The organism is Streptomyces sp. NPDC039736, assembly GCF_055596485.1.
Genome location: NZ_JBVIUQ010000001.1, coordinates 1,030,454 through 1,087,381, shown reverse-complemented (window position 1 = coordinate 1,087,381; position 56,928 = coordinate 1,030,454). Strand labels below are relative to the sequence as shown.

General features: G+C 73.1%; 46 protein-coding genes (2 of these 46 only partly in view). 29 read left to right on the top strand and 17 right to left on the bottom strand.

Annotated features, from left to right (window positions below; genetic code table 11):
• Positions 1-1,390, top strand: the 3' portion of a protein-coding gene (locus tag ACZ56L_RS04595; RefSeq protein WP_471061437.1) for a putative glycoside hydrolase. The gene continues 224 nt to the left of window position 1, outside the view; the window shows 1,390 of its 1,614 coding nt (coding positions 225-1,614); its start codon lies off the left edge, out of view; its stop codon occupies positions 1,388-1,390.
• Between the two features lie 790 nt (positions 1,391-2,180).
• On the opposite strand, the gene ACZ56L_RS04590 is transcribed toward ACZ56L_RS04595, so the two are convergent.
• Positions 2,181-3,299, bottom strand: a complete 1,119-nt coding sequence (locus tag ACZ56L_RS04590; protein ID WP_471061434.1) for a serine hydrolase domain-containing protein — start codon at positions 3,297-3,299, stop codon at positions 2,181-2,183.
• Positions 3,300-3,509: 210 nt separating this feature from the next.
• Between ACZ56L_RS04590 and ACZ56L_RS04585 the strand changes: the two genes are divergently transcribed.
• A complete protein-coding gene (locus ACZ56L_RS04585) occupies positions 3,510-4,175 on the top strand; it encodes a TetR/AcrR family transcriptional regulator (RefSeq protein ID WP_468684827.1) in 666 nt (221 codons plus the stop codon).
• A 307-nt stretch (positions 4,176-4,482) separates the two neighbouring features.
• Positions 4,483-5,007 (top strand): HAD domain-containing protein, encoded by a 525-nt coding sequence (locus tag ACZ56L_RS04580; RefSeq protein WP_471061430.1) that lies wholly within the window; start codon positions 4,483-4,485, stop codon positions 5,005-5,007.
• Positions 5,008-5,260: 253 nt separating this feature from the next.
• Here ACZ56L_RS04580 and ACZ56L_RS04575 read toward each other — a convergent pair whose 3' ends face one another.
• Positions 5,261-5,665: a hypothetical protein gene (locus ACZ56L_RS04575; RefSeq protein WP_471061427.1), complete on the bottom strand. Its 405-nt coding sequence runs from the start codon at positions 5,663-5,665 to the stop codon at positions 5,261-5,263.
• Between the two features lie 143 nt (positions 5,666-5,808).
• Complete coding sequence (locus ACZ56L_RS04570; RefSeq protein ID WP_471061424.1) at positions 5,809-6,378, bottom strand: TetR/AcrR family transcriptional regulator; 570 nt, start codon at positions 6,376-6,378, stop codon at positions 5,809-5,811.
• A gap of 103 nt (positions 6,379-6,481) precedes the next feature.
• Here ACZ56L_RS04570 and ACZ56L_RS04565 point away from each other — a divergent pair, with 103 nt between their 5' ends.
• Both ACZ56L_RS04565 and ACZ56L_RS04560 read left to right on the top strand, forming a co-directional pair.
• Complete coding sequence (locus ACZ56L_RS04565; protein ID WP_471061421.1) at positions 6,482-7,372, top strand: alpha/beta fold hydrolase; 891 nt, start codon at positions 6,482-6,484, stop codon at positions 7,370-7,372.
• Positions 7,369-7,881: an HPP family protein gene (locus tag ACZ56L_RS04560; protein ID WP_401759579.1), complete on the top strand. Its 513-nt coding sequence runs from the start codon at positions 7,369-7,371 to the stop codon at positions 7,879-7,881. Before ACZ56L_RS04565 ends, ACZ56L_RS04560 begins: the two co-directional genes overlap by 4 nt.
• 15 nt (positions 7,882-7,896) lie before the next feature.
• Here ACZ56L_RS04560 and ACZ56L_RS04555 read toward each other — a convergent pair whose 3' ends face one another.
• Positions 7,897-8,616 (bottom strand): leucine-rich repeat domain-containing protein, encoded by a 720-nt coding sequence (locus ACZ56L_RS04555; RefSeq protein WP_471061418.1) that lies wholly within the window; start codon positions 8,614-8,616, stop codon positions 7,897-7,899.
• On the bottom strand, positions 8,613-9,224 hold the full coding sequence (locus tag ACZ56L_RS04550; RefSeq protein WP_471061415.1) for a dihydrofolate reductase family protein: 612 nt from the start codon (positions 9,222-9,224) through the stop codon (positions 8,613-8,615). Before ACZ56L_RS04550 ends, ACZ56L_RS04555 begins: the two co-directional genes overlap by 4 nt.
• 204 nt (positions 9,225-9,428) lie before the next feature.
• On the opposite strand from ACZ56L_RS04550, the gene ACZ56L_RS04545 reads away from it, so the two are divergent.
• Together ACZ56L_RS04545 and ACZ56L_RS04540 are read left to right on the top strand one after the other, a co-directional pair.
• A complete protein-coding gene (locus tag ACZ56L_RS04545) occupies positions 9,429-10,466 on the top strand; it encodes a PHP domain-containing protein (RefSeq protein ID WP_471061412.1) in 1,038 nt (345 codons plus the stop codon).
• 262 nt (positions 10,467-10,728) lie between these two features.
• A complete protein-coding gene (locus ACZ56L_RS04540; RefSeq protein WP_471061409.1) occupies positions 10,729-11,127 on the top strand; it encodes a GNAT family N-acetyltransferase in 399 nt (132 codons plus the stop codon).
• A 319-nt stretch (positions 11,128-11,446) separates the two neighbouring features.
• On the opposite strand, the gene ACZ56L_RS04535 is transcribed toward ACZ56L_RS04540, so the two are convergent.
• Positions 11,447-12,310 carry an LLM class flavin-dependent oxidoreductase gene (locus tag ACZ56L_RS04535; RefSeq protein ID WP_468684805.1) on the bottom strand — a complete coding sequence of 288 codons (864 nt, stop codon included), beginning with the start codon at positions 12,308-12,310 and terminating at the stop codon, positions 11,447-11,449.
• Between the two features lie 424 nt (positions 12,311-12,734).
• Here ACZ56L_RS04535 and ACZ56L_RS04530 point away from each other — a divergent pair, with 424 nt between their 5' ends.
• Positions 12,735-13,526: a hypothetical protein gene (locus ACZ56L_RS04530; protein ID WP_471061405.1), complete on the top strand. Its 792-nt coding sequence runs from the start codon at positions 12,735-12,737 to the stop codon at positions 13,524-13,526.
• Between the two features lie 103 nt (positions 13,527-13,629).
• On the opposite strand, the gene ACZ56L_RS04525 is transcribed toward ACZ56L_RS04530, so the two are convergent.
• Entirely contained in the window at positions 13,630-14,976 is a 1,347-nt protein-coding gene (locus tag ACZ56L_RS04525) for a PAS domain-containing protein (RefSeq protein ID WP_471061707.1), read from the bottom strand.
• 538 nt (positions 14,977-15,514) lie between these two features.
• Between ACZ56L_RS04525 and ACZ56L_RS04520 the strand changes: the two genes are divergently transcribed.
• Genes ACZ56L_RS04520 through ACZ56L_RS04510 form a run of 3 tightly spaced genes read left to right on the top strand, consistent with a single transcriptional unit; the run spans position 15,515 to position 20,258 of the window.
• A complete protein-coding gene (locus ACZ56L_RS04520) occupies positions 15,515-16,870 on the top strand; it encodes an ATP-grasp domain-containing protein (RefSeq protein WP_471061402.1) in 1,356 nt (451 codons plus the stop codon).
• Complete coding sequence (locus tag ACZ56L_RS04515) at positions 16,867-18,888, top strand: PEP/pyruvate-binding domain-containing protein (protein WP_471061399.1); 2,022 nt, start codon at positions 16,867-16,869, stop codon at positions 18,886-18,888. The genes ACZ56L_RS04520 and ACZ56L_RS04515 overlap by 4 nt, the downstream gene beginning before the upstream one ends.
• Positions 18,885-20,258: an MFS transporter gene (locus ACZ56L_RS04510; protein ID WP_468684797.1), complete on the top strand. Its 1,374-nt coding sequence runs from the start codon at positions 18,885-18,887 to the stop codon at positions 20,256-20,258. The genes ACZ56L_RS04515 and ACZ56L_RS04510 overlap by 4 nt, the downstream gene beginning before the upstream one ends.
• Positions 20,259-20,343: 85 nt before the next feature.
• Here the strand turns inward: ACZ56L_RS04510 and ACZ56L_RS04505 are convergent, their stop codons facing one another.
• The 3 genes from ACZ56L_RS04505 to ACZ56L_RS04495 form a co-directional block, all read right to left on the bottom strand.
• The gene (locus ACZ56L_RS04505; RefSeq protein WP_345218878.1) at positions 20,344-20,961 is read right to left on the bottom strand and encodes an HAD family hydrolase; all 618 of its coding nucleotides are present in this window, start codon (positions 20,959-20,961) and stop codon (positions 20,344-20,346) included.
• 172 nt (positions 20,962-21,133) lie between these two features.
• Positions 21,134-21,979: an SDR family oxidoreductase gene (locus tag ACZ56L_RS04500; RefSeq protein ID WP_468684794.1), complete on the bottom strand. Its 846-nt coding sequence runs from the start codon at positions 21,977-21,979 to the stop codon at positions 21,134-21,136.
• A 42-nt stretch (positions 21,980-22,021) separates the two neighbouring features.
• Positions 22,022-22,486 (bottom strand): MarR family winged helix-turn-helix transcriptional regulator, encoded by a 465-nt coding sequence (locus ACZ56L_RS04495; RefSeq protein WP_401759544.1) that lies wholly within the window; start codon positions 22,484-22,486, stop codon positions 22,022-22,024.
• A gap of 483 nt (positions 22,487-22,969) precedes the next feature.
• On the opposite strand from ACZ56L_RS04495, the gene ACZ56L_RS04490 reads away from it, so the two are divergent.
• The 6 genes from ACZ56L_RS04490 (at position 22,970) to ACZ56L_RS04465 (ending at position 35,077) form a co-directional block, all read left to right on the top strand.
• Entirely contained in the window at positions 22,970-24,862 is a 1,893-nt protein-coding gene (locus ACZ56L_RS04490) for a non-ribosomal peptide synthetase (RefSeq protein ID WP_471061392.1), read from the top strand.
• A gap of 67 nt (positions 24,863-24,929) precedes the next feature.
• Complete coding sequence (locus tag ACZ56L_RS04485; protein ID WP_471061389.1) at positions 24,930-29,573, top strand: non-ribosomal peptide synthetase family protein; 4,644 nt, start codon at positions 24,930-24,932, stop codon at positions 29,571-29,573.
• Positions 29,574-29,657: 84 nt separating this feature from the next.
• On the top strand, positions 29,658-30,875 hold the full coding sequence (locus ACZ56L_RS04480; protein WP_471061386.1) for a 3-deoxy-7-phosphoheptulonate synthase: 1,218 nt from the start codon (positions 29,658-29,660) through the stop codon (positions 30,873-30,875).
• Positions 30,872-32,887: a chorismate-binding protein gene (locus ACZ56L_RS04475; protein ID WP_471061383.1), complete on the top strand. Its 2,016-nt coding sequence runs from the start codon at positions 30,872-30,874 to the stop codon at positions 32,885-32,887. The genes ACZ56L_RS04480 and ACZ56L_RS04475 overlap by 4 nt, the downstream gene beginning before the upstream one ends.
• Positions 32,880-33,482, top strand: a complete 603-nt coding sequence (locus ACZ56L_RS04470; protein WP_401759530.1) for a flavin reductase family protein — start codon at positions 32,880-32,882, stop codon at positions 33,480-33,482. The genes ACZ56L_RS04475 and ACZ56L_RS04470 overlap by 8 nt, the downstream gene beginning before the upstream one ends.
• Positions 33,483-33,487: 5 nt before the next feature.
• Entirely contained in the window at positions 33,488-35,077 is a 1,590-nt protein-coding gene (locus ACZ56L_RS04465) for a 4-hydroxyphenylacetate 3-hydroxylase family protein (protein ID WP_345218860.1), read from the top strand.
• A gap of 83 nt (positions 35,078-35,160) precedes the next feature.
• Here ACZ56L_RS04465 and ACZ56L_RS04460 read toward each other — a convergent pair whose 3' ends face one another.
• On the bottom strand, positions 35,161-35,865 hold the full coding sequence (locus ACZ56L_RS04460) for an O-methyltransferase (protein ID WP_345218858.1): 705 nt from the start codon (positions 35,863-35,865) through the stop codon (positions 35,161-35,163).
• Between the two features lie 207 nt (positions 35,866-36,072).
• Between ACZ56L_RS04460 and ACZ56L_RS04455 the strand changes: the two genes are divergently transcribed.
• The 7 genes from ACZ56L_RS04455 (at position 36,073) to ACZ56L_RS04425 (ending at position 43,964) form a co-directional block, all read left to right on the top strand.
• Positions 36,073-36,576, top strand: a complete 504-nt coding sequence (locus tag ACZ56L_RS04455; RefSeq protein WP_345218856.1) for a VOC family protein — start codon at positions 36,073-36,075, stop codon at positions 36,574-36,576.
• A complete protein-coding gene (locus ACZ56L_RS04450; RefSeq protein WP_345218855.1) occupies positions 36,573-37,529 on the top strand; it encodes a hypothetical protein in 957 nt (318 codons plus the stop codon). Before ACZ56L_RS04455 ends, ACZ56L_RS04450 begins: the two co-directional genes overlap by 4 nt.
• A 73-nt stretch (positions 37,530-37,602) precedes the next feature.
• A complete protein-coding gene (locus ACZ56L_RS04445; protein ID WP_471061376.1) occupies positions 37,603-38,562 on the top strand; it encodes an LLM class flavin-dependent oxidoreductase in 960 nt (319 codons plus the stop codon).
• Entirely contained in the window at positions 38,559-39,422 is an 864-nt protein-coding gene (locus tag ACZ56L_RS04440; protein WP_345218851.1) for a PhzF family phenazine biosynthesis protein, read from the top strand. The genes ACZ56L_RS04445 and ACZ56L_RS04440 overlap by 4 nt, the downstream gene beginning before the upstream one ends.
• Before the next feature lie 62 nt (positions 39,423-39,484).
• Positions 39,485-41,278, top strand: coding sequence for a gamma-glutamyltransferase family protein (locus ACZ56L_RS04435; protein WP_471061373.1), 1,794 nt, complete (start codon positions 39,485-39,487; stop codon positions 41,276-41,278).
• Positions 41,279-41,340: 62 nt separating this feature from the next.
• Positions 41,341-43,644 (top strand): ATP-binding cassette domain-containing protein, encoded by a 2,304-nt coding sequence (locus ACZ56L_RS04430; protein ID WP_471061370.1) that lies wholly within the window; start codon positions 41,341-41,343, stop codon positions 43,642-43,644.
• A gap of 119 nt (positions 43,645-43,763) precedes the next feature.
• Positions 43,764-43,964 (top strand): tautomerase family protein, encoded by a 201-nt coding sequence (locus ACZ56L_RS04425; RefSeq protein ID WP_345218846.1) that lies wholly within the window; start codon positions 43,764-43,766, stop codon positions 43,962-43,964.
• 57 nt (positions 43,965-44,021) lie between these two features.
• Here the strand turns inward: ACZ56L_RS04425 and ACZ56L_RS04420 are convergent, their stop codons facing one another.
• On the bottom strand, positions 44,022-45,209 hold the full coding sequence (locus ACZ56L_RS04420) for an FAD-dependent monooxygenase (protein WP_345218844.1): 1,188 nt from the start codon (positions 45,207-45,209) through the stop codon (positions 44,022-44,024).
• Between the two features lie 168 nt (positions 45,210-45,377).
• Between ACZ56L_RS04420 and ACZ56L_RS04415 the strand changes: the two genes are divergently transcribed.
• Entirely contained in the window at positions 45,378-47,267 is a 1,890-nt protein-coding gene (locus ACZ56L_RS04415) for a chorismate-binding protein (RefSeq protein WP_471061366.1), read from the top strand.
• 25 nt (positions 47,268-47,292) lie between these two features.
• Here the strand turns inward: ACZ56L_RS04415 and ACZ56L_RS04410 are convergent, their stop codons facing one another.
• Positions 47,293-48,741, bottom strand: coding sequence for a flavin monoamine oxidase family protein (locus ACZ56L_RS04410; protein WP_345218842.1), 1,449 nt, complete (start codon positions 48,739-48,741; stop codon positions 47,293-47,295).
• 278 nt (positions 48,742-49,019) lie between these two features.
• Complete coding sequence (locus tag ACZ56L_RS04405) at positions 49,020-49,439, bottom strand: MarR family winged helix-turn-helix transcriptional regulator (RefSeq protein ID WP_471061362.1); 420 nt, start codon at positions 49,437-49,439, stop codon at positions 49,020-49,022.
• Positions 49,440-49,494: 55 nt separating this feature from the next.
• Here ACZ56L_RS04405 and ACZ56L_RS04400 point away from each other — a divergent pair, with 55 nt between their 5' ends.
• The 4 genes from ACZ56L_RS04400 (at position 49,495) to ACZ56L_RS04385 (ending at position 53,320) form a co-directional block, all read left to right on the top strand.
• Entirely contained in the window at positions 49,495-50,022 is a 528-nt protein-coding gene (locus tag ACZ56L_RS04400; protein ID WP_401759509.1) for a DUF6790 family protein, read from the top strand.
• A gap of 18 nt (positions 50,023-50,040) precedes the next feature.
• Entirely contained in the window at positions 50,041-50,691 is a 651-nt protein-coding gene (locus tag ACZ56L_RS04395; RefSeq protein WP_471061358.1) for a TMEM175 family protein, read from the top strand.
• A gap of 287 nt (positions 50,692-50,978) precedes the next feature.
• Positions 50,979-51,617: a hypothetical protein gene (locus ACZ56L_RS04390; RefSeq protein WP_471061355.1), complete on the top strand. Its 639-nt coding sequence runs from the start codon at positions 50,979-50,981 to the stop codon at positions 51,615-51,617.
• Positions 51,618-51,799: 182 nt separating this feature from the next.
• Positions 51,800-53,320, top strand: a complete 1,521-nt coding sequence (locus ACZ56L_RS04385; RefSeq protein WP_471061352.1) for a phosphodiester glycosidase family protein — start codon at positions 51,800-51,802, stop codon at positions 53,318-53,320.
• Between the two features lie 134 nt (positions 53,321-53,454).
• On the opposite strand, the gene ACZ56L_RS04380 is transcribed toward ACZ56L_RS04385, so the two are convergent.
• The 3 genes from ACZ56L_RS04380 to fabG form a co-directional block, all read right to left on the bottom strand.
• The gene (locus ACZ56L_RS04380; RefSeq protein ID WP_345218830.1) at positions 53,455-54,003 is read right to left on the bottom strand and encodes a heme-binding beta-barrel domain-containing protein; all 549 of its coding nucleotides are present in this window, start codon (positions 54,001-54,003) and stop codon (positions 53,455-53,457) included.
• 199 nt (positions 54,004-54,202) lie between these two features.
• Complete coding sequence (locus ACZ56L_RS04375) at positions 54,203-56,236, bottom strand: phytoene desaturase family protein (RefSeq protein ID WP_471061350.1); 2,034 nt, start codon at positions 56,234-56,236, stop codon at positions 54,203-54,205.
• A 398-nt stretch (positions 56,237-56,634) separates the two neighbouring features.
• Positions 56,635-56,928, bottom strand: partial view of a beta-ketoacyl-ACP reductase gene (fabG, locus tag ACZ56L_RS04370; protein ID WP_345218825.1) — the 3' end only. 462 nt of this gene lie beyond the right edge of the window; only the last 294 of its 756 coding nucleotides appear in the window; its start codon lies beyond the right edge, outside the window — the gene reads right to left on this strand; it ends in the stop codon at positions 56,635-56,637.

Below are 56,928 nucleotides of genomic sequence, written 5' to 3'. Positions count from 1 at the left end.
CGAGGGCCTGCGCACCACCCTCGACGGCAGAGCCGTGCCCGCCAAGCCGGAGGGCGACAGGCTGAAGCTCGCGCTTCCGCGCCTGACCGAGGGGCAGCACACCCTGGTGATCGAGGGTGACGGCGGATTCCCGTTCGGCTCCTCCCGGGAGGTCGTCGACTTCACCGTGGACACCACCGCTCCCGAGTTGGCGGTCGCGAACCCCGAGGTGAAGAAGTCGGACGAACCGGTGACGCTCACCGGGAAAGCCGCCGCAGGATCGACGGTGACCGTCGACGGCAAGGAGGTTCCCGTCGACGAGGCCGGTGCGTTCCGGGTGACCGTGCCCAAGGGGACGCCGACGGTCCAGGTGGCCGCCGTCGACCGCGCAGGCAACACCACGACCCGCTCCGTGTCGGCCCAGGGCCGTCGGCCCGTCATCCGGGCCGCGCACATCACCGCCATCGGCTGGGGCGACGACACTCTGCGCAAGGGCGTCCTCGACCTCGTGCGCAGCGGCAAGCTCAACGCCGTACAGCTGGACGTGAAGGACGAGGACGGCGAGGTCGGGTACGCCTCGCAGGTGCCGCTGGCACGCAAGGTCGGCGCGGCCAAGGGCTATTACGACGCGCGCAAGGCGGTGGCGGAGATCCACGCGGCCGGCGCCCAGGTCATCGGGCGCATCGTCGCCTTCCGCGACCCCAAGCTCGCCACGGCGGCCTGGAAGTCCGGCCAGCGCGACCAGGTCGTACTGACCTCGGGCGGGCAGCCCTACGGCGGCGGCAACTACGGCGCCCTCGCCTTCACCAACTTCGCCGACCCCACGGTCCGCAAGTACAACCAGGACCTCGCCGTCGAAGCGGCCAAGCTCGGTTTCGACGACATCCTGTACGACTACGTGCGCCGCCCCGACGGCCCGCTGTCGGGCATGCGCTTCCCCGGCATCGGCTCCCGCACGCCGGAACAGGCCATCACCTCGTTCGTCGCCGACACCCGGACGGCGATGGGCTCGACCGGCAAGTACCTCGGGGTCTCCGTCTTCGGCATAGCGGCCACCCGGCCCACCGAGATCGCCCAGGACATCCCCGCCCTGGCCAAGGTGAGCGACTACATCGCGCCGATGGTCTACCCGTCCCACTGGGGTCCGGGAGAGTACGGGGTGGCCAACCCCGACACCGCTCCGTACGCGATCGTGCAGCGCTCTCTCGCCGACTTCGCCCGGCAGACGAAGGGCACCCAGAGCGAGGTGGTCCCGTGGCTGCAGGACTTCTCCATGGGGAGCACCTACGGCCCGGCCCAGGTGGCCGAGCAGATCAAGGCCGCGGCGGCGAACAAGATGAACTCCTTCATCCTCTGGAACGCCGGGGCCCGCTACCAGGGCGCGGCACTCCAGGCGATCGCCGCGCGCTGAGCCGGAGAAGGCCAGGGTCCGTCCAGACGTCCGAGCTCCCGGTCTGAGCCCGGGGGCCGGACGTCGTGCCGGACCGCAGCCGCCACCGCCGGTGGCCGGTGTGCGGGAGGGGGACGGGGCAAGTCACCGCAGGGGGTGGTCTTCACCGCCGCCGCCCGGCGCCGGTGACGCTCGGAGCCCGGTAGGTTCGCGCCGGTCACGCAGACGGCACGAACCCACCGGGCTTCCGGGTGTCACCGGTCTCCGGGGTATTCCGGCAGGGGCTGTTCGATGCCGGGTTCCACCTCCCGCAGCAGGTCCGTCAGTTCGGCGGGCAGGGTCACGATGCCCTCGCCGTTCTGGGCCGCGGGCCGGGGTCCCAGTCGTACGAGCGCCCCGCCGTGAGGTCGAGTGCCGCTCGGCGCATCGGGGCACTCTTCCCATTCCAGTGGCGGGCATCGCCTTCCCCCCGCTCACGGGAAACTCGCCCGTGACGACTGGGCGCGATGCCCGTGGAACCGCGCTCGGTCGCACACCGACCAGTGCGTCCCTCCCTCTCCCCGACGGTGGAATCTGCCGTCGGAGCGGACGGGCGTCGGCACGCTGCCGTGAGCAGGACACGCACCTTGCCCGCCTGGGAGTTCCCGCACTCATCGAGCCGCTGCCCCAGTGCTGCACCAGCCGTTGCCCGTCGCGCAGGCATGTCCTGACTGTGCGTTGCAGCAGCCGCCGGGCCCTGAGCAGGTGCAAGGGCTTTCAGGCGGCCCGGAGTTCACTCTTCGTATTCCTGCGGGCTCCGGTCATGGGCTGGTCAGGCGTTCATGGCCAGGTCGTAGAAGGTCGCGAGGGCCTTGTCGATGGGGTGGGGCTCGGGGCGGCCCGAGGCGTCGAGGGTGTTCCACCTCTGGAGGTTCAACGCGAGGGCGAGTTGGCGTTGGCCGTCGGCTCGGATCAGGGCCAGGGTGCCGCCGCCCCAGACGGTGCCGCCGTGGCCCCAGAAGGTCTGCCCACCGGAGGACTCGACCGGGTGGAGGCCGAGGCCGTAGGGGATGGTACTGAGTTCCTGCGAGACGACCTGGGTGGTCTGCTGCATTTCCGTCAGGGAGGACGGGGAGATGATCGTGCCGGACAGGAGGGCCGCGTAGAAGCGGTTGAGGTCGGCGACGGTGGATGTCAGGTTGGCCGACGGACCCGCGTAGGACATGTCGAAGACGCTGTAGTCGCGGGGCGGGTCGATCTTGCCGAACCAGGACTCGTAGAGACGTGAGTGCGGGCCGTCGATGTGGGGGCCGGTCGGGAACTCGGTGTCGTGCAGGCCGGCGCGCCGGATGACGTTCTCGGTGATGCAGTCCTCGGCGGGAATGCCCGTGACGTGTTCGAGAAGGGCGGCGAGGAGCAGGTAGTTGGTGTTGGAGTAGAGGCCCGGGGCGCCGCCCGGCGGACCGAAGGCGGGGGCCGTAACGCCGAGCCTGATCAGGTCGGTGCGGTCGAAGTGGGTGTGGCGGTGCTCGTCGAAGCACTCGGGGGTGGTGCGCGCGAGGTCAGGGAAGGCCCGGAGCGAGGTGTAGACGTACGGGAGGTACTCGGCGAGGCCGCTGGTGTGGTTGAGCAGCATCCGCACCGTGATCGTCTCGCCGCGTGACCCGGGCACCAGGTGCGGGAGGTAGGCGCCGATCGGGGCGTCGAGGCCGATGGTGCCTCTTTCGGCCTGTTGCAGGACCGCGGCGGCGGTGAAGGTCTTGGTGACGCTGCCGATGCGGTGCTTCATGTCGGCGCTGATGGGCCGGCCGGTGGTGCGGTCGGCGACTCCGGCGGCGCCGCGCCAGGTCTCGTCGCTGTTGCGTATCTCGGCGAACAGGCCCGGCACTCCGGCGTGGTGGACGTCTTCGAGGGCTTCGTTCAGTGCTGTGGCATCGAGCGGGTTCCGCATGGCGAAGCGGGTCCTTTCGTCGTCGCAGGGCGGGATGCACCTGTCGGACAGGTGTCCCTCCGGCGGGCAGCAAGGCACGGCCGGCATGGCGGCGCGACTCCTCGGTGGCTGCGCGGCATGCCGTCGTCCTCATTATGCACGCGGTGCGTGCAACGCCAAGTGCATTGCCGTGGGCGTAAGTTAGGGTGAGAGCCGGACGAGAGGAGCATCATGGCGGGGCGCAGGCGCTGGTCGACCGAGGAGATCTTGGATGCGGCCGCGGAGCTGCTGCGTACGAGCGACGCGGACGCGTTCAGCCTGCGCAAGCTGGCCACGGCCCTCGGGACCGACTCCTCCAGCCTGTACCGGCACTTCCGCAGCAAGACCGAGCTGATGCGGGCGGTCGCCGACCGGGTGCTGTTCGCCGCCATGGACGGCCGGCAGGTCGAGTCCGGAGGGGACTGGAAGCAGCACATCACCGCTCTGGCGCTGCGGGTGCGGGAGGCCTTCGGGGAGCAGCCGCAACTTGCCGCGGTGTGGGGTCGGTACGCGTCGAGCGGCGCCGGTTCCCGCATGGTCATGGAGGAAGTGCTGCAGGCGCTGCGCAAGTCGGGGGTGCCGGACGCGGACGTTCCCGTGTACTACCACCGGATCGTGGTGTTGTTCTCCGCGTTGATCGCTTCCGAGGCCTCGCTCGTCGCGAGCGATTCGGCGGAGTACGAACAGGGGATGGAGCTGTTCCGGGTCGCGGTGCTGGGCGCCGACCCTGAGCGTTTTCCGGCCCTGGCCCACTTCGCGCGTGACATCCGGCCGCTCGGGGTGGACCGTCGGGCCGCGTTCGAGGAGATCCTCGCGGTCCAACTGGCGCACATTGAGGCTGCGGGGCGGGTGAAGTAGCCGGGGGCTGGATGTGTCGCGCGCGGAGGGAGGCGCAGGAGGTTTCCTTGTGCGGCGTCGACCCCGAGTTCGACCGTGTCGCGCGCCGAGGGGCGGGGGCCTTGCCTGTGGTGCTCGACTGCGTACACCGCGTGTCACTTGTAGCGCGGTGGTGGATTGTGCGTGGGCCGCCGCTTCCACCTGCCGAAGCTTCTTCCATCCTGGTGCTCAGCGGCGCTCCCGCTGCCTTTCCGAAGGGGGACCGCCCTGCCCGGAAACCGGTCTCGGGTCACGGCCTCATGACCATGAACACCGCTATCGTGCAGTCGTGACCGGTTCACAACTGCCTCTTCTCTTTCTCGATGTCGATGGGCCACTCATTCCCTTCGGGGCAACCCGGCAACAGCTTCCGAACGGATACCCGACCTACCGGTCCCGGCACTACAGGCCGAGAGGCGACGCGAGTCCGCTGATCACCCGGATCAATCCGGCGCACGGCCCCCGGCTGATGGCGCTGCCGTGCGAGCTCGTATGGGCCACCACGTGGATGCACGACGCGAACGACTGCCTCGCCCCGTGGCTCGGCCTGCCCGAGCTCCCCGTGGTGGACTGGGCCGAGCCGTCCCCCAAAGACGAGCAGAACGGGCTTCATTGGAAGACCATCGACCTCTTTCGATGGGCGGCCGGACGCCCCTATGCCTGGCTCGACGACGAAATCACAGACGCCGACCATGCCTGGGTGGAAGCACACCAGCCAGGGCACGCCCTCCTGCATCGTGTCGACCCCCGACATGGACTTACGAACGAGGACTTCACCGTCCTTGATCACTGGCTGAGGCAGCATCAGGGGTAATGGGCTCATTCTTCCCGTTCGGTGAGGTCCATCACGTACGTGCGCCATTTCGCGCCGGTCTCCCGCCAGCGCGGGTCGCCTCGAAGACTTCTCCCGCGCATGCCTGGGCCCACCAGCTCGCCCCACTCATTCAGGGGGTGCTTTTTTCTGATGTCACGAAGTGCCCAGACAGGCACCCGCGGACATGCTCATCTCGCAGCTCGCCATGACAGTGCAGGGCCCCGCTGTGACCGGCGAAGCCATGCCCGCCGCCCTACGCCTTGACGGCAATGGCGGGCACGGGCAGGTCGACGAGGCGGGCGATGGCGGCTGTGACGGCAGCGCAGTGGTCAGGGAGGTGCCTGGAGGCCCAGTCGGCTGCCAGAGCCAGGAAGTCGGCGAGGTCGCGCTCGGCACCGGCGAGCAGGTCGTGGAGCTCAGCGACGGACAGCTCGATCACCGGACTGTCGCTTTGCTCGGCTTGCTCGGCGTTGCCGGTGAGCCGGACGGTGTCGCCGAAGCGCTCCGCGATCGGTGACACGGGGTCGTGGCCGAAGCCGAGCACGACGCGGCCGGCGACATCTGGCGGTCCCGGTTGATCGCCGCATTGGCGAGGCAGCGGTGCGGGGTGGCGCTGTGCCGTGCTCAGTTGATCGTTCGGTTCCGTTTTGACGGGCATTTCTGAGGCGGACGGAAGCGTTGCTCAACAGCCGCTCTGGTGTTGCTCGTCGCTCTCGATACGTGGTTGCTGCCGCACGTGCAAGTGAAGTCGTACGCGGCAGGCCCGCTCCCCCGGCCTGCGTCGACGCCCTCCGCGCGGGATCACGCCCCCGCCGCGTCCAGCAGCAGCTCCGCCGCCGCTTTCGCCTGCTGGGCGGTGTCGGGCGCGCCCGTGATGGCGGCCGTGGCCATCGCGCCGTTGGCCAGCAGAGCGAGCTGGGCGGCGAGCGGCTCCCCGGCGGCGGGCGGAACATCCGTTTCCGCCAGGAGTTCGGCCAGGCGGGAGCGGAGGCCGAGCTTGTGGCCGCGGGCGACGGTGGCCACGCTTTCCGAGACGCCGCCCATCTCGCCGTACGTGTTGATGAAGACGCAGCCCCGGAAGGCGGGGTCGGTGAACCAGTCGGCCAGGAAGTCGAACACGGCCAGCACCCGGGCGCGCGGGTCTTCGCCGCCCGTGACATAGCCCTCGACGCCCGCGTTCACCGCCTCGTCGCGGCGGCGCAGCACCGCCTCCAACAGGTCCGACTTCGAGGGGTAGGCCTGGTAGAGCCGCTTGAGCGAAACGCCCGACGCGGTGCGGATGGCGTCCATGCCGACGGACTGCACGCCGCGCTCGTTGAACAGGGCCTCGGCCGCGTCCAGGACGCGGATCTCGGCGGTCTCCGGGTCCATTCCCTGATCATCCCTTGCGTTGAGAACCATCGTTCTCCTATCGTAGCCGACAGCGGGAGAACGATCGTTCTCCACGCTGACCGCCTAGAGGCAGGGGACAGTTGTGTCTGTTGGGTCTGTTTTCGGTGAGAGCCACGAGGTGCGGTACCGGTCCGCCGACGTCGACGGGGTCGAGGTCTTCTACCGGGAGGCGGGCGACCCGTCCCGGCCGGCGCTCGTGCTGCTGCACGGCTTTCCGTCCAGCTCCCACATGTACCGGCGACTGCTGGCCGAACTCGCCGACGAGTTCTGGCTGATCGCCCCCGACCACGTCGGATTCGGCCGTTCCGCCACCCCGCCGGTCGATCGATTCCCGTACGGCTTCGAGAAGTTGACCGAGGTGACGCGCGGGCTCCTGGACCGGATCGGAGTGGATCGTTTCGCCCTCTACGTCCAGGACTACGGCGCGCCGATCGGCCTGCGGATCGCCGCCGACCGGCCGGACCGGGTCACCGCGCTGATCACCCAGAGCGGGAACGCGTACCAGGAGGGGTTCACGCCCTTCTGGGACCTGCTCTTCCGGCACGCCGCCGACCGCGCCGCGCACGAGGACGACGTACGGAAGCTGCTGACCGTCGAGGCGACCCGCTGGCAGTACGAGCACGGGGTGCCCGCCGACCGGCGGGAACGCATCGCGCCCGAGGCGTGGCTGCTCGACCAGGCGGGACTCGACCGGCCCGGCAACAAGGAGATCCAGCTCCAGCTTTTCTGGGACTACCAGTTCAATGTGGAGCAGTACCCGCGTTTCCAGGAGTACTTCCGCACGCACCGCCCGCCGACCCTGGTCGCGTGGGGTGCGGGCGACGAGATCTTCGGGCCCGAGGGGGCGAAGGCCTTCGCGCGGGATCTGCCGGACGCGGAGATCCACCTGCTGGACGCGGGACACTTCGCGCTGGAGACGCACGGCAGTGAGATCGCCTCTCTGGTACGGGACTTCCTGCGGCGGAATCCGTGAGCGGGGCGGAATCCCTGCGGGCGGGCGGGGCGGGCAGGGTCCCCGGGGCGCGGCTGCGGGACGCGCTCGGCGCACTGACCACAGGGGCGGTTGCCCTGGGGCTGGTGCTGGTGCTCGCCGTGGCGCAGTCGGCGGCCGGGCTGCACGTGTTCGCCATCCCGTTCGTGGCGACGGCGGCGGTGCTCGCGCTCGCTCCGGGGGCGCCGCTCGCCCGGCCCCGGGCGATTCTGGTCGCCTATCCGGTGGCGGCGGCGACGGCGCTCGCGGTCACCGCCGTCGCGGGTCCCTCCCCGTACACGGCGGCGGTCGCGGTCGCCGTGTCGGTGGCCCTGATGGCGTGGGCAGGGGCGCCGCACGTGCCGGCCGTGCCCGCCGCGGCGGCGATCGGCCTTCAGGACCCGGGCCTGGGGTACGTACTGGATCCGTTGGTTCCTGGGGTGCTGCTGGTACTGGGCGCGGCGCTGGCGGCGGGGCGGGTGCTGCCGCGTTACGCGTACGGGTGGCGCTGAGGGGGCGGTCGGCCGTCAGGTCAGCACGACGCAGCCCTGCCGTTCCAGGCCGGCCAGGAGCGGCAGGGCGGGGTCGACCTCGTTCCAGCGCAGGTCCAGTTTCTCCAGGCAGGGCAAGTCGGCCAGCCAGGACGGCAGTTGGCTCAGTCGGTTGCCGCGCAGGTCGATCTGGCGGAGGAGGGGCAGCCCGGCCAGGGCGGGCGGCACGTCGGTGAAGCAGTTCTCGCGCAGGTCCAGGTGGCGCAGTTCGCGCAGGGCCGCGAAGGACGGGGGCAGGCGGTCCAGGACGTTGCCCCGGAGCCAGAGTTCGCGCAGGCGGTGAAGCCCGCCGAAGCTGTCGGGCAGGGCGGCGAGCCGGTTGTGCTGGGCCCTGAGTTCGATGAGTCCTGCCATGTCGCCGAGGGTGGCGGGGAGGCCGGTGAGGGTGTTCTCGCCGATGTTGAGGTAGCGCAGTCTGGTCAGATCGCCCAGGGAGGCGGGCAGGTGGGTGAGTTTGTTGTCGTGGAGGTAGAGGAAGTCGCTGAGACCGGTCAACTCGCCCATTTCTGGCGGTACTTCGGTGAGCGCGTTGTGGCCGAGGTCGAGCGTGATGAGGTTGCGCAGCTTCGCGACGGCGGCCGGGAGCGCGGTGAGGCCGTTGTCCGCCAGGATCAGGACCCGGAGGTCGGTCCGCTGCCAGACGGAGTCGGGCACGGTGCCGAGCCCGTGGCGCCAGAGGTTGAGCGTGCGGGTCACGTCGGCTCGCTTTCGTACCGGGGACTCTGCCGGGTCGTGCGGGAGTGTCGCACGACGCGGTAGTGCTGGAAGACGACCTTCGCGCCGAAGGTGCGGGTGGCGACGAGTTCGAGGTCCGCACGGCGTTCGTGCCGGGGGAAGAAAGGGGTGCCGCCGCCGACCAGGACGGGGTGGACCCGGATCCGGTACTCGTCGATCAGGTCCAGCGCCGCGGCCTCTGCTGCCAGGGTCGCACCGCCGATCGCGATGTTCCCCTCCCCCGGCTCGGACCGCCATCGCTCGATCTCCTTGGCCAGACCGCCGGAGGCCAGGCGGGCGTTGCCCTCCACGGCTGTGAGGGTGGTGGAGAACACCACCTTGGGAAGCGGCTTCCAGACGGCGGCGAACTCCCGGGTCGGGAAGTCCAGCGCGGGATTCTGCTCGACGGTCTCCCAGTACAGCATCGTCTCGTACAGGCGCCGGCCCATCAGGTGGACGCCGAGGTCCCGCACCTCGTCGGTGGCGAAGCGGAAGGTCTCTTCGTCGGGCGTGGCCCAGTCGAAGCGGCCGTCCGGGCCGACGACGTAACCGTCCAGGGAGGTGCTCATCGAACAGGTCACGCTGCGCATCGGAGGTCCTCCTCGTCGGCGGGGCCCACAGGGCGTACGGGGGCAGTCTGCCCGGGATCCGCGTCGGGTGCTGCCGATTCCATGGCCGGGTGGCGTCCGCTGGGGGGCCGTACGGCGTCCGCTGAGGTGCCGTACGGCGCATGTCGGGCGAGCCTGGAGGTACGGAAGAGGTACGAGGCGGACCGGTGAGCACGGGAGGCAGTGATGGGCCCCGCGGAGGCACTCGAACGCATCGCGTTCCTGCTGGAGCGCCACCGCGCTCCGACGTACCGGGTGCGGGCCTTCCGTACGGCGGCGACGGTGGTACGAGGACTGACTCCCGCCGAACTGGACCGGCGGGCCGCGAACAGGACCCTGGAGTCGCTCAAGGGCATCGGCGCCACGACCGGGGGTGTGATCCGCGAGGCCCTCGCGGGTGAGGTGCCCGGATACCTGGCGCGTCTGGAGGAGGAGGCGGCAGTTCCCCTCGTCGAGGGCGGGGCGGGCACGGGGCTGCGCGCGCTGCTCAAGGGGGACTGTCATCTGCACTCCGACTGGTCGGACGGCGGCAGCCCGGTGGCGGAGATGGGCCGCGCGGCACGGGACGTCGGCCACGACTGGGCCGTCCTCACCGACCACTCCCCCCGCCTGACCGTGGCGCACGGCCTGTCGGCGGAACGGCTGGCCGAGCAGCTCGACCTCGTGGCGGAGCTGAATGCCCGGTGGGCGCCCTTCCGGCTGCTGACGGGCATCGAGTGCGACATCCTGGACGACGGCTCCCTCGACCAGGAGCCGGAGTTGCTGGAGCGGCTCGACGTGGTCGTGGTGTCGGTGCACTCCAAGCTGCGGATGGACGCGGCGGCGATGACGCGCCGCATGGTGGCCGCCGTGCAGAACCCGCGGGCCGACGTGCTGGGGCACTGCACGGGGCGGCTGGTCACGGGGCGCGGCAGGCCCGAGTCCGCCTTCGACGCGGACGAGGTCTTCGCGGCGTGCGCGGCGTCGGGCACGGCCGTGGAGATCAACAGCCGTCCGGAACGCCTGGACCCGCCGCGCCGGTTGCTGCGCCAGGCGGTGCGGGCGGGCACCCTGTTCGCGGTGAACACCGACGCGCACGCCCCCGGCCAACTGGACTGGCAGGTGATCGGCTGCGCCCGGGCGGAGGAGTGCGGGGTGCCGACCGAGCGGGTGGTGAACACCTGGGACGTGGACGGGCTGCTGGCATGGACGCGGGCGAGTCGTGCGGGTGGCCGGACGGGGTGACGGGCGGGGGTGGCGGGCGGGGTGGCGGCGCGTCCCGAGTCGGCGCGGGGTAGTTCGCCTGTGCGGGGAGATGAGGTGTGCGCCGGCTGGAGGTACGGAGTGGAGGGCGGGTTGCGGGAGAACGGACGCAAGTGGCCTGAGGTCGGGGCGGGCTTTTGGTGTGATGTCCACGTGATCGTCTGACGGCGGGAGAGCACTTCGTGGTCCGGGTGATCGTGGTCCCCGGAGATCATTCGGACGAAGCGCGACCTACCATGCGGCCATGACGATCACGTATGCATGGCGCGGGGATTTCGACAACGCAGCCGTCAACGCACTGCATGCGGAGGCGTTCGGGCATGACCAGATCCCCATGGACTGGCACGCACAAGTGCATCGTCACAGCCTCGGCTGGGTCTGCGCACGGGAGGCCGACAGGCTGGTCGGATTCGTCAACGTCGCCTGGGACGGCGGCGTTCATGCCTTCATCCTCGACACCATGGTCACTCCGGATCTACGCAAGACCGGTGTCGGAACGGAACTGGTCACCACCGCGGCCCGTGGGGCCCGTTCGGCGAACTGCGAGTGGCTGCACGTTGATTTCGACGAGCATCTGCGTCCCTTCTACTTCGACGCCTGTGGCTTCCGACGGACGGATGCAGGACTCATCGCTCTGCGTTGAACCGGGCGTCGAAGGTGTCGGCCCGAGCGGGAGTTCGCGCCGGATGCGGAGTCTCCCGGCTCATCGGGGCCGGTGGGTATGGTTCGCGCGCACGGGGTCGGCGCGCTGAGGTGTACGCACTGACGCAGGCCCCAGCGTTGCACGGGCGAGCACGTTTCCTTCGGGAGGCGGCCCGCGTTCAGTCGGGCGGGGCGGAGCTGTCCGGGCCCAGTCGGTGTACCCGATCTGCTTCGGTGCCGGTTCAAGCTGTAGGGGGTTCCTGTGTCATACGGCTGTGGTCACGATCGGCAACGGCTTCGGCTGAGAACGGGGCGGGTCGTCAGAGCACCGGCGGCCCCGCCTCGATCCGGCGCATCACCGGGGGCAGGCGATCCAGATCGGGGCCCGTCTGGAGTTGCCGCTCGTCCCACCAGGTGGCACCGGCGTCCCGTAGCGGACCGATCACGTCCCTGGCCTTCGCGGCATCCGAGGACGTGGCACCGCCGAGCACGACCTCGAAGGGCCGCCCGGACTCGTCCGTGCGCTGCTCGCGCACAAACCCGACGAGATCACGAACCTCTGCCACATCGGGCACGTGCCCGTGCCGGGCCGTCTCGAAAAGAGGCACCGCACCGTCCCACCTCGCCGCCCGCCGCATCGGCGGGCGACGCGGCCAGAACCCGCCGATCCACACCGGCGGACCGGGCTGCTGCACCGTTGCGGGCAGCAGCGTCACGTCCCGGACCTCGTAGTGCCGGCCATGGTGGTCCACCGACTCGCCGGACCACCAGCGCCGCAACAACTCCAGTCCCTCGTCCAGCCGCTCGGCGAGGATCCGTGGCTCAGCGGTGTCTCCGAAGCTGCGGTACTCGTCCTCGACCGGCCCTCCCAAGCCGGCCGCAAAGATCACCCGGCCGCCACTGAGATGGTCCAGCGTGGCCACCTGGCGGGCGAGTTGCTGCGGACGACAACGGGGAACCGGCGTCAGTAACGTGCCCAGCCGGATCCGCGAGGTCGCCAGCGCGGCTGCGGTCAGCAGCATCCAGGGGTCTCCGAAGGGGCGTCCCTGGTGTCGTCGATGCAGTACGTGGTCCCAGACGAAGAGTCCGTCCCAGCCGGCCTGTTCGGCGGCGACCGCCACGGCCGCCACGTTGCGGGGGTCGGCGAAGTCTCCGAAGTTGGGGATGTTGATGGAGAAGCGCATCCCAGCAGGATGTGCAATCGGCCGCGCAAGGGCAATGGGGTTCCGGGGCAGGCGGCTCGACTTCGACACGGCCTCGGAGGGGCGGAGTTGAGCGCCTTTCCCAGCGCGTATCAGTTCTCAGGGCGTATGCCCCATCGCCCCGGCCGTGCAGGCGCATGGTCCGGCCGGCAGCACGAGTCCGAGGGTTCGGGGAGCTTCCCGCAGACGCCCTGTGCCTCCGCCACGCCCTCGCGCGGCCGGGGCGGCGGATTCGTTCCGGTTGTCGAAGGGCGGAAGGGGGCCGGTCAGCATTGGTGATCTCCAGTGCGGGCAGCCGCTGCGGCTGCGGCTGTGGTTGCGCGTCGTGTCGCCAGTGCGCCGGGCATGGACGGTGACGGGTCCGCACCGTCCCCTGGTGCCCGTATCGAACGGCGAGCATCATCGTGTGCAGCGCACCCCGCCCGTGCGCGGCGGTGCCGACGGGGAGCCGGAGTGCCCGGCACGACAGGACCTGACGGGGGGCATTCTCGTGGCCGGTGACGGTGAGAGCACGAACTGGGCCGGCATGCTGCGGGCCGACTTCGTGATGACGATCGAGGGCTTGCGGCAGTACGCCTACGCCGCCGGCGCACGCCGGGACGTGTCGCTCCAGCGTCATTACCTGCACCAGGTGGCCCAGTTGGAGGCCCTGCCCAAGCCCTGGGAGGGCGGCAGGCGCCTGACCGAGGAGGAATACTCCGCCGCGGTGCGGGTGCGGGCCTGGGTACTGCACGAGCAGAGGATCGAGGACGACCTGCGCTGGGCGAAGCAGCGCCGGACGACCGCTCAGGAACTGGAGCTGCGGGAGGCCCGGCTCCGCGCCCGGACGCGCTACCACCACGCACCCCGCGGTCAGGTGCTGTGCGCCGCACTGCGTGATGACGGCAGGATCGCCCTCAACAGCGAGATACTCACCACCGATGCGGCTGATCGGCTGCGCCGGCGGATGCCCCAGTTCGCCGACCTCATCACCTACTACCAGGACAACCAGGCGGCGGGCAACGGTCTGCAGGGCGCACCCGTCGACCGCACCCCCCTGCCGGGCCCCGCGCGCTCGTCCCCCGAACCGACCGAACCGGCCGGACCGGACGCCACCCCGGGCACCGCACGGCCCGGCCGGCCCGAAGGCGCGCTTCGGCGCCCGGCGAGCCGTCACACGCGCTGGATGTTCTGGCGTCGGCGCCGGCACTCGGGGTGACACGGGTCGAGGTGGTTCCTGAGCCGTCCCAGCCGCCGGAGTGGACGGTGTTCCGGCGCGGGCAGGTCGTCGCCCGGAAAGGGGCCGCCGTCGGGCCGGGCCGTCAGGCCGTACTGAACGGCTGCGGCGCCGCAGCCGGGCGCGGGGGCCAGGCGCGCGGGGCGAGGATGCCCAGTACGTAGGCGCGGGCGACCAGTGCGGGGCGGGTCGCCGCGCCCAGGAGTTCCCGCAGGCGGCTGAGGTGGTAGTCGACCGTCTGCCGGGACAGGTTCAGCGAGGAGGCGATGTCTCCGTTGCTGCTGCCCTCCGCGAGGAGCGAGAGGATCCTCACCTGGGCGGCGGTGAGCGGGGGGTGCGGTTCGTGGGCCAGGCTCTGGTGAGTGACCACGGCCCAGACCTGCCGGGCCCGCAGGGCCGGGTTGCCGACCGACGTCAGGTGGAGCTGGGCGCGCCGGGTGCGGCCCAGGGCGTCGACGAGTACGGCGGAGGTCTCCAGTCGCCTGGTGCGGCGTGCGATCAGCCCGTTCCACCTGCGGTGCAGGAGGTCGAGGTCCGGGTCGGGGGCCAGCAGGGTGTGCGCGCGGCGGCCGAGCAGGTCCGGCACGTTCAGGTGGAAGAGTTCGGCGGCTGCCGCGCTCGCTTCGACCACGCGCCCGTTCGCCGTCAGCAGCGCGCAGGCCAGGCCGCTGTGGTCGCGCAGCGCCTGAAGGCTCTCCTCCGCCGCCTGCCGCCTGACGGTGGCCCGCAGGTGGTCCGTGACGTCCACGTAGATCCCCGCGACGCAGGTCCGCGCGTCCTCCCGGACGGGGAAGCGGTGGCCCACCGCCTGCCCCTCGGTGCCGTCCGGGCGGCGGTAGTGCAGGGTGTGGCGCACGGGCGTGCCGCGGCTGAGTATCTCCTGGTCCAGGGCCCGGAACCGGTCGGCTTCGGCCGGGGGGTCGAAGTCCTCGATGCGCTTGCCGACGAGTTCTCCCGGCACGGTGCCGTAGAGGTGCGCGTAGGCGTGGTTGGCCCACAGGTAGCGTCCGTCGCTGTCCCGGATGAAGGCCGAGGCGGGTGCCAGGTCCACGAGGTCGGCGAAGGCCTCGTAGCGGGTAGACCCCCGTGGAGCAGTGCCGGTCCCTCTCGCGGGTCCGGGGGCGCCGTCGTCTCCCCGTCCCGGGTCCCGGAGGGCGCTGTCGTCCAGCGGTCGGCCCGGGCCACGGAGCGTGCCGCCGTTCAGCGGTCGGCCCGGGACGACGGCACGGCCGTCACGCAGTAGCGGCAGCGGTCGTCCGCCGTCCTGTGCCGGAGACAGCCCGGCCGCGGGACCGGGGCACGCCGGGGGCGGTCCCGCCGCGACGCCGTGGCATGCCGCCGTCCGCTCCGGTGCGAGTCCGTGGCGCGCCCGGTCGGGGAAACCCCGTGCCGGATTCGGCGGGGCGGACGCGGTGCCGCCCCCCTCCCGCATCCGGCACGGCTCGTCGGCGGCCTTCCACCAGAGCACGGGGAGGTGCGCGAGCAGGTCCTTCAGGCGGGAATCGTCCACAGTGTTGTCTCCGTCCGTATACGACTGGCTGACGCTCAGTCACGTGACCATGGGAAGCCTCCGCCGTTCCCGCGCGTAGACGGTTTTCTGCCGAAGTGGCCGGTGGTGTGGGGAAGTTCGGGCCCGGGAGCGGCCCGTACTCCTTCCGGACGCGATCCGGAGGGGGACGTACCGGCCGGGATTCAGGCATTTGCCTGAGTCGTGGAGGCTCCCGGCGAGGCCGCGCACGCCCGCAACCTGATCTCCTGGAAGTACGGGCACAGGGGCCCGCGGACGCACGGCACGCGTACCTGTCGGCGGGGGTGGGTGGTCGCGTCCCGTCCCGTACGCCGTCGGCCCCCGCCCGGCGCCCGGCCCCGCGCCGCGCGCCCTGCGCGCCGCGTGCCGTACGCACCGCGTGCGCTGCCCCACCGAAACGAAGCGACGAAGGAGACGGAGTTCCGTGAGCAAGGTGCTGTTAGTGCATGCCAAGGGTGGCCCGCCGCTCGGCCACGTCCTGTCCAGGACGGCCGCCAGGGCGGAGGTGCACCTGCTGGCGCTGAGCGCTCTTCCGCCTTCCGTGGCCGGCGCCGCCCGCGGACTGTGCGCCACCGTCGAGACGCCGGCCGCCCCGCAGCGGGCCGACCTGGTGTCGCTGATCGTCTCGCGGGCCCGGGCCGTGGGCGCGGACGCGGTGCTGACCTTCTCCGAGTACGCGGTGGTCGCCGTGGCGGATGCCTGCGAGGTGCTCGGTCTGGCGGGGGCCGGCGGCGCGGCGCGGCTCGCCCGCGACAAGCGCCTGATGCGGCGCACCTGGCGCGAACACGGCCTGCCGCAGCCCCTGTTCCGGCCCGTCGCCACCGAGGAAGAGCTGCACCGGGCGGCCCGTGAGCTGCCCGGGCCGCTGCTCCTCAAGGCGGCCTGGAGCGCCGGTTCCACCGCGCACCAGATCATCCGGGCCCCGCACGAGGTGTCCGCCGCCTGGCGGCGCTCGCGCGACGTCATGGCGGAATCGGCCCGGCTGGGCTTCTCCGAACTGCACGTGGAGTCGGCGGACGCGGACTTCGTCGTGGAGCAGATCGTCACCGGCACGGCCGGCGACTGGTTCGACGAGCCCGGCTGGGGCGACTACGTCAGCGTCGAGGGAGTCGTCGCGGACGGGACCTTCCACCCGGTGTGTCTCAGCGCCCGGATGCCGACGGTCGAACCCTTCACCGAACGGGCGGGCATCACCCCCGCGCCGCTGCCGCCGGACGCGCAGGAGCGGGTGGTGGAGCTCGCGCGGGCCGCCGTGGACGCCCTCGGCCTGCGGGACTGCGGCATCCACACCGAGATCAAGCTCGGTGCGGGCGGTGAGATGTGGCTGATCGAGACGGCCGCCCGGTTCGGGGGCGCGATGACCGTGCCGCAGATCGAGGAGGTCTTCGGCCTCGACCTCGTCGGCATGCTCGTCGACCACCTCCTGGGGCGCTCCGCGCGGTGGCCCGACCGGGCGCTCACCGCCGCGCAGGCGCGCGGCGCGGCGGGTTCGCTCGTCGTGCTGGCGGTCGACGGCCGCGGCAGGGCCTGGCCGGACCGCAGGACCTGGGACTTTCCCCGGGTGGCGGCGGACGTGCCGCTGAGCCGGAGCAGCGAGCTTTCGGTGGTCGCGGAGAGCTCACTGCCCGACGGCTGTCCCGTGCCGGTGTACGACCCGGCGGCGGGTGCCAACACGATGGCCGCCCTGTGCCTGCTGTCCGCGGCCGACGCCCGTACCGTCCTGCGCGACTTCGAGACGCTGGTGGACGCGCTCCCCCAGGTGCTGCCCGCGGCACGCACCGAGGAGGTCTCCGTATGACCGCCCGCGTCCCCACCCGCGCCGCCGGGCCCGCCACGGACCGCACGGTCGTCGGGGAGAACCTGTCCCTGCCGCTGTTCCGGACGCTGTCCGGAGTGCTGGCGGGCCATCCGTACCTCAAGGTCGTGGTCGACCGCGTCGAGAACACCTGGCACCTGCTCGACACGGCCGTCCACCCCTTCCACGTCGACTACGTCGCCACCCGCGTCCTGGGGATGGACATGGCCGCTCTCGACGCCGGCCTGGACGCGTTCAACGCCTCCGTCTACACGGACCCCGGCCGCCGCTTCCTGCTCGGTGTGCTGTCCCTGCACACCGACGAGGACGTGGCGGGCCGGGAACGGATCTTCCTGGTCCTGGAGACCACCGAGGCCGACACCATGCACGGTGAACTCCTCACCTTCTTCTACGAGTTCGTACGGGAGCGGGTCGACGGCAGGCTGCCCCTCCTCCTGAAGCCGGCCAACCACCGGCAGGAGGAGGAACTGTCGGCGATCAGCGAGCAGCGCGTACCGCGCGTCCTGAGCCACGAGCTGTTCGGCAACCGGACCCGGACCCCGCTGAACCCGGGAGAGGCCGTCGGCCGCCTGCGGTTCTTCCGCTCCCACGAGGAGTACGCGAAGTCGGCGGCCGGTCTCGGCTGGGCGGACATCGTGGCCATGCCGTGCCTGCCGGACGACGTGCCCCGGGTGGCCGGGTTCCTCAACACCGCCCCCACCACGCCGCTTTCGCACACCAACGTCCTGGCGTCCGGGTGGGGGATACCCAACGCGATCGTGCGCGACCTGGCACAACTGGTCGACGCGGGAGGTCTCGACGGGGCGTGGGTGCGCTACCGGGTGCGCGAGGACGACATCCTGCTGGAACGCCTCGACGAGGAGCCCGCGCTGCGGGCCCCGGCCTGGCACCAGCAGCGCATCCGTCTGGAGCCCCCGCTGCTGGACGACACCCCGGTGCTGGACCTGCACCGGCTGCGCGCCGCCGACCGCGACCGGTACGGCACCAAGGCCGCCAACCTCGGTGAGCTGCACCACGTGCTGGACAGCCGCACCGCGGACCTGACCGCGTACTACGGGCGGCCCCGCCCGCCCCGCGCCGACCTGCTCGGCCACCTGGCCGCCCGCCTGGGCATCAGTTCCCCGACGCGTGCCGAACTCGCTTCCCGCGCAGCAGAGTTCGCGGCCTCGACGGTGGCGGCGCCGGAGGGAGTGGCCCTGCCCTTCGCGCTCCAGCAGCACTTCCTCGCTTCGTCTCCCGCGCTCCAGCAGGGCATCGGCAAGCTGAAGATGGCGCTGGAGCTCGACGCGGGCGACGTCCTGGACCCGCTGTGCCTCCAGCTCCAGCACCTGATCCGGCAGACGCCCGTGCCCGAGTCGATCGCGCGCCGGATCGGCCAGGCGTTCCCCGGCGCCCACCGGGGGGAACGGCTCGTGGTGCGCTCCTCCTCCAACGCCGAGGACCTGCCGGGCTTCTCGGCCGCGGGCGTGTACGACTCCGTCACCACCGTCCGCTCCCCGGCGGAACTCCTGGACGCGATACGTCAGGTGTGGGCGTCGCTGGTCTCGCCGCGCGGTGTGCGCCTGCGCCACCAGGTCGGGATCTCGCTGGACGACACGTACATGGGTGTGATCGTCCAGCGGTACGAGCCCGCCGTGCTCGGCGGGGTCCTGGTGACCTGCGATCCGACGCGCCGGGAGGACTTCCGCAACGTCTACCTCAACTGCTCCCCCGGCTCCCCGGAGCAGGTGGTCGACGGCACCGTCCTGCCGCAGCAGTACCTGTACAACACGGTGGAGGGCGGCGGCCGCACCGTGGCCCTGGGATCGTGGGGCGAGGGGCTGCCGGCCGCGACGCGTGCGCGGCTCGCCGAGCTGTCCCTGACGGGCCGTCTGCTCCAGTCGCACTTCAGCGGATCGGGTCCCGGGGGCGGTGACGTCGACCGGCCGCTGGACATCGAGTGGCTGATGACCGAGCGGGGCGACTTCCGGCTGGTCCAGATCCGCCCGTACGCGCTGTGAGGCCGCGCCCGGGGAAGTCCGGCGCCGGGGCCGCGGGGGCGGGCGGCCTCACCTCCACCGCCCGCCGGATCGTCCGGCTCAACTACGGATTCCAACTGCTGTTCAACCTGCTGTGGTGGATGCCGGTCTTCTACGCCTACCAGAAGGCCGCCGGGCTCTCCGACACGGAGATCTTCGGCATCCAGAGCATCTACTACGTGGCGTTCTGCCTGTTCGAGGTCCCGACCGGGCTGATCGCCGACCGGATCGGCACCCGCAACTGCCTGCGGGCGGGGGCGGTCGTCATGACGGCGGCGAACCTGGCCCCGGTGTTCAGTGCCTCCTACACCGGTTTCCTGGTGCACTTTCTGGCCATCGCGGCGGGCCGTTCGCTGACCTCGGGTGCGGCCAGCGCGTACCTGTACGACGGGCTGCGGGCCGAACGGTGCGACGGGCACTACCTGAAGGCGGAGGGCACGGCCCGCGCGCTGGGTCTGGCGGCGAAGGTGGTGTGCTGGCCGCTGGTGGGCCCCCTGATGGCGGTGGCGCACGCGACGCCGTACCTGCTGAGCGCCGCCAGTGCCGCGGGCTCCGTGGCGTGCGCGGTCGCGCTGCCCCGGCTCGCCGGTCCCGGGGGCGGCCCGGCGCCGGCCGCCGCCCGGGGCGACGGAGGGCGGCGCGGCGGCGCGTTCCTGCGGGACGCGGGCACGGCGCTGCGCTGCGTCGTCACTTCGCCGTGGCTGGCGATGGTGATGGTGCAGGGGGTGGCGGTGTTCACGCTCTCGCGGATCTGCCAGGTCAACCTCTTCCAGCCGATCCTTCTCGACCACGGCATCGCGGAGGCCTCGCACGGCGGGGTGCTCGCCGCGATGACGGTCGCGGAGGCGGTGGCCTCGGCCCGCCCGCAGTGGCTGAGCGGGCGGCTGCCGCCGGTGGCCTGGGTGTCGGTCCTCAGCGTCCTCCTCGCGGGGACCCTCGCCGCGATGGCGCTGGGCGGCCCGTGGGTCACCGTGGCATTGCTGTGCCTGTTCGCCGCGGCCACCGGGTTCGCGTATCCGGTCCAGCGCAAGCTGGTGAACGACGCGGTGCCTCCGCATGCGCCGCGCGCCACGCTGCTGTCGGTGGAGAGCATCGTGGACCGCGCCGTGTGCGCGCTGGCGGCCGTCGCCGCGGGCGCCTACCTCGCGGCGGGGCGTCTCGACGCGCTGCTGTGGCACAGCGCGCTGGTGACGGTGGCCCTGCTCGGCGTGTTCCAGTTGCTGCTGCGCACGGGGGCCGTGCGCAGGGCGCGGTACGGGCCGTCGTCCGCGGCAGGACCGGCCGCAGGGAACGCGGACCGGCGGGCCCGGGCGGGCGAGGGCCGGGGCGGTCGCGGCTCGGCGTCGCCGTGACCCCCGCCGGTCCCCTGCCGGGGCCGGGCCGGCCCTTTGTCGGCCCGGCCCCGGCGGGGGCCGAGGTCCGGGCCCGCCGCCGCGGTCATCCGCGGGCGAGGCCCAGCAGCTCGATCACCGGCACCGGCAGGAACCGGGGCCGCAGCGGCCGGTGCACCTGGTACGCCACGTACCCCTGAGCCGCCGCCGCCCGGACCTCCTCGGCCGTCTCCGCCTGGTGCACGACGACGCAGCGGCCCGAGGCCTTCTTCGCCCGCTGCCACAGGGCAGGGGCGGGCTTGCGTTCGGCCTCCGTGCGGGGTGTGTGGACACGGTCGCCGAAGTCCTCCCAGGCGAAGGGCACGGAACCCTTCCAGGTGGCGTCGACCTCCTTCTTCAGCCGTGCGGCGCGCTCGGCGTCGGTCGCACCCCAGGCGGGCGGCACGTTGGTGATCAGCCCCACCTTGATGTGGCGCTCCCGCAGGGCGCGCAGATGGGCCCGCGCACCGGGCCGGTAGTCCGTACTGCCGTCCTCGGCGGTGTGGATGAGGGTTTCGCCCAGGTCGAAGTAGGCGTAGGGGCAGGTGCGCGGGAGAGGTGCGCGGGCGGGGTCCGCGGCGGCGGGCGCGGCCGCCGCGGCGGGAGCGCAGAGCGCGGCCGCGGTCACGGCAGCCCCCAGGGCGAGGCCCGTACGGGCCCGCCCTCGTGCGGTGGTTCTCTTCACGGCATCGTCGCCCTTCTCCCGGCGCACCACATCACTGGCCCCTCACGCCCTACCCCGTCGCACGGGCCACCAGTCGTCTCGGGGAGGAACAACTTCCGCGGTCATGAGCCGAGTTGGGCAGCCCGGGGTGGGCGGTGTCCTGAGACGGCGCGGTCCCCGCCCCCCTGGCCGCTCATTCCCCGTCCGACCACGCGTCCCGCGTCGCCGCCTCCTTCGCGTAGGTGGCGAAGCGCTTCGGGGGATGGCCGGTGAGGCGGAGGACGGTGTCCGTGGGACGGGCGTCCCCCTGGGCGGCGAGGGCGGCGAAGGCGTCGATCTCGCGTTCGACGTCCTTGTCGGGGCGGCCTTCGGCGCGGCCGGCGGCGCGGTAGGAGTCCGGGTCTCCGTGGAAGGCGACGGACAGGTCGGCGGCCCGGCCGATCGTCGTCAGCGCGTCCGCGAAGGTGAGCGCCTCGGGGCCGGTCACCTCGTACGTGCGGCCGGTGTGGCCGTCCTCGGTGAGGGCGACGGCGGCCACCGCGGCGATGTCGTCCGCGTCGACGAAGGTCTGACGGCACTCGCCCAGCGGCAGCGCCAGCGAGCCGTCGCGGACGGCCTCCCGGAAGATGCCTTCGTCGAAGTTCTGGTTGAACCAGTCGGCCCGCACGACGGTCCAGTCCGCCCCGGAGTCACGGACGAGGCGCTCGGCGGCCATCAGCCGCTCGTCGCCCATCTCCTCGATGGCGCGGCTGGACAGCAGGACCAACCGCCGTACGCCGGCCGCGAGCGCGCGGGAGACGAATTCCGGTGCCAGCGGCAGTTCGTGCGGGAGCATCAGGTAGACGCGCTCGACTCCGGTGAGCGCGGGTTCCCAGGTGGTGTCGTCGTGCCAGTCGAAGGGGACCTCGGAGTCCCGGGAGGCGGCCCGGACCGGGTGGTGGGCCTCGCGCAGCCGGGCGGCGACCCGGCGGCCGGTGGTGCCGCGGGCGCCGAGGACGAGAACCGGGGCCTGGGGGGTGGTGGGCGTCGCGTCGTTCATGCCCTGTGCAACGAGTGAGGTCCCGGTGAGGCACCGGGCCCGTCAGCGTCCCTGTTCGGACTCCATGGCCGCGGAGACCTTCTCGCACAGTTCCGCGAACAGGGCGCTCTCGCCCTCGGTGAGCACCGAGGCGGCGAGCTGTCCGATGTCGTGGTGGCCGCGGGCGATCCGGGCGAGGAACAGGTGGCCCTCGCGGGTGAGGGAGGTGCTCAGTTCGCGCCGGTCCTCGCCGGCCGTCACCTGCTGCACCAGGTTCAGGTCCTTCAGCACGCGCAGGGCCTTCGAGGTGGTCTGCCGGGAGACCGCCAGCACCTCGCTCAGTTCGGAGGGCCGCAGGGGGCCGCGCGCCCGCAGCAGTTCGAGCACGTCGTACTGCTGCCAGTTGACGCCCTCGGGGTTGACGCGGGAGCGGCGCGCGACGAGCAGGCACTGGAGGTGGGTCAGGGCCGCCTGCAGAACGGTCTGCTCCGCAGGGCGGGTGGGGGTGGAGCCGTCTCGTGGAGTCATGAACGCTTCCGGTACGAAGGGTGACCGGCGGGGGACGGCCCCAAGGTACCAAGGGGGCGCGGACCCGGGCCGCGCGGTGGGCCGGAAAATGATTTCCCTGAGGACACCATCTGGGGGGCGTGATCGCGCCAACCGGGGGTACCGGTGTGCGAGAGCCGGTCGCCGACAGGCCGCCGGCCGACCGGATCCGACCCGGCGGGGACGGGGCTGCGCTTCATGCCCCATTCCGTTGGACGACGTATGCGGGTAACACACGGAAAAAGCGTTGCACCCCGTGAAACAGCATGGAACAGCACAGGCGTTTGACATCGATACGAAAGCGTGATTAGTATCGATTTCCGCAAGGAAACTATATTCTTGTCCTTCTCTGCTGACAATGCACAAACTCACGTCAGGCTCCTCCGTGGAATGCGCGATGCGCATCCGTGGAGCCGACGGGAGCCCTTCCTCCGGTTACCCCCCACCCCGAGGAGATCAGCGACTATGGAAAAGAACGTAAAAGCTCCTTCGTTACCACGGCCATTAGGAACAGCACGCACGGGAGGTCCGCCGGCCCCGGCGCCCCCGCTCGTCCTGACCACCCTGTTCGAAGAGGTCGTCCGCGCGCACGGCGGGTCCGTCGCCCTGGCGGACGGCGCGGAACAGATCACGTACGACCGCCTCAACCGGCGGGCCAACCGGATGGCCCGGCACCTCCGCGACCGGGGCGTCGCCCGGGGGGACCGCGTCGGCGTGCACATGCGCCGGTCCCCCGACCTCTACGCGGTCCTGCTGGCGGTCCTCAAGGCCGGGGGCTGCGTGGTCCCGCTCGACCCCGCGTATCCCGCGGAATACCTCGCCCGCATCCTGCGCGAGGCCCGCCCGTCGCCGGTGATCTGCGACGATGCCCACGCCCTGCCCCCCGAGGCCCGCGACGGCGCGCTCGCCCTGCACGACCTGGTCACGGGCAGCGACGGCCTTCCCGACGGCGACCCGGACCCCGGCACCGGCCCGGAGGACACCGCGTTCCTCATGTACACCTCCGGCTCCACCGGCCGGCCCAAGGGCGTACGGATCGCGCACCGCGGACTGGCGCGGCTGGGGCCGCACAGCGGTCCGCTCGACATCACCCCCGACGACGGGCTGACCCAGTCGGCCGCCTTCTCGTTCGCCGCGTCGACCATCGAGATCTGGCTGGCGTTCCTGCACGGCGCCACCCTGCTGCCCATGCCGCCCGGACTGCCCTCGCTGCCGGACCTGCGCGAGGCCGTCGAGAAGCGCGGCGCGACCGTGCTCAGCCTCCCCTGCGGCCTGTTCAACGCCCTGGTCGACCAGGAACCCGAGTGCCTGCGCCAGGTGCGGATCATCGTGCTCAGCGGCGACTTCCCCTCCCCCGGCCACCTGCGACGGGCCCTCGCGCACACCGACGCGGTCGTCTACAACGGCTACGGCTGCACCGAGAACTCCTCCATCACCGCCCTGCACCCGCTGACCTCGCCCGACGACGTCGACGGCGCGGGCGTCGTCCCGATCGGGCGGCCGCTGCCGACGGTCACCCTGGACGTCTACGACCCGCTGATGCGCCCCTGCGCCACCGACGAGGTGGGCGAACTCTGCGTGGGCGGCACCGGCGTGGCACTCGGGTACGCCGACCAGCCGGAGCTGACCGCCGAGAAGTTCACCGAGGACCCGGACGGCGGCGGGCTGCTCTACCGCACCGGCGACCTCGCCCGGCGCAACGGCCGGGGCGACATCGTGCTGGTCGGGCGGTCCGACAGCATGGTGAAGATCCGCGGGTTCCGGGTGGAGACCAGCGCCGTGACGCTGGCGGTGCGCGCCCTCGACGGGGTCGCGGACGCCGCCGTGAAGGCGTTCGAGGACGACGACACCCACGAGAAGCACCTCGTCGCGTTCTACACCACCCCCGACGGCCGCCCGGCCGACCCGGGGGACCTGGTCCGGCGGCTCTCGGCGGACCTGCCCTCCCACATGGTCCCCTCCGCGTTCCGGCACCTGGAGAGGATGCCGACGAACGTGAACGGGAAGACCGACCGCACCGCGCTCACCGTGGAATCCCCGAAGAAGGAAATCCGGAACAGCCGGAACGAGAATCCAGAGAAAGGCAAGAAGACCATGCAGAACCCTCTCGAAAGTGTCGTTCTCCAGGCCTGGATCGAAATCTCCGGAATGGACGATTTCTCGACCACCGACTCGTTCCTGGGACACGGCGGGAATTCCCTGCATTTCGTGCAGCTCGCCTCCAGGCTGCAGAAGATATTCGGAATCGAGATCACCACCGAGTCGGTGTTCCGGCACGGCACGGTCGAGCAGCTCGCGCGCTTCATCGAGGAGTCCCGCGACCAGGCGGCCACCTCCTCGTCGGCGTCGCACGGCTGACGCAGTGCCCGACAGCGACCGGCCGCGATGAGCCGGTCGCCCGACGTCCTCGGAGGGTGGCGAACCCGTGCACAACCCCTTGATCACGGCAATTCTGGACCTGGCGCGGAGAACGCTCCGGTCTCCCGGCCTGGGACCGGACGAGCCCTTCGGCGACCACTGCGACGATCCCGCGCTGCTGGCCGAACTCGGCACGGTGTTACGGGCCGTGTTCGGCGTCGACCCGCCGTCCGGCGGCGGACTGGGCGGGCAGAGCGCGACGGCGGTGGCCGACCGGCTCGCCCGGAGCCGGTCCGGCGCCGCCGGGCAGGGCGGGCAGGAGCTGACGGCCGGGTCCGCGCCGCGCAGCGGCAACACGGCGGAGGCCTCGTTCGGGCAGAGCGGGATCTGGCTCATCGACCAGTACCTGCCGACCCCGCAGGCGTACAACGGGCCGTTCCTGGCGCGGCTGCCGTTCCGGCTCGACGGGGACCGGCTGCGCCGGGCCGTCGCCGGGGTGCTGCGGCGCCAGGAGGTCCTGCGCACCACCTACGCATTGCGTGACGCCCGGCTGCTCCAGGTCGTCTCGGACGACGACACGGCCTTCCACTACGGCGTCGAGCACTACGGCGACGAGAAGGAACTCGACGCGCTCGCCCAGCGGGTGGCGAACACCCGGCTCGACCTGGAGCACGGGCCGGTCCTCTCCGTGACCTGCGCGCTCGGACCGGGCGCGGAGAGCGCGGTCGTCTGCAACATCCATCACATCGCGTCCGACGCCGCGTCGGCGGGTGTCTTCCTGCGCGAACTCCTCGACGCCTACGACCGCGTCGGGCGGGGACTGCCGGTGGAGGCCGTGCCGGGCCGCCCGCAGTACGCCGACTTCGCGCACTGGCACCGCACGCACCTCACCCCCGAACGCACCACGCGGCTGCTCGACGAGTGGGCCGACCGGCTCGCCGGGGAGCTGCCCGTGCTCGCGCTGCCCGCGGACCGGCCGCGGCCCGCCACGCAGGAACACCGGGGCGGCACCGTCCCCCTGCACGTCCCGGCGCCGGTGGCCGAGAAGCTGGAACGGCTCGCGGAGCGCGAGGGCGTCACGCTGTTCATGGCGCTGCTCGCGGTGTACGGCACGTTCCTCGCCAAGCTGACCCGTCAGGAACGGGTCCTGGTCGGCTCGCCCGTCTCCCTGCGGGACGATCCGCAGACCCAGGACCTCGTCGGCTACTTCGTCAACATGGTCGTGCTGCGCCAGGAGGTGGCGGGCGCGATGACCGTGCGCGAGGTGCTGGGGCGGGCGCGCGAGGAGGTGGCCGACGCGCTGCGGCTGAAGTGGGCCCCCTTCGACAAGGTGGTCGAGCGGTTGCGGCCCGACCGCGGCGGCGGTCACACCCCCGTCGTCCAGACCATGCTCGTCCTCACCGACCCCGGCTCCGCCCGCGTCACCCACGGCGGAACGCCGCTGAACGTCCGGCGGGACATGGCGCACGGCGCCAAGTACGACCTGTCGGTGGTCTTCGCACGGGAGGCGGACGGGCTGCACGCCACCCTGGAGTACGACGCGCACCTCTTCGACGAGGCGACCGCGCGGAGCATGAGCGAGCGGCTGGGCCGGCTGCTGTCCCGGTTCGCCGAGGCCTCGCCGGACACCCCGGTCCGCGAGCTCGGTCTGCTCGGGGCCGACGAGGAGCGGGAGGTGCTGGCCCACGACGACCGGGTGGACCGCTCCGCGCCCCCGGTGCCGGTGGCCGAGCTCTTCGAGCGGCAGGCCGCGGCCACTCCGGACGCCGTGGCCGTCACCGACGGCGGCCGCCGGTGGACGTACCGGGAACTCGACGAGCGGGCCGGACGGCTCGCGCGGGTCCTGCGCGAGGAGGGCGCGGCGGCGGGCCGCCGGGTCGCCATCGCGCTGCCCCGCTCGGCCGACATGGTCGCGGGTCTGCTCGCGGTGGTGAAGTCCGGGGCGTCCTACGTCCCGCTGGACCCGTCGCACCCGCCGGAGCGGGTGGCGTACGTCCTCGACGACACCGAGGCGCACCTCGTCCTCACCGACAGCGCCACCGGTGCGCTTCTCCCGACCACGACGAGGCTGCTGGAGATCGACCGGCAGGCGCAGCGCATCGACCCGGCCGATCCCGCGCCGCTCGGCCCCACCCGTACGCCCGACGACGAGATCTACGTCATCCACACCTCCGGGTCGACCGGCGCTCCCAAGGGCGTCGTCATCAAGGACCGCACGGTCGGCAACCTGGTCTCCGCCCAGCACCGGGTCTCCCCGTGCGGGGCGACCGGCACCACCCTCCAGTACATGACGCTCTCCTTCGACGTCTCCGTGATGGAGATCCTGGGGACGCTCTGCGTCGGCGGCACGCTCGCCCTGATCCCGGACGAGCTCCAGAAGGACCTGCACCAGCTGGCCGCCTTCGTCGCCGAGCACGACGTGACCCGGCTGTACCTGCCGTACATCGCGCTCCAGCGGTTCGCGGCCCTCGCCGTCGCGGAGGACGTGCGCTGCGAGGCGCTGCGCGAGGTGACCTCGGTCGGTGAGGCGCTGGTCGTCTCCCCGCAGATCCGGGAGTTCTTCGCCCGGCACCCCCGGGCCCGGCTGCTCAACATGTACGGCCCGTCCGAGACCCATCTCGCCACCTGGCACGAGCTGTCCGGCGACCCCGCCGACTGGCCCGAGGCCCCGCCGATCGGGCGGGCGGTCGACGGGATGCGGCTGCGCGTCCTCGGTCCGGACCGCGAGCTGCTGCCGCCGGGCGTCACGGGCGAGCTGTACATCGGCGGTCCCCACCTGTCGCCCGGATACCGGGGCCGCCCCGAGGAGACCGCGCGCCGCTTCCTGCCCGACCCCTACGGCGCGGAGGGCGAGCTGCTCTACCGTACGGGCGACCTCGTGCGGTGGAACAGGCACGGCGACCTGGAGTACCTGGGCCGCGCCGACGACCAGATCAAGATCCGCGGTTACCGGGTGGAGCCCAGCGAGGTGGAGGCCCGGCTCGACGCCCTGGCGGGGGTGCGGGACTCGGCGGTGGTCGCGGTGGAGTTCGGGCCCGGCGACCGGCGGCTGGTGGCCGCCGTCACGGGCGAGGGCGCCGAGGACGGCGCACGGCTGCGGGCCGCTCTGGCCGAGCAACTGCCCGAGTACCTGGTGCCCGCGCACCTCGTCGGGCTGGACCGGCTGCCGACCACGCCGAGCGGGAAGATCGACCGGGCCGGGCTGGCCGGGCGGCTGGCGCAGGAGCTGCGCGACCGGCGCGCCGACGAGGGCCCGGCCCGGCCGCCGCGGGCCGGCACCGAACGCGCCGTCGCCGAGGCCTGGACGGACGTCCTGGGCGGCGGCTCCCCCGGGCGCGACGACGACTTCTTCGCCCTGGGCGGCAACAGCATCATCGCCACCGAACTCGTCTACCGGCTGCGGAAGCTGTTCGAGGTCGACATCCCGCTGCGGGCCCTGTTCGACAGCCCCACGGTCGCCGGCATGGCCGTGCGGATCGACGCGTGCCGGACGGGCGGCGCCCAGGCGTTCACGGAGCCCGCCGCCGACCTGCGCGCCGATGTGACCCTGCCGGACGCCGTCCGGCCCGGCGACCGCGAACCGGTCGCGCCGGACGCCGCCACCCGGTTCCTGCTCACCGGGGCGACCGGCTTCCTCGGCAGTTGGCTGCTGCGCGAACTGGCGGCCGTCCCGGGGCACACCGTCACCTGCCTGGTGCGCGCCGAGGACGCGGACGCCGCCCTGGCCCGGCTGCGCGCCACGGCCGACCGGTACGGCATCGCGGACGGCGTCGCCTGGGAGCGGGTGCGCGCGGTCCCCGGTGACCTCGCCCGGGACCGGATGGGACTGTCCGAGGCGGACCACGCCGAACTGGCGGAGTCGGTCGAGGCGGTCCATCACGCGGCGGCGCACATCAACTTCGTGCTGCCGTACGCCTCGGTGAAGCCGGCCAACGTCGACGGGCTGCGCTCCGTACTGGAGTTCGCCGCCACCGGACGGCTCAAGCACGTGCACCACATGTCGACCGTCGCCGTGTTCGCCCCGGGCCGCGAGGGCGGGCCGATCACCGAGGAGGCGGTCCCCGACACATGTGAGGGGCTCGGCATCGGCTACACGCAGAGCAAGTGGGTCGCCGAGGGCATCGCCCGGCTGGCCCAGGAGCGCGGGATGCCGATGACCGTGTACCGCATCGGCCGGATCTCCGGCGACAGCGTCACCGGCGCCTGCCAGGCCGACGACTTCCTGTGGCGGCAGATCAAGAGCTTCATCGAACTCGGTTCGGCCCCGCCCGCCGAGGAGCTGACCACCGACCTGCTGCCGGTGGACTTCGTCGGCAGGGCCGTGCACGCCCTGTCCCGCGAGCCGTCCGCCGTCGGCGCCACCTACCACCTGTTCCACCCGCGTGGCTCCGACTTCACGCCCGTGCACGCCGCCGTCCGCGAGTGCGGCCACCGGCTCGACACGGTTCCGGCCGAGGAGTGGCTGACCCGCCTGGAGGACGCGGCCCGCCGGCCCGGGGGCAACGCCCTCGCGGCAGCCGTGCCGCTGTTCCGGGAGGGCGCGCTGGAACTCGGCGACAACACCTACGCCAACGATCGGACGACGCGGCTCCTCGACCGGCTCGGACTGCGCTGGCCCGACATCGAGCGCAGCTCCCTGACCCGCATGATCCGCTGGTTCGAAGCCGCCGGTGAACTGGACCGCCGGCCCCCCGGACGCCAGAACGCGTAGACCGGGGCGTCGCGCGGCTCCCCCCGCCCAGACATCCGCAGGCGGCCACCCCTCACGGGTCGCCTCCGAACGAAGGCCGACAGCATGCCTCGACATCCCTTTCCGGGTGCTGGACACGACCCGTTGATCGCCTCGATGGTGGCCGGGCTCCCCGCCCGCCAGCAGCCCCGGTGGCCCGACCGTTCCCTCCTGCCCCCCGTCCACGACCGGCTCGCCCTCGAGCCCCCGCTGGTGTCGTACGCGAGCGTCCGTGAGCTGCACGGGCTCCTGGCGCGTGCCGCCGAGGGCGAGTTCTGCCTCATCCAGGCCGGTGACTGCGTGGAGCTGACCACCGAGTGCGCACCGCGCGACGTCGCCCGCAAGGTGGAGATGCTGGACGTCCTCGGCGACGTCATGCGCACCGGCTCCGGGCTGCCGGTGGTGCGCGTCGGGCGGATGGCCGGGCAGTTCGCCAAGCCCCGCTCCGACGACTGGGAGAACGTGCCCGGCGGGCGGCTCCCGGTGTTCCGGGGCCCGCTCGTCAACGGGCCGGACGCCTGCGCGGAGGACCGCACTCCCGACCCGTCCCGCGTCGCCTCCGGCCTGGAGGCGGCCCGCTGCGCCGTCACCGCCCTCGACCGACTCGGTCGCGGCGAGGGCGCCGCGCCCGAGGACCGGGTGTGGATCAGCCACGAGGCGCTGCTGCTCGACTACGAACTCCCCCAGGTGCGGCGGCACACGGACAGCGGCAGCTATCTGGCGTCGACGCACTGGCCCTGGATCGGCGAGCGCACCCGGCAGACCGGCTTCGCGCACGTGCGGCTGATGGCCGAGCTGGACAATCCGGTGGCGTGCAAGATCGGCCCCGAGGCCACGGTCGACGAGGTGCTGGACCTGTGCTCGGTGCTCGACCCGCACCGCACCCCGGGCCGGCTGACCCTGATCGCCCGGTTCGGCGCGCATCGCATCACCGAACTGGCCCCGCTGGTACGGGCGGTCAGGCAGGCCGGGCACCCGGTGCTGTGGATGTGCGACCCGATGCACGGCAACACCGTGAAGACGCCCGACGGGCTCAAGACGCGCCGCCTCGACGCGATCATGTCCGAGATCCGGCAGTGCGTGGACGTGCTGGCCGACAACGCGCAACGGTGCGCGGGCCTGCACCTGGAGGCCTCCCCCGACGACATCTCCGAGTGCGAGGGCGCGGGCCGCAGCCCGGCCCGCGGGCCCGGCTACCGCAGTCTGTGCGACCCCCGGCTGAGCCTCGTCCAGGCCGTCGCCGCCGCCGCGCACTGGCGGCTTCCGGTGGGGGCTGTGGCATGACCACGTCCCTCAGCACCGCTCCGGCGCCCTCCCTCGACGAGCTGCTGCCCGGCCCGGGTGAGCCCTTCGCGCTGCTGCACCGCCCCGGCGCCGACCGCGGGGCGCCGGTGGAGGTCCTCAGCGGCCCGGTACGGCGCGCGGGCGGCCTGGACGCCCTCGGGCTGGACCTGGACGGCGGCCCGGACGGCACGGAGACCCTGGTCCTGGCCCCCTACCGGCAGATCCGGGAGCGCGGCTTCGCGCACCCCGACGACGGCGAGCCGCTGCTCGCGATGGAGGTGCGCGAGCACCGGCGCGTCCCGCTCGACCGGCTGCTGGCCTGTCTGCCGGACCGGGCGCCGCAGGTGGAGGAGACCCGCTTCGACATCGACGACGACGGCTACGCGGCGGCGGTGGACGGCATCGTCCACCGGGAGATCCACCACGGCGAGGGCTCCAACTTCGTCCTGGCGCGCAGTCTGCACGGCAGGATCCGCGCCTTCGACCGCGGCGCCGCCCTGGCGGTGCTGCGCGGGCTGATGACGGCGGAGACCGGCGCTTACTGGACGTTCCTGATCTTCACCGGCGACCGGTACTTCATCGGCTCCACCCCCGAGCAGCAGGTGCGGGTGCGGGGCGACCGGGTGGAGATGAACCCGATCAGCGGGACCTACCGGTATCCGCGGACCGGCGCCGACCTGCCGGGGCTGCTGCGTTTCCTGCACGACCCGAAGGAGACCGACGAGCTCTACATGGTCGTCGACGAGGAACTCAAGATGATGACGGCCCTGTGCGACGACGGCGTGCGGGTCAGCGGGCCGTCCCTGAAGTGGATGTCGCGCCTCGCGCACACCGAGTACTACCTCTCCGGCCGCTCGGACCGCCCGCTCACCGAGATCCTGCGCACCACGATGCCCGCGCCGACCGTGACGGGCAGCCCGGTGGAGAACGCCTGCCGGGTGATCGAACGGTACGAGCCGCACGGCCGGGGCTACTACAGCGGGGTCATCGCCCTGCTGGGCCGGGCGGACGGGCAGCGACGGCTGGACGCGGCGCTGCTGCTGCGCACGGCGGACCTCGGGGCGGACGGCTCCGTACGGCTGACGGCGGGCGCCAGTGTCGTACGGGAGTCGGTGCCGGCGCACGAGACGGCGGAGACCACCGCCAAGCTCTCGGGCCTGCTGGACGCCCTGTCGGGGCGGCGGTCGGCGAAGGCCCCCGTCCCGGCGTCCGCCGCCGCGCTGGCCGAGGCCGGCCCGGTGCGCGGCGCGCTGGCCGCCCGCAACGACGGGCTGGCGGCGTTCTGGCTGCGGGGGACCGCTGACGCGGCCGCCGCCCGGTCCGTCGCGGGCACCGCGGTCACCATCGTCGAGGCCGAGGACGGCTTCACCTCGATGCTCGCCTACCAACTGCGGGCGCTGGGCTGCGCGGTGCGGCTGGTGCCCTGGTCCCGGGCCTCGCGCGCGGGCGTCGCCGGAGCGCCGGGCGTGGTCCTGCTCGGCCCGGGGCCGGGCGATCCGCGGGACGGGGCGAACCCCCGGGTGCGCGCCCTGCGGGCCACGGCCGCCGAACGGCTCGCGGCCGGGCTGCCGCTGGCGGCGGTCTGCCTGGGGCACCAGGCGGTGTGCGCCCTGCTGGGGCTGCGGATGACCCGGCTGCCCGACCCGGCGCAGGGCAGGCGGCTGCGGGTCCCGCTGTGGGGCACGCCGCGCATGGCCGGTTTCTACAACAGTTACGTCGCGCGGGCCGACCAGGACTGGCTGCGCCCGCGGTTCGGCGGCGGCCCGGTCCAGGTGCAGCGCGTCGGCGACGAGGTGGTCGCGCTGCGCGGGCCGGCCCTGTCCACGATCCAGTTCCACGCGGAGTCGTTCCTGACCCAGGACGGCCCCGGCATCCTGGCCGACCTGCTGACCGGCGCCCTGGCACCGGCCGCGGCGCACCGGCCGGGCGTCCACGACAGCCACCGGGCCGGTGCACCCGTCAGGCACGGCACCGGCCCCCGGGAGTCCAGGGGGACCCATGAGCATGCCTGAGCGAGGGGGCGTGGACACCGCGCCCCGCCCCATCGACCCACGTGCCCTGCGCAGTTGCATGGGCCAGTTCGCGACCGGGGTCACGGTGCTCACCTGCCGTCGCGGTGACCTGGTGCACGGCACGACGGTCAACGCCTTCACCTCGGTGTCGCTGGACCCGCCGCTGGCTCTGGTGGCGCTGGACCGGCGCAGCCGGGCGGGCGCGCTGCTGCGGGAGGGCGGCGACTACGTCGTCAACATCCTCGACGCCTCGCAGCGCGACCTGGCGATGCACTTCGCCGGACGGCCCATGGCGGAGCCGGTGCCGTGGGTGGACGAACAGGGGCCGCACCCGCGGCTGGCGGGCACGGTGGCCCATCTGGTCTGCCAGCCCTGGCAGATCCACGACGGCGGGGACCACACGCTGCACATCGGGAGGGTGGCGGAGTTCGAGAGCCGCCCGGGACGGCCCCTGCTGTTCCACGGCGGGGCCTTCCCGGAACTGATTCCGGACGACTCGCCCGTCGCCTGGTCGCTGTGCCTGGACGGCATGGACCCGGTGGCGCACCTCCCGCTACACGACGAGCCCAGCAGGGCGGACAGGACAGGGGACTGACGCACATGACGGACACGACGCACAGCACGGACACGACAGGCGCCCCCGGCACCGGCGCCGGCGCCGCGGGGGACACCGGGCCGCGCCGCACGACGCGCCCGCTCACCGGCGACGAGTACCTGGAGAGCATCCGGGACGGCCGGGAGATATGGGCGTACGGGGAGCGGGTCGACGACGTCACCAAGCACCCGGCGTTCCGCAACACGGCCCGGATGACCGCGCGGCTGTACGACGCGCTGCACGACCCGGAGCACCGCGACACGCTGACCGCGCCGACGGACACCGGCAGCGACGGCTACACGCACAAGTTCTTCCGGGTGCCGCGCAGCGTGGAGGACATGGTCGGCGACCGGGACGCGATCGCCAAGTGGGCCCGGATGACGTACGGCTGGATGGGCCGCAGCCCGGACTACAAGGCGAGCTTCCTCGTCACACTGGGCGCGAACCCGGAGTACTACGGGGAGTTCGCGGACAACGCCCGCCGCTGGTACGCGGAGGCGCAGGAGCGGGTGCTGTTCTGGAACCACGCGGTGATCAACCCGCCGGTGGACCGCGACCGGGCGCCGGACGAGGTCGGCGACGTGTTCGTGCACGTCGAGAAGGAGTGCGACGACGGCCTGGTGGTCAGCGGCGCGAAGGTGGTGGCGACGGGGTCGGCGCTGACCCACTTCAACTTCGTGGCGCACTACGGGCTGCCGGTGAAGAAGAAGGAGTTCGCGCTCGTCGCGACGCTGCCGATGGACGCGCCGGGGGTGAAGCTGATCTGTCGTCAGTCGTACGAGCTGGCCGCGACCCGGATGGGCAGCCCGTTCGACTACCCGCTGTCGAGCCGTCTCGACGAGAACGACACCGTCTTCATCCTGGACAAGGTGAAGATCCCCTGGGAGAACGTCTTCATCTACGGCGACACCGCCAAGGCCGGCACCTTCCTGAACACCTCCGGGTTCACGCACCGGCTGACCTTCCACGGAGTGACCCGGCTCGCGGTGAAACTCGACTTCCTGGCCGGCCTGCTGCTCAAGGGGCTGGACGTGACCGGGACGAAGGACTTCCGGGGAATTCAGACCCGGGTGGGCGAGGTGCTCGCCTGGCGGAACATGTTCTGGGGCCTCAGCGACGCGATGGCGCGCAATCCGAACGGCTGGCACGACGGCGGGCTGCTGCCGAACCTGGATTACGGAATGGCGTACCGCTGGTTCATGACGATCGGATATCCGCGGGTCCGCGAGATCATTCTGCAGGACCTCAGCAGTGGCCTCATCTACTTGAATTCGCACGCCAAGGACTTCCAGAACCCCGAATTGCGGCCGCATCTGGACCGGTACATGCGCGGGTCGAACGGATACGACTCGGTGGAGCGGGTCAAGCTGATGAAGCTGATCTGGGACTCGGTGGGCACGGAGTTCGCGGGCCGCCACGAGCTGTACGAGCGCAACTACTCGGGCAACCACGAGAACGTGCGCATCGAGCTCCTGATGGCGCAGACGGCGTCCGGCCTGGTCGACGACTACCGGGGCTTCGCCGAGGAGTGCATGGCGGAGTACGACCTGGACGGCTGGACGGCGCCGGACCTGATCGGGCCCGACCAGGCATGAGCGCCGGCGCGGTACGGCGACGGGGGCGACGGGCGGTCGACGACCGCGCCGCCGCCCCCGCGGGGCCGGCCTCCCGCCGGGCGTCAGGGCAGGCCGGGCGTCTCGGGCCGGGCGTCCGGGGCGGGCAGGATCACGGCCATGGTGAAGCCGTCGTACCCCTTGGCGCCCACCGTCTGGATGGTGGTGGCGCTCACCCGGGGCTCCGCGGCCACCTTCTCGTGGAAGCGCCGCATGCCGCGGACGCCGCCGTCCGGGTTGTCGGCGTCGGCGACCGCGCCGCCGAGCACCACGTTGTCGACGACGATCACGCCGCCGGGCCGGGAGAGTTCCAGCGCCCAGTCGAAGTACTCCGGCGTGTCGGGCTTGTTGGCGTCGATGAAGACCAGGTCGAAGGGCTGCTCGGCGGTCTTGGCCAGCTCGGGCAGGATGTCGAGCGCCTTGCCCACCTTCTGCTCGACCCGGTCGGCGACGCCGGCCCGCTCCAGGTGGCCCGCGGCGGCCTCGGCGAACGAGCGCTCCCACTCGATGGTGACCAGCCGTCCGCCGGGCGGCAGGGCGCGGGCGAGCCAGATGGAGCTGTACCCGCCGAAGGTGCCTATCTCCAGAATGCGTTCGGCGCGCTGGACGAGGGCCAGCAGATGCAGCAGCTTTCCCTGGGAGCGGGAGACCCCGATATCGGGGAGATCGAATCCGGTGTGGGCCTGGGCGGCGGCGGCCAGCGCGGGGTCCTCGTCACCGAGAACCGCGTCGAAGTAGCCGTCCACCGCACTCCATTGATTCTGTGTCATGACTCCAGTGTTACCCGTGAGAAGAGCATTGTGTACCCGGACGGAAAAAATTCCGGAAAATCTACGGATTCACTTCTTCCGCTTATTTTCGTCGGTTAGTCGACGGGATTTCCGGGAAATCGCCTGCCTGAACGAGAAAAAGAAGGCTCTTTGATCCCTGCTGGTCGGAACGCAATGATCCGAACACCATGAGAGGAGCGCAGTACCTTGCCGCGAACCGGGACCACGAAAGAGCGGCCGACGGACCTCGCTCTCGTACCGGAGCTGCACCACGTCGGCGTGCAGACGGACGACCTCGACAACTGTGCCGCCTGGTACGAGGAGTTCTTCGGCTGCACGACCAACTGGACGCTGGACACCTTCTGCGACCTGACGCTGAGCCGCCTGCCCGGCATCACCCGGCTGACCGAGGTGACGGTGGCCGGCCTGCGCTTCCACCTCTTCGAACGCACCGGGCACGACGGCGCCGTCCCCGGTGCCAACACCCGCCAGTTCCAGCACATCTGCCTGGCCGCCGGCTCCCCCGAGGAGCTGCGGGCCTGGCGCGAGCGCTGGTTGCGGCTGTACGCGTCCGGCCGCTTCCGCTTCGCGGTCGACGAGAAGCCCACCGAGATCGTCGTCGACGCGGACGGCGTGCAGAGCTGCTACGTCCTGGACGTCAACGGCCTGGAGTTCGAGTTCACCTACGCACCACCAGGAGGAGACCGATGAGCACGCGCGTTCACCGCACCGTCACCGAACTGCCGGTGCCCGACGACTGGGACTTCGGGGACTTCCCCTACGGCCTGGAGCCGCTGACGCTGCCCGAGCCGCCGACACCGGGGACCGAGACCGCGATATCCCGGGTGCGGCCCGCCGACCCGTCCCGCGTGGGCCCCGCCGAACCGCTCCCGCGGACCGGCCCGGCGCTCGCCGCGGAGGAGATCTCCCACCAGTTGTTCTGGTTCCGGTGGATCACCGGCCACCAGGCGACCTTCGCCATCTGGCAGTTGACCGCGCACGCCCTGCACCAGGCCCGCTCCCTCGCCGATCCCGCGCCCTCCCTGCGGGCGATGACGGACCTCACCGACGCCTACACCGCGATGCTGCTGTACACCAGCTCCTGCCCCGCCGACGTCTACGGCACCGTCATCCGGCCCAGCATGTACCTCCAGCACCGCAGCTTCAGCGGCACCTGGGCCCCCGACTTCGTGCCCGTGCGCTCGCTGCTGCGGGGGAAGAAGACCGAGTGGGAGGGAACGCCCGAGGCGGACCGGCTCAACCGGGCGGTGCGGATGTACCACACGGTGCACGCGGGCGTGGCCGCCAAACTGGTGCCGGGCGGCCGGTCGCTGCTCCAGGAGTCGGCCGCGGAGGTCACCCCGACCCGACCCGAGACCCAGGCGCTCCTGTACGACCACTACTTCCTGACCCTGCGGGCGCCGGTCGACGCGACGGAGCTGGTCGACCAGCTCCGGTCCCGGCTGCGCGCGATCACCCAGGACGTGCGGGCCAACGGCCTCTACCCCGGCCTCACCCCGCAGGAGGACGCCGCCTTCCCCGAGGAGCTGCGCAGCGACGAGGTCCGGCAGGGCTACGAGGAGGGCTTCGCCAGCGTCCTGGGCCGGATCGACGCCGCCGCCGGGCAGCTCAGGCCGAGGGTGCTGCACCACAGCGCGCCCTGACCGCAGGGCGCGGGACGGGACGCGGCACGACCCGACAAGCACGACACGACGAAGGAACGAGGAAGGAGCACGCGTGCGGCACGGAGTGGTGATCCTGCCCGAGCGGCGCTGGTCGCGGGCGCGCGAACAGTGGGTCCGGGCCGAGGAGTTCGGCTTCGATCACGCCTGGACGTACGACCAGTTGATGTGGCGGTGGCTGCGCGACGAGCCCTGGTTCGCCGGTGTCCCCACCCTGGCCGCCGCGGCGGCCGTCACCTCGCGGATCACTCTGGGCACGATGGTCGCCACGCCCACCTACCGCCACCCGGTGACGCTGGCCAAGGAGGTGATGTCGCTGGAGGACATCGCCGGGGGCCGCTTCGTCTGCGGGCTGGGCGCGGGGGCGGGCGGCCTGGACGACCGGGTGGTGGACCCGACCGAACGGACCCCGCGCCAGCGCGCCGACCGTTTCGCCGAGTTCGTCGAGGCCCTGGACCGGCTGCTGACCGAGCGCAGCACCTCGTACGCGGGCGAGCACTACGCCTTCGACGACGTGCCGGTGAATCCCGGGTGCCTGACCCGGCCGCGGGTGCCGTTCGCCGTCGCCGCGACCGGGCCGCGCGGCATGCGGCTCGCGGCCCGGCGGGCGGACACCTGGGTCACCGCCGGTCCCCCGGGCCGCTTCGACGCGCTGCCCTACGAGAAGGCGCTGCCGGAGATCGCCCGGCAGCTGGACCGGCTGGACGCGGCGTGCGAGGCCACCGGCCGGGACCCGGCCACGCTGAACCGGCTGCTGCTGACCGGGGCCCTGGTCGGCGGGGTGCTCGACTCCGTCGAGTCCTACCGGGACGCGGTGGGCCGCTTCGGCGAACTGGGCGTCACCGACCTGGTGGTGCACTGGCCGCGCGCGTCCTTCCCGTACCAGGGGGACCCGCGGGTGCTGGAGGCCCTGGCGGAGGAAGTGCTCCGCCCCGGGCGGGCGGCCGTGCCCGCGACGGCCCCGCCGGGCGGCGGAGCGGAGACCGGCCCCTACGGCGAAGGAGAGGGACGTTGATCGCGTACGAGATCGTCGACATGTTCACGGACACCCCCTACCACGGCTGCGCACTGGCGGTGGTCCCGGACGCCGCGGGGCTCTCGGCCGCGGACATGCTCGCCGTCGCCCGGGAGACCGCCCTGACCGAGACGGCCTTCGTGGTGCCGCCCCGGCTGCCGGGCTCGACGTACGGGGTGCGGGTGATGACCCCGGCCGGCGAGTCGCCGTTCGGCGGCCACAGCGCCGTGGGCACCGCGAGCACGCTGGTGCGCACCGGCCGGCTGGCGGCCGGGGAGGCGGTGCAGGAGTGCGGCGGGCGGCAGCTCACCGTGGTCGCGGGGGCCGACGGCTCCTCCCTGTCCGTCGCGGGCGAGCCGCTCCCCGGGCCCGAGTGGGACCCCGGCTCGCTGCTGGCGGCGTGCGGTCTGACGGACGCCGACCTGGCGGGCACCCCGCACCTGGCCGGTTTCGGTCCCGCGTTCCACTTCCTGCCGGTGGGGGCCGAGGCCCTGGCCCGCGCGGCTGCCGACCTGGGCGACCCGGTCTGGGCGGACTGCCCGGACGCGGTGCTCCTCGCCTGGGACCCCGCGAGCCGCACCGCGCGCGTCCGGGTGTTCGCCCCCGGTTACGGCATGCCCGAGGACCCCGCCTGCGCCTCCGCCGCGCTGGCGCTGGGCGTCTGGCTCGGCCGGGAGAAGGCGCTGCCCGGCACCGACGGCCGTCATGACTACCAGGTCCGTCAGGGCGAGGAGCTGGGCCGCCCCGCCCTCCTGTCCTGCACCGTCGACCTCGGCGAGGGCCGGGCCCGCGCCGCCGCGGTCCACGGCCGCGTCACCGCCACCGCGTCCGGCCGACTGACGCCCCCCGGACGGCCCTGAGCCCCCAGGGGTCCCACGCGGTCCGGACCGTCCGACCAGAGACGAGAAAGGAAATCTCCCAGGTGCTCTTCCGACCCGAACTGCACGGCACCCGCGGTGCCGTCGCCTCCACCCACTGGCTGGCCTCCACGGCGGGCATGTCCATGCTCGACCGCGGCGGCAACGCCTTCGACGCCGCGACCGCCGCCGCCTTCGTCATCCAGGTGGTGGAACCGCATCTCAACGGGCCGGGCGGCGACGTGCCGATCCTCGCCCACCGCGCGGGGAGCGGCTCGGTCGACGTCGTCTGCGGGCAGGGCCCGATGCCCGCGGCCGCCACCGTGGAGGCCTTCACCCAGCGGGGTCTGGCCGTCGTTCCCGGTTCCGGACTGCTGCCCGCCGTCGTCCCCGGCGCCGTCGGCGCCTGGCTCCGGCTGCTGAAGGAGTACGGCACGCTGCCGCTGGAGGACGTACTGGAACCGGCGATCGGCTACGCGGAGGGCGGCTATCCGGTGCTGCCCAAGTGCGCCGCCATGATCGGCGCGCTGACGGAGCTGTTCCGCGACACCTGGACGGAGTCGGGCCGCACCTACCTGCGCAACGGGGTCGCCCCGCGGGCCGGGGAGCGGGTCACCAACCCGGCGCTGGCGCGCACCTACCGGCGGCTGGTCGCCGAGGCGAAGGCGTCCGGCCGGGACCGCGAGGGACAGATCGACGCGGCGACGGAGGCGTTCTACAGCGGTTTCGTGGCGGAGGCGATCGACAGCTACCTCGCCAAGGCCGAGGAGGCGGACTCCACCGGCCGCCGCAACGGCGGCCTGCTCACCGGCGCGGACCTGGACGCGTGGCGGCCGCACGTGGAGCGTCCGCTCACCCTCGACCACCGCTCGCTCACCGTGCACAAGGCGGGGCCCTGGTCGCAGGGCCCGGTCTTCCTCCAGCAGCTCGCCCTGCTGGCCGACGCCGATCTCGCCGCGACGGGGCCCGAGAGCGCGGAGTACGTCCACACGGTGGTCGAGGCCGCCAAGCTCGCCTTCGCCGACCGTGAGGCCTGGTACGGCGACCCGGACCACGCGAAGGTGCCGGTCGAGGCCCTGCTGGACCCGGCGTACAGCGCCGCGCGGCGGGCGCTGCTCGGCGCGGAGGCCTCGCGGGAACTGCGTCCGGGGCGGCCCGGCGGGCGCGAGCCGCTGCTGCCGCCGCTGCACGACGAGAGCGTCGCACCGGCGGACCCGGCCTGGCTGGGCGAACTGGAGCAGGGCATCCCGGCGATCATGAAACTGACCGCCGCGACCGGCGACACCTGCTGCGTGAGCGTGACCGACGCGGCGGGCAACATGGTGGTGGCGACGCCCAGCGGCGGCTGGCTGAAGAGCTCCCCGGTGGTGCCGGGGCTGGGCTTCCCGCTGGGCACCCGGGGGCAGATGGCGACCCTCACCCCCGGCCACCCGAACACGGTGGGGCCGGGCAAGCGCCCGCGGACCACGCTCAGCCCGACGATGGTGCTGCGGGACGGCCGGCCGTACCTGGCGTTCGGAACGCCCGGCGGCGACCAGCAGGACCAGTGGACGCTGAGCTTCTTCCTGCACCACACGGAGCACGGGATGAGCCCGCAGGCGGCCATCGAGGCGCGCACCTTCCACACCGACCACGTGCCCACGTCCTTCGCCCCGCGCCGGTTCCGCCCGGGGACCGTGGTCCTGGAGGGCGGCTGGCCGGCGGCGGAGGTCGAGGCGCTGCGGCGGCGGGGGCACCAGGTGGAGCTGGTGGCCGACTACTCGCTCAGCAAGGTGTGCGCCACCGGGCTCACCGGCGACGGGCTGGTGCTCGGCGCGGCCAGTCCGCGCGGCGCGCAAGCCTACGCGGTCGCGGGGTAGCAGAGGAGGAGATGAAATGGTTTCCCCAGGGAAACCACCTGTTCCAGGCGGAAGGTACTGACATGGCGGCTCACCGGAAGAACCACGACGAGGACTTCATCGTGCTGGGCGAGGCCCGGCAGAACAATCTCAAGGGCGTCGACCTGCGCATCCCCAAGGGGAAGCTGACGGTCTTCACCGGAGTCTCCGGGTCGGGGAAGTCCTCGGTGGTCTTCGACACGCTGGCGATCGAGTCGCAGCGGCAGCTCAACGAGACCCTGCCGGCCTTCGTGCGCAACCGGATGCCCAAGTACGAACGGCCGAAGGCGGAGGTGATGGAGAACCTCTCCACGGCGATCGTCGTCGACCAGCGGCCGGTCGGCGGCAACGCCCGCTCCACGGTCGGCACGATGACCGAGATCCTGCCCGCGCTGCGGGTGCTGTTCTCCCGCGCGGGCACGCCCAGCGCGGGCCCCTCGCACATGTACTCGCCCAACGACCCGCGCGGCATGTGCGAGGAGTGCCAGGGCCTCGGCACGACCGTCCGCCTGGAACTGGACAAGCTGCTCGACGAGGACAAGAGCCTCAACGAGGGCGCCATCCGCTTCCCGTCGTTCGCGGTCGGCACCTTCCAGTGGCAGCTCTACGGCGAGTCCGGGCTCTTCGACCCCGACAAGCCGGTGCGCGACTTCTCCGCGAAGGAGCGCGAACTGCTGCTGCACGGAAAGGGGTTCACGGTCGACCGGGCGGGCCGCAACGGGGTCTACAAGAACGAGTACGAGGGCATCGTCGAGCGTTTCACCCGCCGGTACATCACCCCCGGCCTCGACAACGCGAAGAGCAAGGAGCGCGCGGAGATCGAGCGGGTGGTCACCCAGGGACCCTGCGAGGTCTGCCACGGCGGACGGCTGAACGCGGCCGCCCTCGCCTCGCGCATCGACGGCGACAACATCGCGGACTTCTCGGCGATGGAGATCACCGACCTGATCGAGCGGCTCGCCCGGATCGACGCGCCGTCCGTCAAACCGGCCGTGCTGGGCGCGCGGGCCGCGCTGGAGCGCGTCCAGTCGGTCGGGCTCGGCTACCTGAGCCTCGGCCGGCAGACCAGGACGCTGTCCGGCGGAGAGGCCCAGCGGCTGAAGATGGTGCGCCACCTGGGCAGCAGCCTGACCGGGCTGACGTACATCTTCGACGAGCCCAGCGTCGGTCTGCACCCGCGGGACGTGCAGCGGCTGAACGACATCCTGCTCGCGCTGCGCGACAAGGGGAACACCGTGCTGGTCGTGGAGCACGACCGGGACGTCATCGCGATCGCCGACCACGTCGTCGACATGGGCCCGGGGGCCGGGCGCGACGGCGGCGAGGTGACGTTCGAGGGCACCCCGGCGGGGCTGCGCCGTTCCGGCACCGTCACCGGCAAGCAACTGCGCAGCGTGACCGGGCTGAAGGAGACGGTGCGCTCCCCCACCGGCGAGCTGACCGTCCGGGCGGCCGATCTGCACAATCTGCGGGACGTCACGGTCGCCTTTCCCACCGGGGTGCTCACCGCGGTGACCGGCGTGGCCGGTTCCGGCAAGAGCACGCTCGTGTCGAAGGTGTTCATCGCGCAGCACCCGGACGCGGTGGTGATCGACCAGTCGTCGGTGGGCATCTCCTCGCGGTCCAACCCGGCGACGTACACCGACATCATGGACAGCCTGCGCCAGCGGTTCGCGCGTGCCTCGGGCGAGAAGCCGGGGCTGTTCAGCTTCAACTCCGAGGGCGCCTGTCCGGAGTGCGGCGGCAAGGGGGTCATCGAGACCGACCTCGCCTTCATGGACCCGGTGACCACGGTGTGCGAGCGCTGCGACGGGCGCCGGTTCAACGACGAGGCCCTGCGCCACACCGTGCGCGGCCGGACGATCGTCGACGTCCTCGCCATGACCGCCGAGGAGGCGTCGGACTTCTTCGACGACGCGCCCGTACGGCGCAAGCTGGCCCTCCTCACCGAGGTCGGACTCGGCTACCTGACGCTGGGCCAGCCGCTGTCCACGCTCTCCGGTGGCGAACGGCAGCGGCTCAAGCTGGCGCACCGCCTGAAGGAGACCGGCACCGTCTACGTCTTCGACGAGCCGACCACCGGGCTGCACATGCGCGACACGCGCCGGCTGCTGGGCCTGTTCGACCGGCTCGTGGACGGCGGCAACACGGTGCTGGTGATCGAGCACGACCTGGACGTCGTCAAGCACGCCGACTGGGTGGTGGATCTCGGCCCGGAGGCGGGCAGCCAGGGCGGCCGGGTGGTGTTCGAGGGCACGCCCGCCGAACTGGCCGGGGCGAAGGACTCGCACACGGGCCGCAGCCTCGCGGCCGACCTGCGGGCCGCCGGCGGGCGGAGCCGTTCCTGAGCCGTCGGCCCCGGGACCGCGCGGTCCCGGGGCCGCGTCGTCCGGGGACGGGCCGCGAACGGGACGTCGCGCCGGAAGGGCGACGGACATCGGAAGGACGACCGGAAGGAGTCGCACGCATGCCCCTGATCCACGTCACCCTGCTGGAGGGCCGGTCCCCGCAGGAGGTGGCCGCGCTCGGCGAAGCGCTCACGGCCGCCGCACAGGAGGCGCTCGGCACCCCGGCGGAGGCCGTCCGGGTGATCGTGGAGGAGACGCCCGCGCACCACTGGTTCGTGGGCGGCCGGTCCGTGGCCGAGCGGCGCGCCTCCTCCTCGTGACGCCCCCGGGGCGCGCCTCCTCCTCGTGACGCTCCCCGGGGCGGGCCGGGCGCCGGTTCAGCGGACGGCGGCTCCGCGCGCGCCGCGGTCGGCGCGCGCGAAGCGCTCCCGGACCTGCTCGACGCGCTCCGGGGACCAGGACGCCAGGTCGTCGCGGGTGAGGCGGCCGCTGCGGGTGATCAGGTGGGCGTTGAACGCCTCCGGTTCGAGGTCCGCGTACTGCTCCAGTTCCTCGAACCACTCCTGGCTCGTCCGCGCGGTGCGCTGCATGGCCTCGACCTCCGGCAGGCGCGCGGCCTGGTAGGCGGCGAGCGCCTCGGGGACCGACCCGTGGCCGTCCAGCGCCAGGGCGAGCGCCAGGCCGTCCTCCATGGCCAGCCGGGTGCCCGAGCCGACGGAGAAGTGGGTGGTGTGCGCGCTGTCGCCGAGGAGAGCGACCCGGCCGTGGCTCCAGCGCCGGTTGCGCACGGAGACGAAGCGGCCCCAGCGCGACCGGTTGGTGCGCAGCCCGTGCCCCTCCAGGACGTCGGCGAAGAGGCCGGCGAGCCGGTCCGTGTCGCTCCTGCCGGAGGCGTCCGGCACGCCCGTGTCGACGCCTTCGGTGAACCCGGCGGCCTCCCACACCCGGTCGTCGACCTCGGCGATGAAGGTGCTGAGGCCGGGGGCGTAGGGGTAGGCGTGGGCGTGCAGCGTGCCGTGCTCCGTCTCGGCGACGGCGAAGGTCAGGGCGGTGAAGGAGCGTTCGGTGCCGAGCCACAGGTAGCGGGAGCCGCGTCGGGTGGTCTCGGTGCCGAACTCCTCCCGGCGGGCCTCACGGGTCGCGGAGTTGACGCCGTCGGCCGCCACCACCAGGTCGTACGTCCGGGCCAGGACGTCCGCCTCGGGGGCGCGGCTGCCGTGGCGGACGGTGACGCCGAGGCCGGCGCAGCGGTCGCGCAGCATGGCCAGCAGGGCGCGGCGGCCGATCGCCGAGAAGCGGTAGCCGCCGTTGCGGGAGGTGCGGCCCCGGTGGTGGACGTCGATCCTCGACCAGTGGGCGCACTCGGCGCCCAGCGCGGCGAACAGCTCGGGGTCGGCTGCCTCGATGCCGCCGAGCGCACCCTCCGAGAAGACGACGCCGAAGCCGAAGGTCTCGTCGGGGGCGTTCACCTCCCAGACGTCGATCTCGCTCCGCGGCCGCAGCCGTTTGACGAGTGCGGCCGTGTAGAGGCCGCCGGGTCCGGCTCCGATGATCGCGATTCGCATGACACCTCACGGGTAGTCGGTCGGGTGGCGCGATGGTGCGCGGCGGGCCTCAAGTCGCCCCCGCGACGGGCTACTTGTTGCCCGTCGGGCCGAAGTCATGAGCCGTGCCGGGACGCAATGCCCCGGGCGGGCCGCCGCCGCGCGGCCGGACCGGAAGGGAGCACGCCGATGAGGCCGACGACGGGAGCGGACGCGCTGGAGCGGCTGTACGGGGCCGACGTGCCGCCCTTCGCGCTGCTCCGCAGGCAACGTCCCGGTCTGCGCGAACCGGCCCCGGTGGAGCTGCTGTTCGGGGAGATGGAGACGGTGCGGTCACTGGCGGAAGCGGCTGTGCCCGACGGTGGAGCGCCGGGGCCGGGGCTGCTGGCCCTACTGCCCTTCCGGCAGCTGGCCGAGCACGGCCTGCCGTGCCACGACGACGGTACGCCGCTGCGGCTGCTGCGGGTGCGCGAGCACCACGTCCTGTCCGAGGACGCCTTCACCGGCGGGCTCCCCGCCGCGCCGCCGCCGGTGGAGTGGCGGGACGCCGGGTTCATGACGAGCGACGCCCAGTACGAGGAGCTGGTGCGGGAGTTCGTCGCGTCGGACGCGGCCCGGGGCGGGCTGAACGTCCTGCTGCGCCGGGACTGGTCCGCGCGGCTGCCGGAGTTCCGGCCCGCGGTGGCCGTGGAGCTGTTCCGCCGGCTGCTGGCCGCGGAGTCGGGCGCGTACTGGACCTTCGTCGTGCACACCGGGGGCCCGCGGCCGGTCACCCTGGTGGGCGCGACGCCGCAGGGGCATGTGGGCGTCGAGGGCGGCCGGGTGGTGATGAATCCGCTGTGCGGCACATACCGGCGTCCGCCGGAGGGGTCGCGCCCCGAGGACCTGCTCGCCTTCCTCGCCGACCCGAAGGAGACGGAGGAGCTGGCGACCACGGTGGACGCGGAGCTGGCGGTGCTGTGCCGGCTGGCCGGGCCCGGGGTGCGGGTGGAGGGGCCCTTCCTGCGCGGGATGGCGCATCTGCTGCACACCCAGTGCCGGATCAGCGGGCCCGCGGCGGCCGGGGCGCGGGAGACTCTCGACCGGGCCCTGTTCGCGTCGACGGTGGTGGGCAGCCCGTTCGCGGAGGCGTGCGCGGCCGTCCACGGCCGCGAGACCACCGGACGCGGCTACTACGGCGGCCTCCTCGCGCTGATCGGCCGCGACGGGGCGGGCGCGGAGGAGCTGGACTCCGCGGCGGTGATCCGGACCCTGGTGGTGGACCACCGGGGAGAGGCACGTCTGTCGGTGGGGGCGACCGTGGGCGGCCGGTCGTCGCCGGAGGGCGAGGCGGCCGAGACACGGACCAAGGCCCGGGCCGTGCTGACCGCCCTCACGGAGCGACCGCGGTCCGCGGACCCGGCGCGCACCCCGCCCGCCCCCGCCCCGCCGGACCCCGACGACCTCGACGAGGCCGTGCAGGAGGCCCTGGCCGGGCGGCACGCGGCGCTGTCGCCGTTCTGGACCCGGGGCGCCGCCGCCCCGCCCACGGGCGGCCCGGCGGTGCTGGTGCTCGATCCCGGCGCCGCCGCCGGCACCGAACTGGCCGCACTGCTGCACCTGGTGACGGCGGTGCACGGCCGCGCCGAGGTGATCCGGCACGACGACCCCGGCGCGGCCGGCGCCCTGGTCCGGCATCCGGGGCCCGTACTGGTGGCGTCGGGTCCCGGCCGCCCCGACGATCCCGGCTGCGCGCGCATGGCGGCGCTGCGCCGGACGGCCGCGCTCCTGGTCCGGGACCGGCCGCCGGGCGGCCCCCCGGTGGCCGGGGTGGGGCTCGGCTTCCAGTTGCTGGCGCTGGCCGCCCTGCCGGACGCCCGGGTCGTGGCCAGGTCCGGCGGTGCCGGGCTGGCGCGGCAGGTGGACTTCTTCGGACGGCCGGTCACCGCCGCCTTCCGCAACACCTGCCGGATCGTCTGCGGCCGGGACCGGCACGAGCTGGTCACGCTGGACGAGCCGGGCGTGCGGGGGGTGCAGTTCCGGCCGGAGTCGGTGCTGACCACCGACGGGGCCGGGGTGCTGCGCCGACTGCTCGGCTGACTCCCCCGGCCCCGCCGGTACGGGCTCAGGCCGCCTCGGCCGCCGCCCCGAGTTCCAACAGGGTGCGGGCCGCGGACTCCAGCGCGAAGGTCATCGAGCCGCCGTTGGGCTCGAACCCGGCGTGGTCACCGGCGAAGTGGATCCGCCCCTCGGGCCTGCGGATCACCGGCATCAGGGCGCTGTGCCCGCGCTCGGGCAGGATGTACGCGCCCTCGGCGTAGGGGCGCTGGTCCCAGCAGACGGAGGTGCCGGTCTCGAAGTGGTCGCGGGCGCCCGGCAGCATCCGCTCGACCTCGGTGAGGACGAAGTCCAGGCGCTCCTCCTCGGTCATGGCCGCCACCGCCCGGGCCCGCCACCCCGTCATCAGGCACTCCAGTATCTTGCGCGGGCCCGGCAGCTGGGGGGTGGCGTCGCGTATCCAGCGGATGGGCAGGTCGGTGGAGAAGCTGGCGTTGTGCTGCGGCCAGAACTGGCGGCGCATCTGGAGATAGACACGGACGATCGAGGCGTACTTCACCCGGCGCATCACGTCGTGCTTGGCGTCGGAGAGGCCCGCGTCGGTGAAGTCGATGTGCCGGATCGTGCTGAACGGGACGGTGACGACGACGCGTTCGGCCTCCAGGGTCCGCATGCGGCCGTGGTCGAGGACGGTGACCCGGGCCCGCTCCGTGTCCTGTTCGACGCGGACCACCGGACGGCGGTAGTGGATACGGCTCTTGAGCCGCTCGGCGAAGGCCTGCGGGAAGCGGTCGGTGCCGTCCTTCACCTTGGCCCAGCGGGGGTCGGCGTGGCCCAGGGAGTGCGGGCTCGCCTCGTGGCGCAGCCAGGACAGGGCGGACGCCGTCTTCAGGTCGCCGCCGCGCATTTCCAGGAAGAGCGGCTCCATGAGGTCGATGGCGGCCTGGGAGGCGCCCCGGTCGGTGAGGACCTGGTGCACGGAACGGTGGTCGTAGGGGGCGAGGCGTTCGGTGACCGCCCAGTCGGGGGCGCTCAGATCGGGCTGGAGGCTGTCGGCGACGGCGGTGACGTACCGCTCGATCATGCCGTTGACGCCGAGGTCCTTCTCGTGCGGGTGCAGGTCCAGTCCGGCTGCGGCGACCTCGTCCGCCTCCGGGGTGAAGAAGCGGCCCCGGGCGAAGTAGGAGAACGTGGTGCCGAAGAGGTCGGCGGTGGCCGTCTCGACACCGAGTTCGCGCAGGTAGTGCATGGCGTAGTGGCAGTGCGGGGTGAGGGTCATCGCGCCGGCCTCGGCGTGCAGGCCGTCGGCGAACGGCGTCCTCAGGGTGTACGCGCGCCCGCCGGGCCGGTCGGTCGCCTCCAGGACCGTCACCTCGCAGTCACGGGCGGCGAGTTCGTGGGCGACGGCCAGGCCGGCGAGTCCGGCGCCGATGACGATGACGGACCGCGGGGGGCGCAGCCCCGGCAGCCCGCTGTCGAAGGCACGGCGTACTTCGGTCTGGGTGGCTTCCCGCATGGAGTGCTCCGTTTCCGTGGTTCGGTGACTCGACGGCTCCGCGGCCGGGTCGTTCGACGGATCGATGGCCGAACTCCCGTACCCGTGGCGCTTTTTGCTCGTCTACCACCTGCCGGCGAGGCCATGTACCGGCCATCCCGGCGGAGCTGTCACAGCCCGCCCGGCGGTACGGCCCGCCCGCCGCACGGCCCGCGCGGCGGCACGGCGGCGGTGCGCCGCGCGGCGGGCGGCTCCCGATCACGTCCGTCAGGGCCGGCGGGGAGCGCCGGGCGGCGTCCTCAGTCGGATGCGAGGAGTTCGGCCAGCCGGAGGGTGTCCTCGACATAGCGGTCGTACGGGAAGCCTGCGGCGAGGAGCGCGGCCCGGAACTCCTCGTCCAGCGGCTTCCCCGTGCTGTGGAAGGCCTCCCGGCCGGCTTCGGTGAGGCGGACCAGCCGCCGCCGCGCGTGCTCGGGGTCGACGGTGATCTCCACCAGACCGCCGGCCTGGAGGGGCCGCAGCGCCCGGCTGATCGCCGGGTCGGACACCGTCAGGGCCTGCGCGAGCCGATGCTGCGTCGTCGGCTCGATGTCCTCCAGGGTGCCGAGAAGTCGAATCTGGCTGTAGGTCAAGCCGTCGGGGCCATCAGTACGCCGCCGGGCCGCCTCACCCAACAGCATGACCACGCGGTGCAGCAGGTCTGCGAGTCCGTCGTCCACGGCACCACTGTACCCGACTGTTGTCAGGTTAATATTAACGTGTTAAGACTGAGGCATGAGCAATCTCCCGTACCTCGCACAGTCCGCGTTCCCCCTGGTGTGGCTCGTGGTGCCGGCCGCCGGAGCCTTCGTCCGGGCCCGTCACGCCGCCTCCCGCCGGCAGGCGCTGGAGATCTGGCAGCGCTGGTGGGCCGTCGGGGCCTTCGGTTACGGCAGCCTGTGGATGACGGTCGCGTTCCTCGGCGCCCCGGACGTCATGGCCACGGCGATCGGCTTCGACCGGACGCCCTTCATGTTCGAGATCGCCTTCGCCAACCTGGGGCTCGCGGTCATGGGCTTCCGTGCCGCCTCGGCCTCCGCACGCGAGCGCGTCACCGTCGGGCTCGGCGGCGGGATGTTCCTCTGGGGAGCCCTGGCCGGCCACCTCTACCAGTGGTTCGCGCGCGGCGACCACTCCCCCGGCAACACCGGCGGAGTCCTCGTCAACGACCTCCTGATCCCGGCAGTCATGATCATCCTGGCCGTGCGCTCCCGGCGCCTGGAGACGGCCGCCCCCCGCCCGGCCGCGCAAGCGGCCGTCTGAGACCCAGGGAGCACTTCCATGGCGACTCACCTCGGCGGCGCCCGCCGCGACCACGACGAACCCGACACGGTTCCGGCCGGCCGGCTCACCGCGTTCGTGGACGCGGCCGTCGCGATCGCGCTCACCCTGCTGGCGCTGGACCTCCCCGTGCCCGTCGGCGACACCACCGGCGCCATGCTGCGTTCGGTGTCGGAGCACCGCACGGAGTACCTGGCCTTCGTGCTCAGCTTCGTGGTGATCGCCGCCCACTGGCGGGCCCACCACGAGATCTTCCGGTACGTCGGCCCGCTGAGCAGCCGGCTGACCGGCCTCACCCTGGCCTGGCTGTTCATGCAGGTCCTGATGCCGTTCGCGACCCGTCTGATCACGGCCGACGGCGCCTTCCCGCCTCGGTTCAGCCTCTACGCGACCGTGCAGGTCCTGGCGTCCGCGCTGATCGCGCTGATGATCCGAGAGGTCCGGCGCGAACGCCTGTACCTCACCGGTGCCCCGCCCCGGGCGCTCGCCCTGAGCCGGGTGCGCAGCCTCTGCCTGGCCGCCGTGTTCGGGGTGTCCGTCCCCGTCTCGTTCCTGACCACGAGCACCGGTGCGTACCTGTGCTGGCTCACGGCGCCTGTCGTGCTCGCCGTCGCCCAGCGCTTCCAGAACCGGGCGTCCGCCGCCGGCTGATCCGGGGGTGACGCCGGGGGAATGTCGACGTGCACGCCGGGTGCTCCCTGGAGTTCGGAGTGGGATCGCTGTGCCTCACACAGGAGGAGCACGTCGCGTGAGCCGTGCCGCCGGCGCTGTCGCCCGGTCCGGGCCGGGGGCGGGCCGGGCTTCTCGCCCGTGCGGCGGAGGCGGACGGCACTTTCGGACGACGTCCGGGCCCGGGCCGGGTGGCGATGATCGACCTGCGTTCCGACGGAGCAGGTCGACCGCCTCTCCTCCCACCCACCCCGGACCGGAGTCCTCCCATGCTGAAGCACACCCTGCGCGCCGCCGCCCTCCTCGCACTGGTCGCCGCGGTGGCCGCCCCCGTCGCTGTGGCGGCCCCCGGCCTCGCTCCGCGGGCTGAGGCGTCCGCCCACGTACGCATCGACACCGCCACCCCTCCTCCGCCCGGGGCCCGGTTCACCTCCACGCTGAAGGGCGAGGCCCGGCTCGGCTACCAGGCGCCCGGGGAGCACGACGTGCGGGTGAGCATCGACGCCCGGTCCTCGTACGGTCCGGGCAGTCAGTCCTTCGACGCCCGGGGCACCTTCCGGCTTTCGCACGAGCAGAACGGGGAGCCCTACTGGGGCGACTTCGCGGTGGACTGCCTGCGGACGGGCGGCCCGACCGCGACGGTCACCGGCCGTCTGGTCCGGACGAACCGCCCCGACCACCCGTGGCTGACGCAGGCCGCACCCGGCTTCCGGCTGGGCCTGAGCTTCCTGGTCCCGAAGGGCGGCAAGGGCGGGTCCCGGGTGGGCGTTTCGGGCAGCTACCCGAAGGACCAGCCCGAGCTGACCCCGTGCATGGCCCCGGCCGCGGACATGCAGGTCGTGAGCGGCGGTTACCGGCTCACGGACCGCCGGCCGGCCGAGCGGGCCGAGCCGTCGCCCGGCGAGTGAGGCCGCGCACGGCTGCCGGCCACTCCGTCCGCCGAGCGGCGAGCCCCTGAGGCGTGGCAGTGGGGTGGTCTTCCAGTGGGGGCTGCGGGGTGTTGGACTCGTCGTCGCCTGGTGGTAACTGGGCCCCGTTTGACTGGTGTTGCAGTGCTGGTTTTCAGCGGGTCGATGACGGGAGGACGCTCGTGCGGCGCAGGCTGGTTTCCTTGGTGGCGGCGGGGGTGACGGTGGTGGGGCTCAGCCTGCCCGCCACCGGAGCCGAGAAGACGCGGGAGGTGGCGCCCGGGGTGGAGCTGACGTCCCTGACGCTCGGTGCGCGGGACGCGGACGACCGGTGGACGGTGCACGTGTACCTGCCGGCCCTGCCGGACGGGCCCCTGGGGTCCGCGGGCACCGCGCTGGGGCTCCGGGGCACCGCCGAGCGGGTGGTGCGGGAGTTGCGGGCCAAGGGGTTCGCGCCGCGGACGGAGGAGGTCGTGACCCCCGCGTTCGCCGACCGGAAGGCGGGGCGGCTGGGGTGGGTGGTGCGGCTGGGCCTGTTCGAGGAGGAGGCGGGGGCCGCGGAGCTGCTGGGGCGGGTGCGGAAGGCGGGGTTCGCCGGGGGCACGCGGTACACCGCCCAGGACGGCACGGACGCGCGGGCTCCGCAGCGGGTGCACGTGCTGCGGGTGGACTTCCGGAAGTTCCGCGGAACGGTCGGCACGGAGTTCGGGCCGACGCTGTTCGGGCCGGAGCGGCTGACCGATCTGATGGCCTCCACGGGCGCGCTGGCCGGGGTGAACGGGCAGTGGTTCTACGACTCCGCGCCGGGCGGGCTGTACGTGAAGGACGGCAGGCTGATCGGCTCGGCGACCCGGGGGCGGGCCGGGCTGATGCTGCGCGACGGCGGGCGCTCGGCCGACGTGGACACGTACACCTCACGGGTGACGCTGCGCGCGGGCACGCAGAGCATCGAGGTCGACGGGGTGAACCGGCAGCCCGGTGTGGTGTGGAACTGCGGCGGCGTCGGGGGTGACGTGCCGACGCAGAAGGCGCAGCACGACTTCCGGTGCACGGACGACAGCGAGCTGGTGAAGTTCACGCCGGAGTGGGGCGCCGCGCCGTCCGGGGCGGGGGCGGAGGCCGTGCTCGACGCCCGGGGGAAGGTCGTGGCGGTCAACGCCTCGCGGGGCGCGGCGATCCCGGCCGGCGGGTCGACGGTGCAGGCGACCGGCTCGGGGGCGCAGTGGCTGCGGCGCAACGTGGCGGTCGGCAAGACGGTGGCGTTCGACGAGCAGGTGCAGGACGGGCGGGGCAGGCGGGTGCAGTTGACCCGGGGCACGACGATCCTCCAGGTCGGCCCGGCACTCGTACGGGACGGGCGGGTGGCGGTCAACGCGCAGGCCGACGGCATCATCCGCGAGGGCGCCGACCAGACCTTCACGTACAACTGGACGGTACGCGCCAACCCGCGCTCGATGGTCGGCGTCGACGACCGCGGCCGCCTGCTGCTCGTCGTCGTCGACGGGCGGCAGGCCGGTCGCAGCGAGGGTCTTGGCGTGGCGCGGGCCGCGGAGCTGATGCGGCAGCTCGGGGCGCGGGAGGCGCTGAACCTGGACGGCGGGGGTTCGAGCGTGATGGCGACCGCTCGGGACGGGATCGTCAACCGGCCCTCTGACTCCACCGGGCAGCGGTCGTTGGGCAACGCGCTGCTCGTACGTCCGTGAGGAGCGCGGGACCCGCGCGGACCTGAGGGTGCGGCAGGCGGTGCTCGTACGGGCGGGCCTTCGCGGCGGGGCGTGTGCGGTACGTACCGCGCCGCCTGCCGCGAGGGCCCGCCGCGCGTGGGGGCCGGGGCGGGTCAGGCGGTGCGGTGGAGGTGCGCCGCGAGGTGGTGCTGGAGGGGGTGGCCGACGGCGGCGAGGTCGTGGGTGAAGGTCAGGGTGCCGGCCTCGGTGCGGGTGTAGCGGCGGCGGGTGGCCTTGACCTCCTTCGCGGTGGGGGTGACGGCGACCTGCTCGGTGACGAGTTCGACGGCGTCGGCCGTCGCCCGGCCCACGGAGATCTCGGCGATGCCGGTGGGCTGGGTGATGAGGGCCTCGATCCGCCCGTCGGGCTGGAGGCGCCACCAGCCGCTCTCGCGGGCGGACGGGCGCAGGGGTGTGCCGTCGGCGTCGATCAGCCAGGCGCGGGCCTCGTAGTGCAGGAAGGGGCGGCCGTCGTGGGTGAGGGTGACTTCCTGCGCGTAGGCGAAGTCGCTCTCCAGGCTGGGGTACGAGCCCGTGCCGCGGCCCTGCCAGGTGCCGAGCAGGTCCACGACCGGGGCCAGGAGGGGGTGCGGGGCGGGGCTCGCCCCGGGGCGGTCCGCGTCGGGGAAGGGGAAGGGCGGGCGGGAGGGGCCGGTGGTCATGGGCGGGGGCTCCTGGAGGGTGGGGCGACGGGTGTGCGGGGGAAGCCTAGGGTGCTTCCGGGGCGTCCGGGCCGGAGATCGTCCGGCCTGACGGCGCCGGGCGGGCCGGCGCGCGGGCGACGGCTCCCCCGCCGGGCTCGCGGGGCGGTTGCCGTCGCCCCCGGGGGCCCTCCCTGCGCCGAAAGGTGCGGGGCGCGGGTCAGCCGATGCCGGCGAGGCCGCGGGCGTTCCGGCGGGCGCGGCCCCGGGAGACGCGCAGGGGGTCGAAGTCGTGGCGGCGGGGCGGGAGTTGGTCCGGGCGGCCCAGGGTCGTACCGGCGCAGACTTCCGACAGGAGGGGGCGGCCGAGGATGCGGCCGGCGGCGGAGATGCCGCTGAGGGCGGTGCCGAGGATCCCCGCGCCGAAGCTGGAGTTGGCGCCGACCGCGTAGAGGCCGTGGACGCCGGTGCGGATGCTGGGGCGGCGCCCGTGTCCGCCCCAGTCGTCGAAGCCGTACGGGGTGCCCGAACCGTTCTGGATGTAGCGGTGGTTGGTGTGCGCGGTGGCGGTTTCCAGGTGGGTGAGGTGGGGGCGCACGGGACCGAGGACGGTCTCGGCGATGTCGACGAGGTTCTCCCGCAGGCGGCTCTTGACGGCCTCGTAGGCGGGGTCCCGGCGGTAGCGTCCCGGGGGGCCGTCGAGGGGCGGCATCAGGGTCATGACCTGGAAGTTGCTGTGGCCGGGCGGGCAGACCGCGCGGCTGTCGGGGTCCTTGAGGGAGCCGAAGGAGAGGAAGGCGAAGGCCGGGTCGGAGCCGTCGCCTCCGAGGGCGCGCGCGTAGGCCGACTCGATGTCCCTGCTCCCCCACCACCAGATGTTGGTGTTCGGCAGGTCGAGCGGGCGGTCCATGGCGACGTACGCGGTGGCCACGGCGGCCCGCATGGTGGCGCGGCGGGTGCGGTCCAGGACGGCGGCGGAGAAGCCGCGGCCCCGGCAGAGGTCGAGGACGGTGCGGCGGTAGTCGACGTTGGAGACGACGAGGGGGACGTGAATCGTTTCGCCGGTGGTGAGGCGCACGCCTTCGGTCCGGCGGTCGTCGGTGACGAGGACGCGTTCCACGGCGCAGCGGGTGCGCACCTCGCCGCCGTGTGCCTCGATGACCTCGACCAGTCCCGCGATCATGGTCTGGCCGGAGCCCACGGGGGCGTACGCGCCGCGCAGGTAGTGGTCGAGCATGGTGGCGTGGGTGGCGGCGAGGGTGGTGGAGGGCGGGGTTCCGTAGTTGCCCGACTGGGCGGCGACCAGGGTGCGGGCGGTGGGGCTGAGCGCGCAGGCGTCGTACAGCTCGGCGAGGGTGCGGCCGCCCCAGGTGAGCAGGGCGCGGGTCAGGGGGGCGCGGGCGGCGCCGGGCCGGGTGGTCATGCCGGAGCGGAGGTCGGCGGCGACGTCGCGCAGGGTGTGGACGCAGCGGGTGAGGTTGCGGCGTTCGGCGGGGAGGGCGGCGCAGAGCCTCTTGAGGTACTTGTTCCAGCCGGCCGGGACGTCGAGGGTCGTGCCGGGCAGGACGATCCGGTCGAAGCCGTTCGGGTCCAGCGGGCGGAAGGGGACGCGGTCGGCGTCGAGGCCGAGCCCGGAGAGGATCGCGGGGAGGAGGCCGCCGGGGCCGCAGTCGCCGACGTAGTGCATGCCGACGTCGAACTCGTAGGCGCGGCGGCGGCGGAAGACCTGGGCGTTGCCGCCGGTGACGTCGTGCTGTTCCGCGAGCAGGACGCGCAGGCCGGAGACCGCGAGGTAGGCGGCGCAGACGAGCCCGCCGACGCCGCCGCCGATGACGACGGCGTCGTACGGGCGGGTGCCGGGGGCCGGGGCGGCGCGGCGGGGCGCCGTGGGGCGGAGCCTCGGCGGGGTGTCGCGGCGGGGGGCGGCGCGGGGCGGTGCCGATGGCGTGGGAGCGCGGAGAGCGCCGCGCGAACCGCGTGTCCGGCGGGGCGTGTTCGGGGCCGGCGGGGCCGGTGCGGGACGCAGGGCGCGCAGGACCGCGGTGGCGAAGGCGGACGGGCGCAGTCCCCGGGGCAGCACCGCGAGGGTGTCGTAGGTGCGCAGGGCGCGCAGGGCGGCGGCGATCGGGGCGTGGACGGTGGGGGCGTAGGCGCGGAGGCCGCGGGGGGCCGCCGTCACCGGGTCGTACGGGAGGGGGGTGCGGGCGGGCGGGCGTCCGGCGGGGTGCCGGGACTTCTGGAAGCGCTGTGCCACGGTGGGCCTCCGGGGGAAGTAGGGGGCGCGGGGTGACGCGGGGGGCGGTGGTGTGGGGGTACGGGCGGTCCGTGCCCGGAGTCAGGGGCGGCGGAGGGGCCTTTCGCCCCCGCCCGGTGGCGGCCGCGCCGGTGGCGCGGCCGGTGGCCGCCGGGCGGGAGGGGCGGGGGCCGTCGGCCGGGCCGGGGAGGTGGACCGACGGCCGGCGGATCGCGTGGACCTTCGACCGGCGGAGCAGGTGGACCGTCGACCGGGTGGCCATGGGCGCTGAGCCCCGCGGGGGCGGGCCGGGTCGGCGCCGAAGGGCGGGCCGGATGGGTGCCGGGAGGTCGGGCCGGGGTGGCCGCCGGGGGTGAGGGCAGCGCGTACCGGGGTGTTCGCGGACGGGAAGCGGCAGATCAGAGGGTGAGTCCGCCGTGGGCTTCGAGGACCGTGCCGGTGAGGTAGGAGGACTGGTCGGAGACGAGGAAGGCGGTCAGGGCGGCCACTTCGGCGGCCGTGCCGAAGCGGCGGAGGGCGATGGCGGACAGGAGACGGTCGCGGGCGGTGGCCGGCAGGGCGTCGGTCATGTCCGTGTCGATGAGGCCGGGGGCGACCACGTTGGCGCGGATGCCGTGCGGGCCGACCTCCTTGGCGAGGGCCTTCGTGAAGCCGATGACGCCGGCTTTGGCGGCGCTGTAGTTGGTCTGGCC

What these genes read in the sequence shown, in the direction of transcription:
- ACZ56L_RS04390 (WP_471061355.1), top strand. Translation starts at nt 50,979, where the DNA reads ATGCTGAAGCACACCCTGCGCGCCGCCGCCCTCCTCGCACTGGTCGCC.
- ACZ56L_RS04570 (WP_471061424.1), bottom strand. Translation starts at nt 6,378, where the DNA reads ATGGACCCGGAGACCGCCGAGATCCGCGTCCTGGACGCGGCCGAGGCC.
- ACZ56L_RS04400 (WP_401759509.1), top strand. Translation starts at nt 49,495, where the DNA reads ATGAGCAATCTCCCGTACCTCGCACAGTCCGCGTTCCCCCTGGTGTGG.
- ACZ56L_RS04515 (WP_471061399.1), top strand. Translation starts at nt 16,867, where the DNA reads ATGACCGCCCGCGTCCCCACCCGCGCCGCCGGGCCCGCCACGGACCGC.
- ACZ56L_RS04395 (WP_471061358.1), top strand. Translation starts at nt 50,041, where the DNA reads ATGGCGACTCACCTCGGCGGCGCCCGCCGCGACCACGACGAACCCGAC.
- ACZ56L_RS04450 (WP_345218855.1), top strand. Translation starts at nt 36,573, where the DNA reads ATGAGCACGCGCGTTCACCGCACCGTCACCGAACTGCCGGTGCCCGAC.
- ACZ56L_RS04490 (WP_471061392.1), top strand. Translation starts at nt 22,970, where the DNA reads ATGGAAAAGAACGTAAAAGCTCCTTCGTTACCACGGCCATTAGGAACA.
- ACZ56L_RS04465 (WP_345218860.1), top strand. Translation starts at nt 33,488, where the DNA reads ATGACGGACACGACGCACAGCACGGACACGACAGGCGCCCCCGGCACC.
- ACZ56L_RS04430 (WP_471061370.1), top strand. Translation starts at nt 41,341, where the DNA reads ATGGCGGCTCACCGGAAGAACCACGACGAGGACTTCATCGTGCTGGGC.
- ACZ56L_RS04470 (WP_401759530.1), top strand. Translation starts at nt 32,880, where the DNA reads ATGCCTGAGCGAGGGGGCGTGGACACCGCGCCCCGCCCCATCGACCCA.
- ACZ56L_RS04535 (WP_468684805.1), bottom strand. Translation starts at nt 12,310, where the DNA reads ATGCGCTTCTCCATCAACATCCCCAACTTCGGAGACTTCGCCGACCCC.
- ACZ56L_RS04550 (WP_471061415.1), bottom strand. Translation starts at nt 9,224, where the DNA reads ATGCGCAGCGTGACCTGTTCGATGAGCACCTCCCTGGACGGTTACGTC.
- ACZ56L_RS04475 (WP_471061383.1), top strand. Translation starts at nt 30,872, where the DNA reads ATGACCACGTCCCTCAGCACCGCTCCGGCGCCCTCCCTCGACGAGCTG.
- ACZ56L_RS04425 (WP_345218846.1), top strand. Translation starts at nt 43,764, where the DNA reads ATGCCCCTGATCCACGTCACCCTGCTGGAGGGCCGGTCCCCGCAGGAG.
- ACZ56L_RS04545 (WP_471061412.1), top strand. Translation starts at nt 9,429, where the DNA reads ATGGGCCCCGCGGAGGCACTCGAACGCATCGCGTTCCTGCTGGAGCGC.
- ACZ56L_RS04575 (WP_471061427.1), bottom strand. Translation starts at nt 5,665, where the DNA reads ATGCCCGTCAAAACGGAACCGAACGATCAACTGAGCACGGCACAGCGC.
- ACZ56L_RS04480 (WP_471061386.1), top strand. Translation starts at nt 29,658, where the DNA reads ATGCCTCGACATCCCTTTCCGGGTGCTGGACACGACCCGTTGATCGCC.
- ACZ56L_RS04420 (WP_345218844.1), bottom strand. Translation starts at nt 45,209, where the DNA reads ATGCGAATCGCGATCATCGGAGCCGGACCCGGCGGCCTCTACACGGCC.
- ACZ56L_RS04410 (WP_345218842.1), bottom strand. Translation starts at nt 48,741, where the DNA reads ATGCGGGAAGCCACCCAGACCGAAGTACGCCGTGCCTTCGACAGCGGG.
- ACZ56L_RS04590 (WP_471061434.1), bottom strand. Translation starts at nt 3,299, where the DNA reads ATGCGGAACCCGCTCGATGCCACAGCACTGAACGAAGCCCTCGAAGAC.
- ACZ56L_RS04585 (WP_468684827.1), top strand. Translation starts at nt 3,510, where the DNA reads ATGGCGGGGCGCAGGCGCTGGTCGACCGAGGAGATCTTGGATGCGGCC.
- ACZ56L_RS04380 (WP_345218830.1), bottom strand. Translation starts at nt 54,003, where the DNA reads ATGACCACCGGCCCCTCCCGCCCGCCCTTCCCCTTCCCCGACGCGGAC.
- ACZ56L_RS04415 (WP_471061366.1), top strand. Translation starts at nt 45,378, where the DNA reads ATGAGGCCGACGACGGGAGCGGACGCGCTGGAGCGGCTGTACGGGGCC.
- ACZ56L_RS04495 (WP_401759544.1), bottom strand. Translation starts at nt 22,486, where the DNA reads ATGACTCCACGAGACGGCTCCACCCCCACCCGCCCTGCGGAGCAGACC.
- ACZ56L_RS04460 (WP_345218858.1), bottom strand. Translation starts at nt 35,865, where the DNA reads ATGACACAGAATCAATGGAGTGCGGTGGACGGCTACTTCGACGCGGTT.
- ACZ56L_RS04500 (WP_468684794.1), bottom strand. Translation starts at nt 21,979, where the DNA reads ATGAACGACGCGACGCCCACCACCCCCCAGGCCCCGGTTCTCGTCCTC.
- ACZ56L_RS04525 (WP_471061707.1), bottom strand. Translation starts at nt 14,976, where the DNA reads ATGCGGGAGGGGGGCGGCACCGCGTCCGCCCCGCCGAATCCGGCACGG.
- ACZ56L_RS04540 (WP_471061409.1), top strand. Translation starts at nt 10,729, where the DNA reads ATGACGATCACGTATGCATGGCGCGGGGATTTCGACAACGCAGCCGTC.